Genomic DNA, 57,671 nt, shown 5'->3' with positions numbered 1-57,671 from the left:
CATCACTTTCAACTCCTTTTAATTGAGTAGAACCGCCATTTACACGATAGAATTTTTGACTTGTAAATTTCATTCCGCCTAAATCGCCAATTTTTTTATTACCAAAACGATTCAAATCTAACATGTTTTGTACTGTTCCTTTTCCATATGAATGCTTAGAACCTAAAACCAAACCACGGTTGTAATCTTGAATAGCTGCTGCAAAAATTTCAGATGCCGAAGCTGAATAATTATTGATTAAAACAACCAACGGACCTTCCCATTGGGTTTTATTGTCACGATCATACAAAACATCATTTTCGCCTGATTTTGCTTTAACTTGTACAACAGGACCTTGTGGAATAAACAAACCAACCATATCAACCACCGTTTGTAAAGAACCACCACCATTGTTACGTAAATCCATGATGATGCCATCTACTTTTTGTTCTTTTAAATACGCAACTTCTTTCGCAACATCTTTAAAAGCATCACGGTTATCGCGGTTTTCAAAACTAATGTAGAATTTAGGTAAGTGAATTAACCCATACTTTCCTTGTGGTGTATCAATAATAGAAGATTTTGCAAAAGTGTCTTCTATTTCAAATTTATCACGCGTAATAGAGATTACTTTTATAGAACCATCTACTTTTTTAACCGTTAAATTAACCACGGTACCTTTTTTACCTTTGATCATTTTAACTACTTTTTCTTGACGCATACCGCCAATATCAACAGGTTCTTCGTTTCCTTGAGCCACTTTTAAAATAACGTCACCATTTTCAAGTTCGCCTTGTTTCATTGCCGGACCACCTGGAACCACTTCTAAAATTTCGGTATACTGATCTTTTTTACGTAAAATAGCTCCAATTCCTTCCATAGAACCCGCCATGCTTTCATCAAACTTTTTCTTATCGTCTGGCGCAAAGTAATTGGTATGAGGATCAAATTGTTCTAAAATAGTGTTGATGTAAATAGATAACCATTCTTCACGAGAAATTTCTTGGAAGAATTCAAAGTAGTCATTTAACGATTTTAACGTTGTTTCACGTGCTTCTTTTTCTATTTCAGCTAACGATTTTTTAGGCTCTTTTTGCAAAGAATCATTTTCTTGTAGCTTCATTTTATCTTCAATAGAAGAAAGTACACTTAGTTTTAATTGCTTACGCCAACGCTCTTTTAAATCTTCTTTGTTAGAAGCAAAAGGTTGCTTTTCGTAATCGGTATTAAGTGTTTCTTTTTTAGTAAGATCAAATGGCTTTTCTAAAATTTCTTTGTAATAGGTTTTAGCTTCTGTAATTCTTGATTGAACAACAGGATATGTAGCATTGAAAAAATCAATTTTTTGAGTTTTAAACTCATCATCAATTAAGGTTTCATACTTTTTAAATCCATCCACATCGCTTTGTAATAAGAAACGCTTGTTACCATCTAAAACTTTTAAGTAATTGGTGTATACTTTTTGCGAGAAGGCATCATTAACATCAGCAGGGTGATAATGCGCGTTTTGCAATACAAAACTTAAAACGCCTAATAAAAAAGCTTCTTTTTCTGGGTCTGGATCCTTGCTTTTTTGAAAAGGCACAAAACTCCAAAGTGCTGCAGCTAGTGCTACAACAACTAATATTACTTTATAATTTCTCTTCATAAATTGCCAAATAGCAGTCATCAATAAATTTTCAACTAAAATACTTAAAATCTCCCTTAAAACTACGCCAATACTTAAATAAAATTTTGTTAAGTGTTTATTTCAGTACGATGTTTTAAAATGAAAGTAGATTTATTTGATTACTTTTACAAGTATAAATGAAATTTTATGAAAAAACCATTGATTTTAGTAACGAATGACGATGGAATTACAGCTCCAGGTATTCGTACTTTAATTAGTATAATGAAAGAAATTGGCGATGTAGTTGTAGTGGCACCTGATAGTCCACAATCAGCTATGGGACATGCAATTACAGTGAATAATACGCTTTTTTTAGAGCAGGTTTACATTGATAAAGATGCTATAAAAGAGTTTGCTTGCTCTGGAACACCTGTTGATTGTGTTAAGATTGCTATAGATCAAATCTTAAAGAAAAAGCCAGATATTTGTGTATCGGGCATTAATCATGGTTCTAATTCTGCTTCCAATGTTATTTATTCAGGTACTATGTCTGCTGCAGTAGAGGCGGGTATGAGTGGTATTCCTGCAATTGGTTTTTCTTTGGCCGATTTTAGTTGGAACGCAAATTTTGAACCTATAAAAAGTATTGTCAAAAAAATTACTTTAGAAACTATTAAAAATGGTTTGCAAGAAGGCGTAGTTTTAAATGTAAATTTTCCCAAATTAGAAGAAAAAGAGATAAAAGGGATAAAGGTTTGCCGACAAGCAAAAGCAACTTGGGTTGAAAAGTTTGATGAACGTACCAATCCGCACGGAAAAAAATATTATTGGCTTACAGGAACTTTTGTAAATCATGATAAGGGTGAAGATACCGATGAATGGGCGTTAGCCAATGGTTATGTTTCTGTGGTGCCAGTGCAATATGATTTAACTGCTTACCATGCCATGCAACAATTAAATACTTGGAACTTATAATGAATAAATTTTTAAAATTTGCTTTAGGTACTGTAGCTGCTTTACTTGTATCTTTTGTTTTTGGTTGTATCCTTTTTTATTTGTTTACTAAAATGAGTCCAATAGAAAATGGAAACATTTTTATGTACAGTGATGTTTCATCTAAAGCTTTTTCAATGGGTTCTATTCCCAATATAGGGTTGTTTTATTTGTTTTTAAATCGCGATAATTATTTTAGCGCACGTGGTGTAATCTTCTCGTTTATTATAATTGCCTTCTATATAATTTTTGGATGATGAAGTATTATATTATTGCAGGCGAAGCATCGGGCGATTTACACGGAGCTAATTTATTAAAAGCCCTTTTTAAAGAAGAACCTAATGCAGAAGTGCGTTTTTGGGGCGGAAATTTAATGCAAGATGTTGGTGGTACTTTAGTAAAACACTATAAAGATTTAGCTTTTATGGGTTTTGTTGAAGTAGCCGCAAACCTGCGAACCATTTTTAAAAACATCGATTTTTGTAAAAAAGATATTCTTGCTTTTAACCCCGATATCATTATTTTTATTGATTATCCTGGTTTTAATATGCGAATAGCCAAATGGGCTAAGAAAAAAGGGTTTGATACTCATTATTATATATCGCCTCAAATTTGGGCTTGGAAAGAAGGTAGAATTAAAGCTATTAAGCAAGATGTAAATCATATGTATGTCATTCTTCCGTTTGAGAAAGATTTTTATGAGAAAAAACATCATTTTCCAGTGCATTATGTAGGACATCCTTTGTTAGATGAGATTGATTTTTTTCAAAAACACAAAGCCAATAATTTTAGAGAAGTCCATCAATTAGATGATCGACCAATAATTGCGCTTTTACCAGGAAGTCGAACACAAGAGATTGCACGTCTTTTAAATGAAATGTTGCAAATTGTAGACGATTATCCGCAATATCAATTCATTATTGCAGGCGCACCAAGTCTTGATTATACTTTTTACAAGCAGTTTATTAAACAAGAAAATGTAAAATTCATTTCAAATGATACCTATAATTTGTTGAATAATGCTTACGCAGCTTTAGTAACTTCGGGTACAGCAACTTTAGAAACAGCGTTGTTTAAAGTGCCTCAGGTTGTGGTTTACAAAGCAAACAACATTTCGTATCAAATTGCAAAGCGCATTATTAAATTAAAGTATATTTCGTTAGTAAACCTTATAATGGACGAGTTAATTGTGACCGAATTAATTCAAAATGATTGCAATGCTACCCAGATTAAAGCCGAATTTGAAAAAGTTATTAACAATTCTTCAAGAAGTAAAATCCTTTCAAAGTACGATGAATTGGAAAAAAAGCTAGGTGGTGGTGGTGCAAGTAATAGAGTTATCAACATAATTAAGAAAAATTTAAGAACTTTTTAGGAAGGCTAAGAAAATTAAAAAGTCTATATTTGTGTTAATCACAACAACAGATACCAATTTTATTACAAAAATATATTTAATGAAGAATTTAGCTTTAACGTTAGTTGCGTTTTGTACCATATGTTTAAGCACAGAAGTTTCAGCCCAAACGAAAATATCTGTCACAAAAACATCCGCAATAAACAAGCAAAGAATAGCAGAAAATTTAGCTATTGCAGAAATTAATAAAAAAATGAATGCAGTTGATGATGAATTAGAAGGAAAAACTTCTAAAAAATCAGAAAAAGCTAAATATTGCTACTTAACAGAGCAATTAATGAATGTAGCTAGCGATTATCAGGGAATTCGTTACCAATGGGGAGGAATGTCTCGTAATGGTATGGATTGTTCAGGTTTTGTGAAGACAGCTTTTAATCAATTTAAAATTGATTTGCCAAGAACTTCAAAAGAAATGGCTTCACGCGGAGAACGTGTTTCAGCTTCAGAAGCAAAACCAGGTGATTTAATCTTCTTTAAAAATGGCGGTTCACGCGTAATTAATCATGTAGGAATTGTAATTGAAGTGAATGGTGATGATATTAAATTCATTCATTCTGCAACTTCTAAAGGTGTTTCTATCAACTCAACAAAAGAAGCATATTACAGTAGAGGCTTTGTACAAATCAACAGAGTTTATGACAGACAAGTATTATAGTTAATTATTTAATATTCAAAAATTTCATACCTTTAGATTTATGAAGAAGGTAATGAAATATCCAATTTATCCCATTACATTATCTTTTGTACATGGGATTTTTTGTGGATTATACTTTCCGCTTTCTTTTTCAGTGGTTTTAAGTATTGCCTTTGTAGCTTTTCTAAGTTTACTTTTTCTTCATTTTAAGAAAGAAATAAAGGTTTTTAACAACCAAGCAAATCTAGCCGTTTTTACTAGTTTATATGTTTTGTTTTTTGCAATTGGTGCGCTTAATGTAAAGATTCATAATGTTGATTTAGAACCGATTGATATTGCCCAAAAAGAGTTTGTTGTTGAAATTGATGAGGTTTTAAAAGCTAATAAGTATACCAAACGAGCATTTGGAACATTGATTTCTGAAAAATCGAATGCCAAAGTTTTAGTTTCAATTCCTAAAAATGATACCTTATTAAAAGTAGGTAGTGTGTTTAAGGTTTTTGGAACTATAAAAGAAGTTACTGCCGCAAATAATCCAAACGATTTTAATTACAAAGAATATCTTGCTAATAAGCGCATTTTTTATCAAATAACAGCTTATCATTTGCCTATTAAAATGGGTGAACATCGTACCATTACACCGCAAATAATTGATTTAAGAGAGAATTTTATTCAGCGTTTTTCTAAAATGAATTATGATAAAAAGACAATTGGCTTTATTGAAGCGTTGTTATTTGGTATCAAAAATAATTTAGATCAAGATGTACAAACGCAGTTTAAAGAGCTAGGTGTAATGCATGTTTTAGCGGTTTCTGGTATGCATGTAGTTTTACTTTTTGGATCGATTTCTTATGTTTTGCGCAGAACAAGGCTTCCTAACTATTGGATTGATGGTATTCTTGTGTTTTTCTTACTGATTTTTTGCTGTATGGCAGGATTTAGTGGTTCTGTAATGAGAGCTGCTTTAATGTGTGTTATGTTGATAGTAGCCAATTATACTCACAAGCGTGTTTTTAATATTAATTTGTTAGTTGGTAGTATGTTTATGATTCTGCTATTTGAACCTAATTATTTGCTTGATGTTGGTTTTCAACTAAGTTATTTAGCTGTTTTTTCAATTGTTTTTTGTTATCCATTAGTTCAAAAATACTTTAAGGCTAAAAATTTTGTAATTAATTATTTTAGTCAGCTAATAGGTGTTTCATTAATAGCTCAGTTAGGTGTTTTACCCTTAAGTATTTATTATTTTAATCAAGTTCCATTATTATTTTTACTAGGAAATATAATCGCTATTCCACTTACATCATTTTTGTTAATAGCATGGTTTCTACAGCTTTTTCTGAGTTTTCTTTCTATTGATTTTGCTGCATACTTGACCATGTTGCTTCAGCCTGTTGCAGATGTATGTTTTAGAAGTGTAGAGTATGTAAGCAATTACTTTAGTTTAAAAAGTATTTCAATACATTTAAATGCAGTTGAAGTTGTTTTTCTAATATTGTTTATTTACGCTGTTTTTTGGTTCTTTTATCAAAAGAGTTACAAAAAGCTGGTTGTTTGTTTGCTTTGTATTATAGGACTTCAAACAGCAAAATTAGCAGCTGTTTTTGAGAATAAATCTAAAAATGAAACAATTTTAATGTACGATACAAAAAATATCGTTTTCTTAAGTAATTGTCAGCAAAAAGGAATTTTAATTGGTGAAGGAAGTACCTTTACAAGCAAAAGTATTTTAAATTACCAATTGAAGAATGATGTTGAAGTAATACAACAAGAGTCTATAAAAAATAGTTTTGTCATTAATAAACAATCTTGGTTGGTAATTGATAGTTTAGGTGTTTATCCTTTTAAGAAATACGATTATGTAATTTTGTATCAAAATGCAAAGGTAAATCTAGATCGCTTAATAAAGGAAATACAGCCTAATAAAATTATTTTGCATAACACCAATGCGCAGTATTTGCAAAATATTTATATATCGTACTTACAGGAAAGAAAAATCCCTTACTACGATATGCGAAGTAAGGGAGCTTATGTTTTAAATTACAATAAAGAAATTAATTCTTCTGCTGATTTGTAACCTACAATTGATTTTTCAATAGTACCTTTTGCGTTAATTACAGACATGGTTGGATAACCTGGAACCTTTAAAAACTCTGTAAATTCATGCATGCCATTTCTTGAATTTTTGCGCGCTTCTTGGTAATTTGGGTTTTTGTATAATTTACCACCAAATTGAATTTCTTCGTTACCTTCAGAATTAAATTTTACTGGATTGTATTTTTCGTTTAATAATTTGGCAACTTTAGCATCAGAAAACGTGTTTTGGTCTAACATTTTACATGGACCACACCAAACAGTGTAAGCATCAATAAAAATAGGTTTTTTGTTTTTCTTTTGCGCAGCAATGGCATCTTTCATTGTCATCCATTTTACCTCTTGTGCCTGTGTTGTAATGCTGATTAAGGCGAAAACAACAAATAAGAATATTTTCTTCATTTTTAAAAATTGGTTTTTATGTAAATATATAAAAAATAGGATAACGAAAGTTATCTGAATTTTAATTTCAAAAAGTGTGCCTAATTATAAGTCCAATTTAAGAATTACGTCTTCACTAAAAATTTTATTTAAGAGTTGATCATCAGAACCTAGATTCACAAATTTCCATTTATTGTTGGTTAAGTCATCTGAAACGGCAACTAATGTTGATCGAATTTTAATATCAAATGATTTTAAAGCATCATTGTAAGTTACTTCTTCAGCATTCATGTTTGATTTAAAGATAGTTGTAAGCGTTTCAGGACTTTCGATTTTTGTTTTAAAAGTTAAGCGCATATGATTATCATGTTTAACTATACAAAATTTTTGATTATTGATTTTTACAATATCGCCAAATTCAAAATTAGGATCGGTTGTAATTAATTTTATTGAGAATTCATCATTGTCTAAAATTTCCAAAAAAACTTGTTTCATTTCTTCTTTAGAAGCTATTTCAAATATTTTAGGATAGGTAGTTTCAAAAATTACATCAAAATTTGGTTCAGAACTAGCTATAAAAACTCTTTGAGCTTCTAACTTTAAACTTTTAAGATCTTGCGCAAAAACGCTGTTAATACTTAAAACTAGTAATAAGGTAAAAAGGAACTTTTTCATATGATGGAAAATAAAAAACAGTTGCAATTTATAAATTACAACTGTTTATATTATAAAATAGTTTGTTATTATTTTACACCGTGCATTAATTTCTTTAATACAGGGTTTAACATCATTACTAATAAACCTGCTACAATTGGTACTACCGTAAAAATTAAGAAGAAGGTTGATAATGAATATTGTGCTGTAATATTTTCAATTTCACCACCAACAGCAGCTGCTAATTTGTTACCAATAGCAATAGCCAAGTACCAAATACCAAACATAAAGGCAATCATACGTGCTGGTACTAATTTAGAAACATACGATAAACCAACTGGCGATAAGAATAATTCTCCTAATGTATGGAATAGGTAGGCTAATACTAACCAAATCATAGATACTTTAACACCTGTTTGAATACCATGTGATCCATAAGCTAATAAACCAAATCCAATAGCCATAATAATTAATCCTAAGCCGTATTTAACTGCAGCTGGTGGATTGAACTTAGAATCCCAAATTTTTGAAACAGATGATGCTAATGCAATAATAAAGAACGAGTTTAAAATTGAGAACCAAGAAGGATCGATTTCTGAAGCCGATTTACTGAATTCATTGTTTAACATCCAAATAGCAACTCCCCAAACACCTAAAAATGTAATAGCTAATACAATGTTTGATGCGGGTGCTTTTGAAAAAGTTTGTTTTGCTAATAAGTATAAAACCCAAGAAATAATCAATAAAGGAACAACTGTTAATAAGGTATTAATGATATTAAAAGTTGTTAACGATGTGCCTTCTAACGAACGATCAACACTGTCACGTGCAAAAATTACTAATGATGAAGCACCTTGTTCAAAACTCATCCAAAAGAAAATAGTAAAGAAAGCAAAAACAGTAACTGCAATCATACGATCTCTTACAACTGGTGAATATCTAACAACACGAGAAACTACTAAGATTAAGAATAAAACCAATCCAATAACAATAACAGCTATTGAACCATCCATTCCAAAAAGTTCTTTAGGTAAAATATGTACATCAGCAATTTTTGATAACGGGTCGTTAAAAGCGTATAGTAAACCAATAACGGTGGTAATGGCAATTAAAATATAATCTAACGTAGTAAAAGGATTTGGTTTGTCTTCTTCGCCCTCTTTTAATTCTGCTTTAGCAGCTTGTTCTTTTGCTAATCTACTTTCAGCAGTTGGTACTTCGCCAATGTTTCCAAACAAAGGTTTTGCTAACCAAAACTGTAAAGTTCCTAAAAGCATAAAAATTCCTGCTAAACCAAAACCATAATGCCAACCTAAATTGTTTGCTAAATAACCACATAACATCATACCAAAGAAAGCACCAGCGTTAACTCCCATATAGAAAATAGTATAAGCACCATCTTTCTTTTCTGGGAACGATTTGTACATTTCTGATAAAATAGAAGTCATATTAGGTTTAAAGAAACCGGTTCCAATAACCAAACACGCCAATCCTAAATACATAAAAATAGGAGTGTCAAAAGCCATAAAAGCGTGGCCAAGTGTCATAATAATAGATCCAATTACAACTGCCCAACGATAACCAATGTATTTATCGGCAATAATACCACCAAAAATAGGGGTAATGTACAATAACATGGCGTATGTACCGTATAAGGCACCTGCATTTTCAGCAGTCCAACCCCAACCTGGATTGTTTCCTGTTAAAGCAGCTGTTAAGAATAAAATTAATAAAACACGCATTCCGTAGAACGAAAATCGCTCCCACATTTCCGTAAAAAATAGAACGAATAATCCGGAAGGATGACCTAAAACTTTTGATTTAAAAAAATCTGGATTCGCAGTTTCTGTTGACATTCAATAATAGTTTTTAATTTTTCGAACTCGAAAGATACTTAAATTATTTAATTCCGTGCATTAATTTTTTAATTAATGGATTTAATACCATAACTAATAAACCCGCTGCTGCTGGAATTGCCGTAAATAAAAAGAAGAAATGACTTAACGAATACTCTTCTTGAATAGTTTCTACTTGACCTCCTAAAACCGCTGCTAGTTTTTGAGCAATAGCAATTGCTAAGTACCAAATACCAAACATAAATGCCAACATACGCCCTGGAACTAATTTAGAAACGTACGATAAACCAACTGGCGAAATGAATAATTCTCCTAATGTGTGGAATAAGTAAGTTAATACCAAGAAAGCCATCGAAATTTTAACACCTTCAGATGCACCCATTGCGCCTAAACCTAATACTAAGAAACCAATGGCTACTAAAATCAATCCAAAGCCATATTTAAATGCTGCTGAAGGATTGTATTTAGATTCCCATAATTTTGATACCGTTGATGCTAACGCGATAATGAAGAACGAGTTTAATGTAGAGAACCAAGAAACGGTGATTTCTGAAGCTTCTTTAGAGAATTCATTTTTCAACATCCATAAAGCAGCGCCCCAAATAATTAAGAAACACGCAATTAAAATAACATTTGATAACGCAATTTTGCTCCAAGTTGCTCTGGCTAATTTTACCAAAACCCACGAAATAATAGCTAACGGAACAATAGTTAATAAACCATTGATGATATTAAACGTGGTTAAAGCCGATCCTGTTAAACTTCTGTCGATATAATCACGAGCTACTAAAACCAACGATGTTGCGCCTTGCTCAAAACTCATAAAGAAGAAAATTAAGAAAAAGGCAAGTAAAACTACTGCAAACATTCTATCGCGTACTACTTTATCGTAACGTAAAACACGCGAAACAATCATATAAATAAAGATGATTAAGGCAAAAATAATCATGATGTATTGCCCTCTTAAAACCGATGTATCTAAGAAAGCAAACATATCAACAATACCATTTTTAGATAACGGATCGTTAAAAGCATACAAGAAACCAATAATACCTACAATGGCAATTAAAACGTAATCCATCATTGTAAATGGATTGCGCTTGTCTGTATCTTCTGCATTTTTAGCTTCCTGAGCTTCTTTTGATTTATCTAAAATACCCAAGTTGCCCATTAATGGTTTTGCAAAAGCAAACTGAAGGGTTCCTAATAACATGAAAATTCCTGCTAAACCAAAGCCCCAATGCCAACCTTGTGTTTCTGCAATGTATCCACATAACATCATACCAAAGAAAGCACCTGCATTAACCCCCATATAGAAAATAGTATACGCACCGTCTTTCTTTTCAGGTAAATCTTTATACATTTCACCTAAAATAGAAGGCATATTTGGTTTAAAAAATCCGGTACCAATAACCAAACACGCTAAACCAATGAAAAACATTACAGGCGTATCAAAAGCCATAGCCGCATGACCAATGGTCATTACAATGGCTCCAATAATTACCGCCATACGTGAGCCAATGTATTTATCGGCAATAATACCACCAAAAATAGGCGTTAAGTAAAGCATCATAGCATATGTTCCGTACAAAGCACCTGCTTGTTCTGCACTCCAAGCCCAACCCGATTTTGGGTCGCCAGAAATAACGGCAGCAGTTAAGAATTGAATTAATAATACGCGCATTCCGTAAAACGAAAAGCGTTCCCACATTTCGGTGAAGAAAAGTACAAATAGTCCTGATCGTTGTCCTAAAACATTCGATTTGTAAAAATCAGTCGAAGTGTTTGTGTTCATATAGTTAAGTTGTTTGTTTTTAAATTTATAAGGATTATTGTTTTGCGTTTTTAGCTTCTAAAGGTTTAATGATTAACTTGTCGTAAATAGTTAACGAAACAATAGAAAAAATACCAATACCCACAATTACGTACCATATTTTATTAGGCGTATACATATTCCAAAGCATATCGGTCATTTCCCAATGGCTCATTCCTAATTTTTGTTCGGCTAAAGTAAAATATTCGTTTTTAGAAAAAGGTAAATGTATATTGCTTATGTCGATGCTTTTTGAAGTAGCATAATCTCTAAAAGATTGACCAACAGTGTTCCAGTTGATTGATTCTGCTTTTAAATTGAATTGTTTTTCAAATGCCGATATAGGCATATTAAATGCTTTCGCACCTTCTTCTATAAACTGTTCTTTGGTAACCACTTCGGGCATTTCAATATTTCGTTTGCCCATTTCGGTTTTTAATAACGATAATTTATCAGACCAAGATTGATATAAACTTCCTGATATAAAGCTGGTTACAAAATAACTGGCAGCAACGGGTAAAAAGTACGTTCCTTGATACAAACCTTCTTTTCCTTTTGGTGTGATTAAAGCGATAAACGAAGATACTGTTGGGCTACTCATCATTTCGCCAATAGCAAAAATCATGGTTCCAATAATGGTAAACCAAACGTTGCCCGAATAAAAAGTTAATCCGATACCAATTGTTGCAACTACTGCTCCGCGAATTACTGCGTTGATGTGGCGCATTTTGATTACGAAAAACGATATGGTTATTTGGAAAAGAATGATCATTAAAGAGTCGATATTCGTAAACCATTCTGGTTTTACTTGACCATCTTGCGTTAATAAAGTTCCTAAAGCAGGAATGTTTTCGTTTAACCAATTGCTTAAAGCTGCAGAGTTTACCCAGTCTTCAATAAAGTTAGGTAAGGTGTTGAATAATTGGTTGAACATGGTCCAGAAACCAATCATTAACAATAATAAAATTCCTAAACGGATGTCTTTTAATGCTTCAAAAATTCCTAAAACGGATTCTTTAATCGCTTCACCAATAGAATTTTTAGGTTTTTCAACCTTTGGTTCTTTGTAAAAAAGCAATAAAACAATAAGGTTAATACCAATTACAATGGCCGCTTGAATAAAAATAATTTTCCATCCGTAAGTAGTTCGCAACCCTGACGACATAGCTGGACCAATAAATCCACCAATATTTACCATCATGTAAAAAATACCAAAGCCCATGGTTCCAGTAGTTTCATCGGTATTTCTGGCTACAATAGCTGATGCAACAGGTTTAAAAAAGGCAGCACCAACGGCAACCAACAGAAACACCATATACACGCTCCAATAGGTATTCACTTCGCCTAAAAGATAATAGCCCGAAATCATGACGATATAGGCAATGGTTAAGGATATTTTGTAACCAATTCTATCGGCAATAACCCCAAATAGTAAAGGGAGAAAATAAAGGATACCTACAATGTTACCCATAATATTTCCTTTTTGTACGTGATCAAAGCCTAAACCGCCTGTATCGGTTGATCCTACTAAATAAAGTCCTAAAAGGGTGTAAATACCGTACCAAGCCCAACGTTCCATTAATTCCATGAAACTTGCTAACCAAAAGTTCTTGTTAAATGAACCAATAGTTTGCCATAACGATGGTTTATTATTTTCTAACATAAGTTTAAGAAATATTTAAACTTACAAATAAAAGAAAATTATTAGAGAAAATAGGTAAATTTTTGCTAGAATCAGTTTATCTATAGTAGCTTTTTTAAGTTTCTTTTTTAGGTGTTTTAATTTTTTTGTAACTTTATGTTATAAAAATAAAAGGTTATGAAAAAAAGTTTTTTAATTATTTTGGCAGCAGTTGCATTTGTAGTAACAAGCTGTAAAAAAGAAGTTCAGGTAAACCCAACAGGCGCAACCGTTGAAAACAATACCAATGTAGCAGAAGATGTTCAGAACCCAACAACTGTAAATTTAGCCGATTTACCTGCTGCAGCGTTAAATACAATTAATCAGTATTATGAAAGTGAAAACATTGCTTCGTATGAAATTAAAACGGTTCCTGTTATTGGAAAAAGTTACGAGGTAAAGTTTAACGATGGTGCTGAGGTTGAGTTTGATGATAAAGGAATTTGGCACGAATGGAAAGACGCTAAAGGTTTGCCCGATGGTATTTTACCTCAGAAAATTAAAGAGTATGTAACAAAAAATTATGCCAATACTTTTGCAACATCTATTGATAAAGAGGATAAAAAAATAAAGGTAGAATTGGCATCAGATATTGATTTAGAATTTGATGCAAATGGTAATTTTGTGAGAATTGATAAGTAAAACAAGTTTTTTTGTATACCAATTTAATTGTAAATTGAACCACCTTTTAAAGGTGGTTTTTTTATGCAAGACTATATTGAGAATTTTAAATATTACTTAAAACTAGAACGTGGTGTTTCTGAAAATACCATTGTTAATTATTTGTACGATTTAGAAAAGTTTGAAAGTTACTTGGGCAACACAATAGAAGTAATTAAAGTAAAAGACCATGATATAAGAAGTTTTATCCATTTTATTTCCGATTTTTTAGCACCAACAACACAAGCTCGTATTTTAGCGTGTATCAATCATTTTTATAGTTTTTTGGTTTTAGAAAATATTGTTGAAGAAAATCCGGTTACTTTTATAGAACTACCTAAACAAAGTAGAAAATTGCCCGTTGTTTTAAGTTTAGATGAAATTGATGCTATGCAAACCATGCACAATAAAAATACTTTAGAAGGAGAACGAAATGAAGTTATTATTGAAACCTTATATAGTTGTGGCTTGCGAGTTTCAGAACTTGTGGGTTTAAAAATATCAGACCTTTATTTTAAAGAAGGATTTATTAAAGTAGATGGTAAAGGTTCCAAGCAACGTTTTATTCCTATTTCAAATTTTGCGGCAGACAAAATAACGCATTATTTAAAAGAAATTCGCCCATTATGGAAGATTAAGAAAGAAGCCGAGGATACTGTTTTTGTGAATAGGAGAGGAGGTGCGTTAACCAGAGCTATGATTTTTACCATCATCAAGCAAATAACAGCATTAGCAGGAATAGAAAAAGTGGTAAGTCCACACACACTACGCCATTCTTTTGCAACACACTTATTAGAAAACGGTGCCGATTTACGTTCTATACAAACCATGTTAGGACATGAATCAATTACTACAACAGAAATTTATATGCATTTAGATCGTAACAAACTAAAAGAAGAAATTGAAAAATACCATCCTCTTGCAAGAAAATAAAAAAGAAGCCAATTGGCTTCTTTTTTATTTTGTTTTTATACTGCAACCAATAGCTTTGGTTTCTTTAGTTGTTATTTCTTTGTTGGCTAATAAGGCATCAACAGCGGCTTGCACATATTTTTCGGTAACTTCTTTTGGGTTTTCGTAGTTGTTATCTATTGCACCAATATATTTTACAATGTTTTTACCATTTTGTTTTTTTAATACAAATACATGAGGCGTTTTGGTAGCACCAAATTCAGGGTAAACTTGTTGTCCATCATCAAATAAGTAAGGAAAAGTAAAGCCTTTTTCTTTCGCTCGCTTTTTCATTAACTCAAAACTATCTTCTGGTTGTGCTTCTGGATTATTAGGGTTAATAGCAATAACAGGATACCCTAGTTTTTTATATTTAGCATCTAAAGCAATAATTCGGTCTTCATACGCTTTTGCATACGGACAATGATTGCAAGTGAATATCACAATAAAACCTTTTGCATTATCAAATTGCGCAAGAGAGTACATTTTATCGTCAATTCCTTTTAAAGAAAAGTCAAAAGCAATATCACCTATTGCATAGCCTGATTTTTGAACTTCCGTAGAATCGGTTGTTTTTTCAATGCTATCAGTAGTTGTTTTGGTTTCAACGGCAGTTTTGGTCTCTTTTTTACAACCAATAAATGCAGTAATGCACAAAGCTAGAATTAAAAATTTTTTCATAATACGTTATTTTAATTTGTTAAGAGTACTTTTCAAATCGGTATAAGAAATTTTCCCTTCGGTAAAGAAGAGTTGTTTTTTGCTTTTGTATATAAAAGTGGATGGTATAGCACCAGACCAATGTGGGTCTAAAGCCGTTATCCAATCATTCATTCTTTTGTTGTCTGCCAAAACATAAACATCTGGTGTTATGTTGTTTTGCTTAATAAATGTTTTTACCTTGGTTTCTAAATCGGTAGCTTTATCTAAACTTACCAAAATCATTTTAAATTTACCTTGATCTTTAAATTCGTCATTAATTTTCATAAAATCGGGTAATTCTTCAATACATGGTTGGCACCAAGTTGCCCAAAAATTAACTACATAAAGGGTATCACTATCATTTTTAAAAGTTGCAAAAACATCTTCATACTTATTTTTTACAGCAATAGTTTGCGGTTTTGTTTCTGTTTTAGTACATGAAACAAGGAAAAAGATGCCCATTAAAAGGAATGTAACTTTTTTCATAAGAAAATGATGTAAAGTCTAAAAATACAAAAAAAATAATGTATTTTAACATATAATTTGATGTTATTTAAATATTTATGAAATACTACTTATTGTTGTTGAGTTTTTTTTTGATTTCTACCTCATACGGGCAAAGCTATTCAAAGGAATGGGAGGAAATTTACAAGCTAGAAAAAGCAGGTAGCTACAAAACGGCTTATGAAAAGGTTGAAACTATTTTTAAGAAAGCCAAGCGTAAAAAAAATAACGAGCAAAAAGCAAAAGCTTTTCTTTATAAATTGAAGTTTCAGAATCAGTTAAAAGAAAATACGGCTCAAAATATTGTAACCGAAATTACATCAGAATTACAAAATAGTAAAGGTGTTTATGAAACGCTTTATCGTTGGTATTACATACAAGCGGTGTACAATCAATTGCAAAAGAAAAGCTCTTACTATCATAGAACGGTTCAAAATACTACGGTTAAAGTACCCGATAATATTGAAGAATGGTCTGCGGAGCATTACGCAGCGGTTTTAAAAGAACAGTCGGCATTGCTTTTTAAAAATGAAGCACTTTTAAAAGACACAAAAATTAAAGACATCAAAGAATTGGTGGAATATGATTTTATTGACGAAAATTTAAACCAAACCGCATACGAATTTTTTGCGTACAATTACATCAAAAGATTTTCAGAAAATTACATCTGGCAGTTGTACAATCAACCTCAATTTCAAAACTTTAAAAATGATTTTTGCACCACAAAAATCATACTTCCACAACAAAATAATGTACAAGATGTTTTAAATGAGGTTATTGTAAAGTTGTATCAAGATTTAGAAAAATATTATACAACAACAAACAATGCTTATGGTTTAGATAAAATTAAGTTTTATCGTTACTCAAAAGCGTACGATTCTAATCTCAAAGTTTTAGATGAGTTGGGCGCAAATTTAAAAACCGATTTCTACAAAAACCGTTATAAAATAGAGCGCGCAAAATACTTGGTAAACAATGCTGATAAAGTAGAGCATAAAGATTATTTTCAAAAAGCCTTACAACTTTCTAAAGAACTAAGAACGCAAACTACCGAAAACGATGCGTTAGAAAATGCTATTGAATTAGAAAATACCTTGCAAAAAAGTGATTTTAATATATCTTTAGTTAAAGAAGTTTATGAAAATGAACCAGTTAAGTATTTTGTAAACTATAAAAATTTAAATCAGTTGCATTTTGCATATTACGATATTAAAAATCAGCCTGATAATATCAACGATAGTATTTACAAGCACATTATTAAAAACCAACAACCTGTTGAAACGTTTACAGCGACTTTACCTCAAGGCGAAAAATACTTTAGTTACAGTACAGAGGTTTTAGGAAAAAAACTGCCTTTAGGGTCGTATTTATTGGTGGCATATGAAGATAAAGCTCATTTAGAAAATTCATACCGTGTTAAATACCATACGTTTAAGGTTACAAATGTAATGGTTGTTAATAAAAATGCAAAAAATCAAGAGGCAGTTGTTTTTTACTTTGTGCACCCGCAAACAGGTAAGCCTTATGCCAATACATTGGTGGCTATTAATACCTTACGCTTTACAACAGATGCCGATGGTAAGGTGTTTTTTAAGTTGAAAGATAGAAATGAGCGCGATTTCAATGTACAGGTTTTTTTAACCAATGAAACTTACAAAACATATATTGGTAGAAATTGGGATGCTCCTTATATATCGTCAAGTTATAGCACAACCTATGTAAAAACGCTTTTGTATACTGATAGAGCCATTTACAGACCAGGACAAGAAGTTCATTTTAAAGGAATTTTGTATGTAAATGAGCCAGAAGGTAATGAAGCTGTTAAGAATAAATCGGTACAATTAACTTTAAATGATGATAATGGCGATGAATTAGAAATAAAAACAGTTACTACCAATGATTTAGGATCGTTTAGCGGAAGTTTCATCTTACCGAAAAATATCCTTACGGGTGATTTTGATATTGAAATAGAAGAATTGGATGAATATACCAATGAGGAAGAAGATGATTTTTGGAATGACTACAGTTTAGATAGAGATAGTTTTCGTTTTAAAGTAGAAGAATATAAACGACCTACATTTACAGTTGAGGTAGATGAAATTAAGAAGAATGTTTTCTTTAATGAAGAGGTAGAAATTGTGGGTAAAGCCAAAAGTTTGGCTGGTGGTGCAATTGCTAATGCTAAAGTAGTACTTGATATAAAAAGCAGCGATTATAGTTTTGAAGATTTCTTTAGTAAAAAAGATACCCTTACAACTGATGATAAAGGTGAGTTTCGTTACAAATTGATCATTCCTTCTATTTCAGAAAACGATACTATTAAAAATGAAAACACAAGAATAAGTATTGATTATAAAGTAGAAGTTACTGATAATGCGGGCGAAGTTCGCGAAGCAAATGATGATTTTTATGTATCCAACTATGCAACTTACGTTTCCGTTTATGCTAAAAATAATATGGTTACCAATGAAAAATTAAAATTGGCTGTAAATACCAGAACACAAAACGGCGAGGATAAATCGGTAACAGGTACTATTAAAATTTATCAATCGTTACCTCCAAAAGATTTTTACCTAATGCGTTTGTGGCAAGTACCAGAGCTTGCATCTATGGATGAAAAAACATTCCGCGAGCAGTTTCCGTATGAAACTTATACCAATAAAGACAACGCATATACAGAGAAAAAAATAATTTACGAAGCGCCTTTTACCACTGAAAAAGACAAACCTTTTACCTACGATATCAGTAAATGGGAAACAGGAACGTATGAGTTTGTTTTTGAAACAACAGATGAAAAATCAAAACAACCTTTAACCGCAACAACAAGCATTCAGGTTAAAAAAGCCAATGAAATTATAACACCAAATCAAAATTTGCAAGTAAGCACACATTCTAGCTCATCGGCAAAAGAGTTGGTTTTACAAGTAGTTTCAATTTATGATGCCACGCATTTATACCTTGAAGTTTTTGATACAAATGCTCAGTTAATCAAAAAGGTAATCAACGTAGCAAAAGGTTCACAATTAGTGAAAATTCCGTTGACAAAAAGCAATGAAAATAAATCGGTGCGCTACCAATGGTATTACATAAAAAATCATTTTACGTTTATAAACGAAGACAGTTATGAAATTCCAACAACAGTAAACGAAAAAGCTTTGTACAAGGCAGAGTGGGAGGTTTGGAATAATAAGTTAATTCCAGGCAATGCTTATGAGTGGAAAGTAAAGTTATTGGCAGATAAATCGAAAAAGCCAATGCAAGGCGAATTTTTAGCTACAATGTACGATGCTTCGTTAGATTTAATTTACAAAGATTATTGGACAACCCAAGCTCAATTAAATTCCAAAAGCAGTTATGTGAATTTTGGCTATTTGAACTTTAATAATAAGGTAGATGCTAACGATGAGGCTTATTTAAGAACCAATTTTTATTACAATCAGTCGTTTAATATCAATCAATTCAACTATTTTGGATATGGTTTTACAACGGATAATTATGTTAATACCAACTATCAAGATTATTTACCAAAAGATTATTTCAACAGTAAGGCTAGTTTCAAGCAAATAGAAGTACGCGATGCCGAAACCCAAGCAGTTATTAACAACGCCTATATTTACAACATAACCAATGCAGATGTTTTTATGACCAACAATCAAGGTTTTGGTCGCGTTTGGGCTACCAACAAGCAACCTATTGCCGTAAATGCTTTGGGATATCAACAAAAGCGTTTGCAGTTAAACAATGCATTTACAGTGGTTTATTTGCAGCCTACGCATAAAGAAATTACAAATGAAACTGTGGATCAATTAGCAGAAGAAACCTATGAATTACATCGTTTGTACCGAATTTACAATCATTTAAAGGCAGATGCATCGTATTCTGAAAAGAAAGAATTGAAGTTTATTGATGCTGTAGTTAAAAAAGATACTGAGTTGAAAGATTACAATGATGAAATGGTGTCTGAGTCTGAGGAAGGAGCTTTAGATGAAATTGTAGTAACTACTTACAGAACATCATCAAAATCAGAAAGTGCAGTAGCAGCAACAACCGTAACTTCTCGCACATTAGAAGGCAGACCAAATGCTAGTTTTATACAAACCTTACAAGGGCAAGTGCCTGGTTTAAATATTTCAACAGCAGCTGGGCAACCTGGTAGCGGTAATACTATTCTATTGCGTGGTTTAGGTTCTATAAACGATACTACAAAACCATTGGTGGTGTTAGATGGCGTACCAGTAAGCGAAAGTCAGTTGTCATTATTAGAAAGCGATATTTACGATATCACCGTTCTTAAAGATGCTGGTGCAACGGCAATTTACGGTAATCGTGGGGCTAATGGCGTTATTGTAATTACCACCAAAAAAGCACAGCAAGCAGCAGAACATTTAGACATTCCTTTACGTAAAAACTTAAGCGAAACAGCGTTTTTCTTACCTCATTTAAAAATTGAAAAAAACGGAACGGTACAGATAAAATTCAATGCACCCGAAGCACTTACACAATGGAAATTCAAAGGTTTGGCGCATAATGAAAAATTAGAAACCGTTTACACCGAATTGCTTTCACAAACCCAAAAAGATGTCATGATACAGCCTAACATGCCACGTTTTGTACGTGAAACCGATGCGGTTGTGTTAAAGGCTCGTGTAAGTAATACCACTACAGTTCCGTTGCAAGCAACTGCGGTTTTACGATTGTTTAATACCATTACAGGCGAAGAATTAACCGATAAAATTTTAAAAACTGATAAATTGGTTCCTACAACCATTAACGGTTTAAGTGCTAATACGGTAGGCTGGCAAGTGTATATTCCGGAGAATTTTGAAGGGTTGCAATATCGTATTTCGGTAAAGGCAGGTAATTTTACCGATGGCGAAGAAAGTGTTATTCCCGTTTTAAGCAATCGTATGTTGGTAACCGAAACTATTCCGGTTTGGCAGTTAGCAAATGAAAACAAAGAATACAACATGCAACATTTGCTTAATAACAATTCGCAAACACTTAAAAACCATCAATATAAGGTACAGGTTTCTAACAATATGTTGTGGGTTACTATGCAATCATTGCCTTATTTGTTTGATTATCAACACAATTGTAATGAGCAGTTATTTGCTAAATATTTTGCCGATGTATTAGCATTACACGTTTTAGATAATCATGAAAATGTAGAAAAGTTGGTAACAGAATGGCAGAAAAATCCGCAAGCCAAACTAGAGCAAAACGAAGAGATAAAACAATTAATGCTTCAAGAAACCCCTTGGTTAAAAGATTTTGTAAACGACAAAGAAAAACAAGCACAATGGGCAAATTATTTTAACAGAGGTCGATTAGAAAAAGAAGCAAGCGAGATTGTAAAAACACTGGGAGAGCGTCAGAATGCTTCAGGTGGTTTTGGATGGTTTTCTGGTGGATATGAAAACGATTACATTACCCAACATATTTTGGTTACAGCGGCGCAATTACAGCGTTTAGAGATTGATCATTTTAATGAAACCGATGTTAAAAACATCATTAATAAAGCACATCGTTTTATTGATGTAAAAATGCAAGAACAACTTAAAAATAAAACAGGTTTCTCTAACAGTAGCGCTATCGATTATGCTTTTGTAAAAAGTTACTATACCAAAGATTTTGCTATTCCTACGGATGTGGCTACAGAGCTAGAGAAAAACTTTACCAATTTAAAAGAAAATTGGGTACCGTTGTCTTTGTACAGTAAAGCAAAGCTAGCTTTAGTAGCGCAACGAAAAGGCGATAAAGAATGGGCGCAAAAAATAGCACATCAGCTAACAGAAAGTGCGGTGATTGATGAAACCTATGGTATGTATTGGAAAGAAAACGATAGTAGAAATTACTATTACTTTAATGCTGCCGAAACACAAGCTTTAATTATAGAAGCCTTTGCCGAGGTAGAAAACAATCAAACAACCGTTCAAAAATTAAGCGCTTGGTTGTTAAGCCAAAAACTAAATAAAGATTGGGGTACAACAAAAGCAACCACATCGGCGGTTTATGCATTGTTACTTTCAAAAACAGCAAACCCTGAAAAGAATGAGAAAGTCATCATTAAAGTAGGTTCTGAAAAAATAAATACGAAAGAAAAAGCCGAAAACGAAACAGATGTTTTGTTAGGCTATCAAACCTACGAGTGGAGTGGCGATGAGGTAACCAATAATTTAGGAAAAGTAACCATTAAAAATAAAACAAACCAACCTGTTTTTGGTGGCATTTATTGGCAGTATTTTGAAGATCTTTCTAAAATTAAAGCATCAGCCAATGGTATTTTAAATATTTCAAAAATGTATTTTATAACCAATGCAGATGGAAAGTTACAAGAAATTACACCAAATACGCCTTTACAATTAGGACAAAAAGTAACCATTCGTTTAAAAATAAATGCAACAAAAGATATGGAATTTGTTCATATTAAAGATGTGCGTGCGGCAACTTTTGAACCTGTTGATGTACTTTCGGGCTATCAATACAAAAACAACCTACGTTATTATCAATCAACACGTGATGCAGCAACTAACTTTTTTATCGATTATTTAAGCAAAGGTTCTTATGTTATTGATTACGAAATACGTTTAAATAACGAGGGTACATTTACCAGCGGTGTTTCAACCATTCAAAGTATGTATGCGCCAGAACACAGTGCACATTCTAATGCCGAAATCGTAAAAGTAAATCCGTAAGCATTTTAAATTTTAAATCGATTTTACTAACAGAATCGCTATCTTTGTAATCTAAGTTGATGAAAATCGACGTTTAATATTTGATATAAGTAAAAATGATAATAACAGGAACAATTGATCAGGTTCAAACCAGATTTTATTACCGCAACGATAAAAAAATAAATTATTATGAAATTTTAGTTTCGTATAATTTTTACAATGGTGTGAACCAAATTTTGCTTTTGGCTAAAGATTTCGATAAACGCGATTTAAATGATAAGGAGCAGTTGTTTGTTTTTGAATTTGATACCGCTACTAAGTTTGTAAACGATAGATTAACCACCGATTTTTATTTACAACACTACAAACCATTACCCAAAAAAGAAGGTAATTTAATAGTTGTGCGAACTTATTTTGAAAAAGATACATTTGATGTTTTAGGAAAACAAGTAGTTAAAGGACGTACAAAAGTTTTTGCCCGTTTTACGCCTAAAAACAAAAAAGAAAACGATTTGTATTGTTATTTCTGGGAAGATAATCACTTCTTAGTTGATTTAAACAAGGTTACTAAAATTCAACTAAACTGTAGAAGTTTGCCTTATAAAGATAAATTTATCAGTAATATTGAAGTATGGCGCACTATGGAAAAAGAAGATTTTATAGGAAGTATTTTATAAAAAAAACTCCAACCGAAAGGTTGGAGTTTTTTTATTCTATATCTAACAATACATTTAAAATGGTAATGGCAGCATCGGCAATTCTTGTTCCAGGGCCAAAAACGGCAACGGCTCCCGAGTCAAATAAATATTGGTAATCTTGCGCAGGAATTACGCCACCAACGATGACCATAATATCTTCTCGACCATATTTTTTTAATTCTTCAATAACCTGTGGGACCAATGTTTTGTGACCTGCTGCTAATGAAGACACACCTAAAACGTGTACATCATTTTCAACGGCTTGTTTGGCAGCCTCTGCAGGTGTTTGAAACAATGGACCCATATCCACATCAAAACCAACATCGGCATAACCCGTTGCAACTACTTTTGCACCACGGTCATGACCATCTTGCCCCATTTTGGCAATCATAATACGCGGACGGCGTCCTTCTTGTTTGGCAAATTCGTCTGCTAATTGTTTTGCTTTTTCAAAATTTTCATCCGATTTAATTTCTTTATTATACACGCCACTTATTGTTTTAATTTGAGCTTTGTATCTTCCATAAATTGCTTCTAAAGCGTCAGAAATTTCTCCTAACGTAGCACGGTTTTCAGCTGCTGTAACAGCCAACGCTAATAAATTTCCAGTACCCGTTTTTGCCGATTCTGTTAATGCTGCTAAACATTCTTTTACTTTAGCTGCGTTACGTGTAGCTTTAATGCTATTTAAGCGTTCAATTTGTTGTTGACGCACCACTTGGTTGTCTACTTCTAAAATTTGTAACGGATCTTCTTTTTCTAAACGGTATTTGTTTACACCAACAATGGTATCCTGACCAGAGTCAATACGAGCTTGTTTACGCGCCGCTGCCTCTTCAATACGCATTTTAGGAATTCCTGCTTCAATAGCTTTGGTCATTCCACCATATGATTCTACCTCTTCAATTAATTTCCAAGCTTTTTCAGCAATTTCAGCTGTTAAACTTTCTACATAATAACTTCCTGCCCAAGGGTCAACCGTTTTACAAATCTTCGTTTCTTCTTGTAAGAAAATTTGTGTGTTACGAGCAATACGAGCAGAGAAATCAGTAGGTAATGCAATGGCTTCGTCTAACGCATTGGTGTGTAATGATTGTGTACCACCAAAAGCAGCAGCAGCAGCTTCAATGGCTGTACGCGCTACGTTGTTAAACGGATCTTGCTCTGTTAAACTCCACCCCGATGTTTGACAGTGTGTACGTAATGCCAATGATTTTTCTGATATAGTTCCAAATTGTTTTACCAATTTTGCCCAAATCATACGACCAGCACGCATTTTAGCAATTTCCATAAAATGGTTCATGCCTATTGCCCAGAAAAACGATAAACGAGGAGCAAATTCGTCTACTTTCATTCCCGCAGCAATTCCTGTACGAATATATTCTAAACCATCGGCAATGGTATAAGCTAATTCAATATCAGCAGTTGCACCTGCTTCTTGCATGTGATATCCCGAAATTGAAATGGAGTTGAATTTTGGCATATTCTTACTCGTGTATTCAAAAATATCAGCAATAATTTTCATTGATGGTGTAGGAGGATAGATATAGGTATTACGTACCATAAACTCTTTCAAAATATCATTTTGAATAGTACCTGAAAGTAATTTTTCGTCTACACCTTGTTCTTTTGCAGCTACAATATAAAATGCCAAAATAGGTAATACTGCGCCATTCATGGTCATAGAAACCGACATTTGATCTAATGGAATTTGATCAAATAAAATTTTCATATCTTCTACAGAATCAATAGCAACACCTGCTTTACCAACATCACCAACCACACGCTCGTGATCAGAATCGTATCCGCGGTGTGTAGCTAAATCAAACGCTACTGATAATCCTTTTTGTCCGGCTGCTAAATTTCTACGATAAAAAGCATTACTTTCTTCTGCTGTTGAGAAACCAGCATACTGACGAATAGTCCATGGTCTGCGTACATACATGGTAGCATACGGACCTCTTAAATTAGGAGCAAAACCAGCACCAAAGCCAATTTGCTCTAAACCTTCAATGTCAGTTAACGTATAATTTTCTTTAACTTGAATTCCTTCTGCCGTTTCAAACGAGTTTAAACCAGCATCAACAGCTGTTTTCTGAGAAGGTAATTGTATATTTTGTATGTCTTTTCTCATAATTTATGCGTTTTTTTCTGCTTCTAAACGTTCTTGTTCTAAAGCTTCGGCTAAACGTTTTTCTATGATGGGTGTAATTAATGTTTTACGAGGATTTTGTTTTACAAAAGGATACAACTCTAAATCGTTTACCATTTTGTCTTGTGCGTTAGGATATTTATTGGTTCCTAACAATACTTCTTTTCCGTCGTTAAACAACGCTTGTTCTTTTGCAGCTGCTTCTGAAATTTTGCGTTGAATGGTTCCTTCAATTAACTGCGAAATCAATCCACCGTTTTTTTCAATGTCTTTGAATAATTCTAAACCTTTTTCTGCTAATTGATTGGTTAACGATTCAATATAATACGCTCCGTCAGCAGGATTGTTCACTTTATCAAAATAGCTTTCTTCCTTTAAAATCAACAATTGATTTCTTGAAATACGATCGCCAAACTCATTGGTTTTATGAAAAACGGCATCATAAGCTAAGTTTTCAACTGCATCAGCTCCACCTAAAACGGCACTCATACATTCTGTAGTGGTGCGCAACATATTTACATTATAATCGTAAATGGTTTTGTTTCTATGTGTAGGTTTTGCAATAATATGAAAGCTAATGTTTGAAGAATATGCTTGTGCTAGCGCATTTAATGTTAAGCGAATGGCACGTAATTTTGCGATTTCGAAAAAATAATTACCACCAACAGCAACTTCAACAGTGATGTTTTTATCAAAATTTGTAATACGATTTAAATACTCGTTTGTATGCGCTAATGTGTAAGCTACTTGCTGAATCATGTTTGCGCCTGCATTTTGGTACGTTGTTGCCTTTACGGTTAACCAATTAATGTTGTTGGCTTTTTGATTGATTTCGTTTAAAAGTGTAAAATCTGAGTTTCCATCTTTAAAGAAATTTCCATCAAAACCTAATTGGTGAATTGGGTCAACCAACACAAAAACTTCAAACGCTTGTTTAGCTGCTTCGTTGTTAATTTTTGAAATAACATCAACATCTAAAAACAATAATTGAAGATATACCGCTTTTGGACTTTTTAGTAACGAATTGATTATGTTTGCAGCATCAATATCAGCAGTAGGAATAATAAAACGAATGCTTTCTGCACCACGATTTAATACTTCATTTGCTTTAGAAATTGACTTTTCTACATCAAAAACATAAATTTCTTGTACAATTGTAAATTGTGTATTGGTTGTTGTAACGGCATTTGTTACCGCATCTTCATCGTTATGATAGAAAGGTTTTACTTTAATTCCTTCCAAACTTTCCCAAACTAGTGTATCGTTATAATCAGCTCCTTTTAACTCGAATTGGATTTGATTTTTCCATTGTTTGGACGTTATTTTTTCAAAATCTTTAAATAGCATATGCGTATTTCAATTTTTATTGCATTTATTTTTCAGAAGTATATTCTTTATCGCTATCAATAATATAAATGTCTTCGTTTTCACGTTTCATGTAATACTTTTCTCTAGCGTAACGTTCTACCTCTTCTTTACGGTATAACTTTTTAATGTTTTTATCGTCGCTGTTAATTTCTCCCTGATAATAATCGCGATTGTCTTCTAATTTATGAATTTCCTTATCAATAGTACGATGGTCGTAATACGCATAAGTATCAAAAAACAAAAGCCAAACAATGAAAAATAAGGTAACCAAAACAAAACGATTGGTTGCCCATTTTAAAAAAGGGTATTTTACCAGTAAAGCAGCGATTTTTTCTTTCATTATTAATCGTTAATTTTTTTATTGATAACGGTTCTTACAATATCAATTGCTACGGTATTGTACCTATCATTAGGAATAATAATATCTGCATACGCTTTTGATGGTTCAATAAACTGCTCATGCATTGGTTTTAATGTAGTTTGATATCTGTTTAAAACTTCGTTCATATCTCTTCCTCTATCTGAAATATCTCGTTTTAATCGTCTAATTAAACGTTCGTCAGAATCGGCATGTACAAAAACTTTGATGTCAAACAAATCGCGTAATTCCGGATTAGATAAAATAAGAATTCCTTCAACAATCATTACCTTTCTTGGGTGCGTTAACACATAATCATCGGTTCTGTTATGATGAACAAAAGAATATACAGGTTGGTGTATGCTATTACCCGCTTTTAATTCTTTTAAATGTGCACAAAGCAAATCAAAATCAATTGCACGTGGATGATCAAAATTAATCAAAGCACGTTCATCCATTGAAAGATTGTTGTTTGCCTTGTAATAAGAATCTTGCGAAATAATACCAACTTCGGTTTCTGGTAATTCGTTCATTATCTGATGCACAACGGTTGTTTTACCACTACCTGTGCCTCCTGCAATTCCTATAATCAGCATTTTAAAAACTTTTTTACAAATGTACTTAATTATTAAAATACAAAGGCGCATTTTTAAAAATAGATTTAGGAAAGTATTGTTGCGGTCTGAGAAAAAAGTCTACAATAAAATGCACACTTTTCTACATGTTTTAAATGTGTTTTTTATAATAGTCCTTGTTTTTTAGAGGGTTGTGTTTTTGGTATACCATTTGAATTTAATATATCAAATGATTATGAAAAAGAAAGGTTGATTAGGAAGATGTTTTTTAACATGTGAAAAGTCAACCAAAAGTAAAAAGCAAATCTTTTTATTGAATAAATAAATAGTAGTTTTTTGAATGTTTTTAGTTAAGTGTGAATTTCTAAAATTCATGTAAGTGTTAAAAGGGAGGTTTTTACTTCCCTTTTTTTTTATGTCTCTATTTTTTAGAAAATACAAATAAAAAAATCCAACGATTTCTCATTGGATTTTTTGTCGGGGTGGCAGGATTCGAACCTGCGACCTCCTGCTCCCAAAGCAGGCGCGATAACCGGGCTACGCTACACCCCGTGTTTGTAATTATGATTGCAAAGGTAATTGTTTTTTTTTATTATGAAAATATTTTTTTAAGAAATATTAAAAAATAATTAAATCATACGGATGTATAAAAGTTCGCTATTAAGCCATTTATATATTTGATAGAACTTTTTTTTGTAACCGTGTATAATTGACTATTTTTGTGTTTCAAAAAATTATAAGAAACATATGTCATCAACAATAGAAACCCTAAAATGTTTAATTATAGGTTCAGGACCTGCAGGATATACCGCAGCAATTTACGCTGCGCGTGCTAATATGAACCCTGTTTTGTATCAAGGTTTACAACCAGGAGGACAGTTAACAACAACTAACGAAGTTGAAAATTTTCCAGGATATCCAGAAGGAGTAACAGGACCAGAGATGATGATGCAGTTGCAAGCACAAGCAAAACGTTTTGGTACAGATGTACGTGATGGTTTTGCTACAAAAGTTGATTTATCTGGCGATATTAAAAAAGTATGGATTAACGATACAATTGAAATTCATGCCAAAACAGTTATCATTTCAACAGGTGCTACTGCCAAATATTTAGGCATTCCGTCAGAGCAACATTATTTACAAATGGGTGGTGGTGTTTCTGCTTGTGCTGTATGTGATGGTTTCTTTTACCGCAATCAAGAAGTAATTATTGTAGGTGCTGGAGATTCAGCTTGTGAGGAAGCACATTATTTATCGCATTTATGTAAAAAAGTAACCATGTTGGTGCGTTCTGAAAAATTTAGAGCGTCTAAAATTATGGAAGAACGTGTACGCAATACACCAAATATTGAAATTTTGATGAGCACTGAGATTGATGAGGTTTTAGGTGACGGTCAAATTGTAAATGGTGTACGCGTGGTAAATAACGTAACAGGTGAGAAAAAAGAAATTGCTGTAACAGGCGTTTTTGTTGCCATAGGACATAAACCAAATACCGATATTTTTGCAGGACAATTAACGATGGACGAAACAGGTTACTTGTTAACCGAAGGTAAAACATCTAAAACAAACGTTGCAGGTGTATTTGCTTGTGGCGATGTTCAAGATAAAGATTACCGTCAGGCAATTACTGCTGCGGGATCGGGGTGTATAGCGGCTTTAGATGCAGAACGCTATTTAGCAAGTTTATAAGTCAATAATTAAAATAAACAGCGGCTTCGGTCGCTTTTTTTATGTTAAGAGTTCAAAATATTTCATTTGCTTACCTAGATAAGGAGGTACTTTCTAAGGTAAGTTTTTCTGTTTTAAAAGGAGAAAGCATTGCCTTAATTGGCGAAAGTGGTAGTGGAAAATCAACACTACTTAAGGCTATTTACGGATTATACGATTTAAAAGAGGGTACTATATTTTGGAAAGCCGATCAGGTTTTAGGACCTTCTTTTCATTTGGTTCCTGGAATGCCTTATATGAAATATTTGGCTCAAGATTTTGATTTAATGCCGTTTGTTTCTGTAGCTGAAAATGTAGGGCGATTTTTGTCGAATTTCTATCTAAAAGAGAAAGAAGCAAAAGTAATGGAATTGTTAGAAGTTGTTGGCATGACCGATTTTGCTCATATAAAAGCAAAATTTTTAAGTGGCGGACAAATGCAACGTGTTGCTTTAGCAAGGGTTTTGGCTTTAGAACCCGAACTTTTATTGCTTGATGAACCTTTTTCACATATTGATTATCATTTAAAAAATCAATTAAGCGAACACGTTTTTAGTTACTGCAAACAAAAAAACATAACGGTAATTTACACCTCACATACGCCGGACGAAATTTTAAAGTTTTCGGATGCAGTTGTTGTTATGAAAGATGGCAAAATAATTGAAAAAGATGTGCCGCAACATATTTATGAATTACCTAAAAACCAATATATTGCGCAACTAACAGGTGATGTAAATTTAATACCCGTACGTTATTTAGGGGTTCAGAATAATGAAGTTTTATTAATACGTCCGCATCAGTTTTTTATAAGTAGTGAAGGATATGAAGCAACAATCATTTCATCTTATTACAATGGCAGAGTGTATATTCTAAAAGCACAGTTTCACGATGTTGTGCTTACAATAGAGTCAAGAGAAAAACTAATAGGAAAAATTAAATTTCAGATAAGATAAAAAAAGAGTACACAATTGTGTACTCTTTTTTATTCTATTTAGTTCCTAATAGTTTTTTCCAAAATGGTGTCTTTTCTGCTTTTGCACCATAACCGTAGCCGTAACCGTAGCCGTAACCTTTAGTAACATCAGAATCGTTTAAAACCATTGTTAATTTGTTTAGTTTATGATCCTTGTACAATTCGTTAGGAATACGTAACATTTCTTTGTCAATTTTGTTAGCTCTCACTACATAAATAGTAGCATCTGCATACTTACCTATTAATAAAGTATCTGTAACCAAACTAACGGGAGCTGTATCTACAATAATGTAATCATACTTACTTTTTAATGTTTCAAAAAGTTCTTTTACTTTTTTGTTCATTAAAATTTCTGTTGGGTTAGGTGGAATTGATCCAGATGATAAAACATCAAAATTTGTATAACCTTCTACAGGGATAATAAATTCTTCAATTGATTTGTTGTTTGAAGTTATATAATTTGTAACACCTAAAGGATTTACTTTTAAGTATTCATATAACTTTGGATTACGTAAATCAAAACCAATTAAAAGTACTTTTTTTCCAGATAATGCAAAAGTTGCAGCTAAATTAGCAGAAACAAACGTTTTTCCTTCTCCAGAAATAGTAGATGTTAAGAAAATAGTTTTGCATTCTTCTTCTTGTTTGTCAGATAGAATAAAATCTAAATTGGTTCTAACAATACGTATTGCTTCAGCAGCACTAGATCTACTACTAATTTCCATTAATTCATTACTTGTTTCAGACGTAGGAACATCTCCCAAAAAAGGAATATCAGTATTATCTGTAATATCGAATCTTGTTTTAATTTTAGTGTCAAGTAAGTTTTTAATGTAAATGTAAATGAAAGGTATTAATGTACCAAGAACTAATGCAGCTAGTAAAACAATCATTGTTTTAGGAGAAACAGGTTTGTCTGTAGCAATTGCTTTATCAATTACCTTTGCATTCATATCTGTTGCAGCTAAAGTAATATTCGTTTCTTCACGTTTTTGAAGTAAGAATAAATACAAAGCTTCTTTTACTTTTTGTTGACGATCAATAACTCTAAATTCTCTTTCCTGACGTGGAACTTGAGCTAATTTTGTTTGCATTTCGCCTTCTTGACGCTTATAATCGTTTTTAACAATTTGTAACGAACTTAAGTTTCTACGTAAACTAGCTAATAAATTAGATTTTAATGAACGAATTTGACTTTCTAATTTAATGTAATTATCATTTTCTGTTGTAGCACTAAACGAAAGTTTCTGTTTTTCAAGAATTAATTGATTGATTTCTTGAATAATGCTTTCAGAACCCGCATCTTCAGATAATAATCCTCCAGGAACTAAATCATCTTGTTTTGCTTTGCTAACATGGCTAATTAAACTTGTAACAACATTAATTTTTGTTTCGTTTTCTAAAACCGATTTTTCAAATGAAGATAAATTATCTAAGTATAATTTTACTTCTGTTTGAATATCTGATAAATTATTATTGTTTTTGTAGCCTTCAACTTGTGATTCAACATCTCCTAACTCGGTAGCTATTAAGCTTAAACGATCTGATATAAAATTAGCAGTATTTTCTGATATAAAACGCTTGTCTTTAATACCACCTAAATTGTAGTTGTATACTAAGGTGTTTAAGAAATCGGCAGCTTTTTCAGGTGTTTTATCAATAATAGAAACATCAATAATGCTTGATGTTTTACTACTTGGAGCAACACTTACTACTTTTTGATAACTCTCTGCTTGTTGCATTTTTGGAAATACATTAATTTTCAATTCTGTAAGTTTATCTAAAGCTCCAATTTTATTAATGGTAAAAGCTCCAAACTGACTTTTAATTTGCTTTCCAAAAGATGATTCACCGATATTTTCATCATTTACAGAAACATGAAATGAATTATTTTTAATATCAGTTAAATCAATTGAAACTGTTTTTGAAATATCATTATTGGTCCAAACAATTTGAATAGGATTTTTCTTATACAAATCTTTGGTTATAACATTTGTTTTATCTAAATACTGAATGTTTAAATTTAAAGAATCTAAAGTGTTGTAAATTAACGTTCTAGATTTCAAAATTTCAACTTCGTTTTCAATATTGTTTTTAGAGTTTCCTAACAAACTCATTTCAGAAAAAGCACTTAGTTGATTTGCTAAATCGTTGCTTTTTTCATCTTTAATTAAAATTTTTGTTGATACGCTATAGCTTTTTGGTGTGAATTTTAAATATAAAAATGCACAAATAAGCGCTATAAAAACGCTTAATACAAACCAACGCCAATGTGCTAAATACTTAAATAACTCTTCTTTTAGATTTATCGTATTTTCTTTATCTTCAATCATTATTTTTTTGTATTAGTAAGAATTATAGCAACTGTTGTTAATAGTAAAGATACAGCTGTCATATATATGGATACATTAGGACCAACTGCTGATGAATTTACAGCTACTTTGTTTGGTTCTACATAGATAACATCGTTTTGTTTTAAATAATAGAAATCAGAAGAAATAAAATCTGATTTTGTAATGTCAATACGATGTGTTTTTAAAATACCATCTTCACCTTCACGTGTAACTAAGATATTATCTCTCTTGCCATAAATAGTTAAATCTCCTGATAAAGCTAAGGCTTCTGGTAATGAAATTCTTTCTGAACTAATTTTATGTTTTCCAGGGTTTCTAACTTCGCCACTAACTGTAACTTCAAAATTCATTAAGCGTAAGTTGATAATAGGATTTTTGATATATTTTGATATTTTAGTTTGTAATTCTTGTATAACTACATCTTTTGTTTTATTACCAACATCTAATTTGCCTAATACAGGAAAATCAATAGAACCTTTTGAATCAACTAAATAAAGTTGCTGTGTCATTTGTCCGCCACCTGCTTGATTAACAGGGTCAACACTCATATTAGTTGTAAGATTAAAAGGTTGTGCCGCTAATGGATCTTGTGCTGATACAATGATCATTAAAAGATCATCAGGCTTTATAGTAGTTTCAAATTTCTTTGTGCTTATATTAGCATCATCAATGTTTTGATAATAAACAATACTTTCTCGTGAAGCACAAGAAGTAAGTAAAATACCTGCTAATAAGGATGATAAGATAATTTTTTTCATAAATGGTTAATCTAGTTTTTCAAAAGTTGAATTCAAACTTTTAAATTCGGGAACAATTTTTTTCATAGTTGCAACAGTATCTGTAATTAAATAAGCTGAAGCAAACTGTTTTAACTTTTCAATATCTATTGAAATATCTTCGTAATTTTCATGAATATCTTGCGCAATCATTATTTTTTCATGATGAGTAGCTAATGTAGTTGAACTATCATTTAACAACTCTTCATACAATTTTTCACCAGGGCGCAAGCCTACCACTTTAATTTCTATATCTTTTTGAGGTTCTAAACCTGCTAATTTAACCATTTTTGTAGCAAGATCTATAATTTTTACAGGTTTCCCCATGTCAAAGATATAGATTTCACCACCATTACCCATTGATCCAGCTTCTAAAACCAGTTGACAAGCTTCTGGAATGGTCATGAAATAACGAATAATATCAGGATGCGTAATGGTAATGGGACCTCCGTTTTCAATTTGTTTTGTGAATAGAGGAACTACAGAACCATTAGAACCTAATACATTACCAAAACGTGTAGTTATGTATTTTGTTGTTTCGTTGTTTTCTTTTTTAAGTTTTTGTGCTAAAGATTGTACATACTTTTCTGCAATACGTTTACTAGCTCCCATTACATTACTTGGGTTAACCGCCTTATCTGTTGAAACCATAACAAAACGTTCAGCCTTATATTTATAAGCTAAATCTGCCATATGTTTAGAACCTAATACATTTGTAAAAACAGCTTGTTGCGGATTCATTTCCATTAAAGGAACGTGTTTGTATGCTGCTGCATGATACACTAAATCAGGGGTATAGTCGCTAAATACACGCTCTAAGCATTCTAAATTTCTAACATCGGCAATAATCGAAATAATTTCAGCAGTTGTGTTGCATTTGCTTATTTCTAAGGTGATATGATGTAATGGTGTTTCGGCTTGATCTAAAAGAATTAATTTTTTTGGATTGAAACTAGCTACTTGCCAAACAATTTCACTTCCAATAGAACCTGCAGCTCCTGATACTAAAACGACTTTGTCTTTTATTTGATCAGAAATTTGTAAATTATTTATTTGAATAGGTTTGCGTTCTAATAAATCTTCAATTTTTATTTTGCGAATATTAGAAGCAACTTTTTTCTGATCATTAATATCTGTTAATCTAGGTAGATTGTATACTTTAATATTATAATTTAAACAGTCCTCAATTATTTCGATTTTATCATCTTTTGAAAGATTTTCATCCGCAATAATCAATGTGTTGGCTCCAAGTGCTCTTGTTAAAACAGAAATTTTACGTGTTTTTGCAATAATAGGAATGTTTAAAATTCTATTATAAGATGTTTTAGTTGAAGGACTTATAAATCCTTGTAATTTATATTTTTTAGGAATTTCTGCATTAATTGCATTTGCAATAGCAATGGCACGTTCGCCACTACCATAAATGACTGCTTTTGTGTAATGATTTGTTTGCGAGTATTCTGCAAAAAAATCAAAAGTTGTTTTAATTAAAAGTCTAAAAACAAGTAGTGTAACGTAAGCAACGGATACACATATTAATAGTCGTGTGTTTAAGAACAATCTATTTCCCGTAACCAAAGTTACTATCGTATTTGCTAAATAAAGAGTTACAAAACAAAGTAGTTCAACAAAAAAGATTTTACCAGCATCTAGCAAAGTTGTATGACGAACAATTCCTGTGTATGTTTTAAAATACCAAAAAAAGAAAAGATGTGTTATTAAATACAAACAAAAAACCAATGGAACATTGGTAATTGGTCTAAAATCAATGCCAATTCCTTTTAAAATAAAGTGACCAACAATGGCAGAGAAAATGACAATAGCTACATCAATACTGAAAATAATCCAACGGGGTAAGTATTGAATTTTTTTCAAGTCAGAAAAATAGGTATGAATATCTTTGGTAAAATTCATATTTAATTATGTGTTTTTTCTTTGTATGTATAGCTTTGCAAAAATATAAAAAAAATGAAGGAAATAACGTAAATTATAAAGATAAGTTAAAATTCTAACTTCTTTTTTCTAAGCTCAAAGTTTTGACCTAAATATACTTTTCTAACCATTTCGTCTTCAGCAAGTTCTTCTGGTATACCTGCTTTTAAAATACCACCTTCAAACATTAAAAAAGTTTTGTCTGTAATAGCTAACGTTTCTTGTACGTTGTGATCGGTTATTAAAATACCAATGTTTTTGTTTTTTAATTGTGCAACAATACGCTGAATATCTTCTACGGCAACAGGGTCAACACCAGCAAAGGGTTCATCTAATAAAATAAACTTAGGATCTGTTGCTAATGCACGTGCAATTTCTGTACGTCTTCTTTCTCCTCCCGATAATAAATCACCTCGGTTGGTACGTATATGTTGTAAGCTAAATTCATCAATTAACGATTCCATTTTAGCTTCTTGCTCTTTTTTAGATAAATTGGTTAACTGTAAAACTGATAATATGTTATCTTCAATGCTTAATTTTCTAAAAACAGATGCTTCTTGTGCCAAATAACCAATACCATTTTGCGCCCTTTTATACATTGGAAAATTAGTAATATTTAAATTATCTAAATAAATATTACCAGCATTTGGTTTAACCAACCCTACAATCATATAAAAAGATGTGGTTTTACCAGCACCATTTGGACCTAATAAACCTACAATTTCGCCTTGGTTAACTTCAACAGAAATTCCTTTAACCACTTTTCTGCCTTTGTAGGTTTTTATTAAATTATCGGCTCTTAATTTCATAATCTATTTATTAGTTAATGCGGTGGTTTGCTCTTTTTTAAGATTTCTTTTAGTGATAAATTTAGCAACAATTATACTTCCTTCGTATAAAATAATCAACGGAAAAGAAACAATTAGTTGACTAATAACATCGGGTGGTGTTACAACAGCGGCAACAACTAAAATTAAAACATAAGCATATCTGCGGTATTCCTTTAAAAAAGCATCGGTTATTAGGCCTAAATACGTTAAAAAGAAAATAATAATAGGTAGTTCAAAAACCAAGCCAGTTGCCAATGATGTGTTTTTTACTAAATTGATGTAAGAATTGATGTCAATTTGGTTTTCTACAATGTTGCTAATTGTGAAATTTGCTAAAAAGTTGATTGATAAAGGCACCAATACAAAGTAGCCAAATAAAACGCCTAAAAAGAAAAGAATACTTGAAATGAAAATAAACAATTTAGCATATTTTCGTTCTTTTTGATACAATGCAGGACTAATAAATTTCCAAAACTCCCATAAAATGAAAGGAAAAGCCATAATAAAACCTGCGGTTATACACGTCCAAATCATGACAGATAATTGCCCATCCATTGTTCTGTTTTGAATTACAAAAGGTAATTCGTTATTACAAAAAGATTGATCTAAATCATAACGTTGCGCAATATCACAGAAAAACTGATACGTTACAAAATCGCCTTTTTTAGGACCAAAAATAATTACATCAAATATAAATTCGTTAAAAAATACGGCAATTACTGCGGTAATTAAAATTGCAATGCTGCTACGTATTAAAAGCCATCTTAATTCTTCTAAATGATTTAAGAATGACATTTCTTTGTTGGTGTTTTTGTTTCTCACGATACAATTCCTTCCTTTAAAATGTCATGTAAATGAATAATGCCTGTGTACAAGCCGTTTTCTGTAACAACTAATTGTGTAATTGAAAATGATTCCATTAAGTTTAAGGCATCTTCTACTTTTGAATGAATATCAATTGTTTTAGGATTTTTCGACATTAAATCAGTAGCTGTAATATTAGATAAATCGGCTGTTTTTTCAAGCATTCTACGAATATCGCCATCTGTAATAATACCTTTTACTTGGTTGTTTTCAATTACAGCGGTAACACCTAATCGTTTGTTAGAAATTTCAAAAATCACCTCTTGAATACTTGATGATAAATGTACACTTGGAGTATTGTTTTTATCTAAAATATCGGCAATTTTTAGAAGTAATTTTTTGCCTAAAGCTCCTCCCGGATGAAATTTAGCAAAATCTTGTGCTGTAAAATTACGCATTTCAATAAGTGCTACAGCTAAAGCATCGCCTAAAGCCAATTGAACAGTGGTGCTGGTAGTTGGCGCTAAATTATTTGGATCGGCTTCTTTTGTTACATCAGCATTAATAATAAAATCAGAAGTTTTTCCTAGAAATGATTTAGCATTTCCTGTCATTCCAATCAAAATGTTACCATCGCGTTTTAATAAAGGAGCTAAAACTTTTATTTCTGGACTATTACCACTTTTAGAAATGCAAAGTATAATGTCGTTCTTTGTAATCATTCCTAAATCTCCGTGTACTGCTTCCGATGCATGCATGAACATAGATGGTGTACCTGTTGAGTTTAAAGTAGCAACAATTTTTTGACCAATATGAGCACTTTTACCAATGCCTGTTACAATTAATCTTCCGTTTGTGTTAAAAATAGACTCAACAGCCTTTGTGAAATCTTCGGTTAAATTGGACATCGCATGAAGAATAGCTTCGCTTTCTGCTTTTAAAGTCTCTTTTGCCGACGTTAATATGTTAAAATTAGTAGTCAAAATAGAATCGTATTACTTAATTTTGATTAAAATAAAAGATTTGTGTATCTTTAGTTTTGCAAATTTAGATAAAATAGCATTATAAAAACATGAAATCAATCGAAATTGACTTACATAAAGAATTAAAAAAATATTTCGGATTCAGTCAGTTCAAAGGATTACAAGAACAGGTTGTAGGTAGTATTATCTCTGGTAACAATACTTTTGTAATTATGCCTACAGGTGGCGGTAAATCCTTATGTTATCAGCTGCCAGCATTGGTTTTAGAAGGAACTGCCATTGTTGTTTCGCCTTTAATAGCTTTGATGAAAAATCAAGTCGATGCCATTCGTAGTTTGTCTAGCGAAATTGGCGTTGCACACGTTTTAAATTCTTCATTAACTAAAACAGAAATTACTCAAGTTAAAGAGGATATTAAAAAAGGTATTACTAAATTACTTTACGTTGCCCCTGAATCTTTAACAAAAGAAGAATATGTTGAGTTTTTAAATTCGGTGCCATTATCTTTTATTGCAATAGATGAAGCGCATTGTATTTCTGAATGGGGACACGATTTTAGACCAGAATACAGAAATTTAAGAAATACAATTAGAAAGCTAGGCGATATTCCTATTATAGGTTTAACCGCTACAGCTACTCCAAAAGTACAAGAAGATATTTTAAAAAATCTTGAAATTGCTAATGCAAACACTTTTAAGGCGTCTTTTAACAGACCTAATTTGTATTATGAAGTACGTCCAAAAACTAAAAATATCGAATCTGATATTATTAAATTTATCAATCAATTTAAAGGTAAATCGGGTGTTATTTATTGTTTAAGTCGTAAAAAAGTTGAAGAAATTACTCAAGTACTTCAAGTAAACGGTATTTCGGCGGTAGCATATCACGCAGGTTTAGATGCCAAGACACGTGCCAAACATCAAGACATGTTTTTAATGGAAGATGTAAATGTGGTGGTGGCTACTATTGCTTTTGGAATGGGGATTGATAAGCCCGATGTACGTTTTGTAATTCATCATGATATACCTAAATCATTAGAAAGTTATTATCAAGAAACGGGTCGTGCTGGTCGTGATGGTGGTGAAGGTTTCTGTTTGGCTTATTATTCTTATAAAGATATAGAAAAACTTGAAAAGTTTATGGCAGGCAAGCCTTTGGCAGAGCAAGAAATTGGTTTTGCTTTGTTGCAAGAAGTAGTTGCTTATTCAGAAACATCTATGTCGCGTCGTAAGTTTTTGTTGCATTATTTTGGAGAAGAATTTGATGGCGTAAATGGGGAAGGAGCCGATATGGATGATAATTCAAGAAATCCTAAATCGCAGAAAGAAGCCAAAGAGCAAGTTGTTCTTTTATTAAAAGCAGTGCAAGAAACCAAACAAGTTTACAAGGCAAAAGAAATTGTTCTTACTTTGTTAGGTAAGGTAAATGCTTTATTAAAATCGTATAAAACAGATACACTTAGTGCATTTGCTAGAGGAAAAGAGTTTGATGATAAATATTGGATGGCTTTAATACGCCAAGTTTTGGTTTCAGGACTTATTGCTAAAGATATTGAAAGTTATGGTGTTATTAGGTTAACAAAAAAAGGTGAGGAGTTTATGAACAATCCGCAATCTTTTTTAATGACAGAAGATCATAATTATGATGAAACTGCGGATGATTCTATCATTACTAATTCAAAAGCATCTAATGCTGCTGATGAAGTTTTGGTAGCCATGTTGAAAGATTTGCGTAAAAAAGTAGCCAAAAAAATGGAAGTGCCGCCTTTTGTGGTTTTTCAAGATCCTTCTTTGGAGGATATGGCGCTTAAGTATCCAATTACATTAGACGAATTAGCCAATGTACATGGTGTTAGTGATGGTAAAGCAAAAAAATACGGAAAAGATTTTGTTCAGCTTATAAAAGCGTATGTTGAAGAAAACGATATTCTGCGTCCAGATGATTTGGTTGTAAAATCTACAGGTGCTAATTCTGCGTTAAAGTTGTTTATCATTCAAAGTGTAGATCGTAAATTATCTTTAGAAGACATCGCTTCAACAAAAAGTTTAGATATGAGTTCCTTGCTGAAAGAAATGGAACAAATTGTTTATTCGGGTACCAAGCTAAATATTAATTATTGGATTGATGATTTGTTAGACGATGATCAGCAAGAAGAAATTAAGGATTATTTTATGGATGCCAAAAACGATTCTATAGAAAGTGCTTTAGATGAATTTGATGGCGATTATGATATTGAAGAACTGCGTTTAATGCGTATAAAATTCATAAGCGAAGTTGCTAATTAATAAAAAACACTCCTTATAATTATAAGGAGTGTTTTTTTATACAATATCGCTATATAATTCACCTCTGTGTGGTTTTAAAACATCGCGAAGTTTAATCATTAAATCATCATTTACTACAATAAAAGCAATGGCGTGAAAATCGTTTATCTTTTCAAATCCCGAAATAGAAATAGGTAACTGCTCAATCACAATAAATTGTTTCAAATGTATTTCCTGATGTTCAGCAGTTTTTAATGCGTCAGGACCTCTAAAATCCCAAATTAATTTTATCTGTCGTTCCATATCATCATTTTTTTGTAAATTTAAAACATCATTTTAAAGAAATCTATAATTAATGTACTTTTGTAGTTTCAAATTTGCTTTATAACAAAATGCCTCAAGAAATACAATTACAAGTTGCTCCAGAAATTGCCGCTTCCAACCATTTGTTGGTTGATTATGTTGCAAAACTTACACATACTTCTGCTGTAGAAATAGAACATATCTCCATTCTAAAAAGATCAATTGATGCGCGCCAAAAGCAAGTAAAAATCAATTTAAAAATTCAAGTTTTTTTTAAGGATGAAGATGTTGTTCATAGAATAATAAATTTACCTAATTATAAAAATGTTACAACTGCACCCCAAGTAATTGTTGTAGGAGCAGGGCCAGCAGGGTATTTTGCTGCTTTACAGTTAATTGAATTAGGCGTAAAACCAATTGTAATAGAAAGAGGGAAAGATGTTCGTGGACGCCGACGTGATTTAAAAGCAATTAATCGAGATCATATTGTAAATCCAGATTCAAATTATTGTTTTGGTGAGGGTGGCGCAGGAACATATTCTGATGGAAAATTATATACACGTTCAAAAAAACGAGGCGATGTAAACAGAATTTTAGAATTGTTAGTTGGTTTTGGAGCGTCGCAAGATATTTTAGTTGAAGCACATCCGCATATTGGTACTAATAAATTACCAAAAATTATGGAAGATATGCGCTTGAAAATTATAGAATTTGGCGGTGAAGTATTGTTTGATAAACGTGTTGTAGACTTTGTTATAAAAAACAATGCTATAGCAGGTGCTGTTTTGCACACAGGCGAAACGATTGAAGCCAATCAAGTGATTCTTGCAACAGGGCACTCAGCTCGAGATATTTATGAATTATTAGATCGTAAAAAAGTTTTAATCGAAGCAAAACCTTTTGCTTTGGGTGTTCGTGCAGAGCATCCGCAAACGTTAATTGATAGTATTCAGTATTCATGCGATTATCGTGGTGAATTTTTGCCACCAGCACCGTATTCTATCGTTAAGCAGGTAAATGGGCGTGGTATGTATTCGTTTTGTATGTGCCCTGGTGGTGTTATTGCGCCTTGTGCTACCGATGTTGAAGAGGTGGTAACCAATGGTTGGTCACCATCTAAGCGTGATCAAGCAACTGCAAATTCGGGTATTGTGGTAGAGTTAAAGCTAGAAGATTTTAAACCTTATGAAAAACATGGCGCTTTAGCGGGTATGTATTTTCAGAAAGAAATAGAGCATACTGCGTGGAAATTAGCTGGAAAAACGCAACAAGTTCCGGCACAACGAATGGTTGATTTTTCAAATAAAAAAATATCCGACTCTTTACCAAAAACCTCTTATGTACCTGGTGTAGTATCTTCTGAATTAGGAGATGTTTTTCCTAAATTCTTAACGGGAATTATGCGTCAAGGTTTTCAAGAGTTTGGTAAAAGTATGAAAGGTTATTTTACCAATGAGGCTATTTTACACGCACCCGAAAGTAGAACATCATCACCAGTGCGTATTCCTCGTAGTGATGATACTTTAGAACATTTACAAATTAAAGGCTTGTATCCTTGTGGCGAAGGTGCAGGTTATGCAGGCGGAATTATTTCTGCAGCTATTGATGGTGAAAAATGTGCCATTAAATGTGCCGAACAAATTTTTGGATATAGAAATTAAGATATAATAAAAGGATAGTTTTAACAAGTATTATAGGTCTATTGTCTTCAAATGTTGTCTTTTTAGGACAATAAAGATATTTTGTGTATCTTGTAATAAATTATAAAAACAAGATTATGAGATTAATAAATACTTTTTTAATAGTTGTATTTTTTTTCTTTTTTAATAGTTTAAATGCGCAGATAATTTACTATGAAAATTTTGAAAATTTTACACTTGGCAATGTAAGTACTTCTTCTGATGGACAAACAGCTGGGCAAGGTGGCTGGTACACTTATTCACAGTGGACATATCAAAACAATACGCCATATAGTTATTTGTTTCAAATACAAAACGAAGTCGCAAAAGGCAAAGTAATTACAATGGCACCATATCCATATCCTTATTCAATAGGAAATACTTCTATTAGGAAAGAACTTAATACCGAAATAACCAACCGAACGATTGGAAATGATGTTCTTAAATTAGAAGTAGATTTTTATACAGGGCAGCAAGCTAATCCGTTAAGTAGTTCTGTTGATTTTGGCTTAGGTAGAATTTTTGATGTTAACAATTCTGCTACAAATGTAATTGCGGGCTTTAATTTTGATAATAATACAGGAGAATTAAAGGGAACTCATCATGATGAAACGGGGACTCCATTACCAAAAGTATATCAATCTCCCCTTGGAAACAATAATCAAGCTTTAATAGTACCTTTTAATACGTGGGTGCGTTGCGTGGTTTACGCAGATTATATTAATAATAAAGTAGTTTATGAAATACCTTCTTTAAATGTTTTTGTAGAAAAATCTTTTTTTGTAAATGTACCGTATCCAACAAATAAATTAAATCATTTAGCAGATTCATTTTTTGCACATGTAAAGTTAGTAGAACAAACGAATGTTACATTACCAACCTATAAATTTGATAATATAAAAGTTACAGCTCTTAATAAAGTTTTAAGTACTCAAGAAGTTTTATCTAGTCATTTTAATTTATATCCCAACCCGGCAACAGATATAGTTACCATTACTTCAAATGAAAATATTGATGTTACGGATATAAAAATTTATGATTTAACAGGTAAACTAATTAGTACTCAGTATAATAATAATGAAAAAATAATACAACTAAATGTAACGGGATTAGTAACAGGAACCTATCTATTGCATTTACAAACAAACAAAGGTGTAGCAATTAAAAAAATGATTAAAAAATAAATGTTTTAGTCAATCTAATTTGATTGTTTTTTTAAATAGATTTAAGTTTGTATCATCATAACCTCACAGATTTTTAAAAACCTGTGAGGTTTAATATATAATTGATCATATTAGATGGAGTTAAAATTAAATCGACCAATTTGTTTCTTCGATTTAGAAACAACCGGAATTGACGTAGCAAAAGATCGTATTGTTGAAATATCAATATTAAAAATTTTTCCAAACGGAAACAAAGAAAGTAAAACGTGGTTGGTAAATCCTACCATAAATATTTCTGCGCAATCTACAGCTGTGCATGGTATTACCAATGAAAAAGTAGCTAATGAGCCCACTTTTAAAGAGTTAGCTCCACACGTGTACAATATGATTAAGGATGCGGATTTGGCTGGATATAATTCAGACCGTTTTGATATTCCTTTATTGGCAGAAGAATTATTACGTGCCGATGTTGATTTTGATATGAAAAACAGAGTTTCGGTGGATGTACAAACTATTTTTCATAAAAAAGAAGAGCGTACATTAAGTGCTGCTTTAAAATTTTATTGCAATCAGTCGTTAGAAAATGCCCATTCGGCAGCAGCTGATACCGAAGCTACCTATGAAATTTTAAAAGCGCAATTAGACCGTTATGAAGATTTAGAAAACGATATGAAAGCGTTATCAGAATATACTACTCGTAAAAAATCGGTTGATTTTGCAGGATTTATCGCTTTAAACGATAAAGGACAAGAGATTTTTACCTTCGGTAAACATAAAGGTGCTTTGGTTGATGATGTTTTAGATCGTGAACCAGGTTATTTTGGATGGATTCAAAACGCTGATTTTCCTTTGTACACAAAAAAAGTGTTAACAGGACTTAAATTACGTAAATTAACCAATAAGTTTTAAGATGAAAATTATTTGTGTTGGCAGAAATTACATCGATCATATCAATGAATTATCCAATCAAAAGCTTGATGAACCTGTAGTTTTCTTAAAATCAGATACTTCTATTTTGTTAAAAGGTTTTCCGTTTGTAATTCCTGAATTTTCCAATGATGTACATCACGAAGTAGAAGTTTTGATTAAAATTAATAAGGTGGGTAAATACATCAGTCCAAAATTTGCACATAAATATTACAACCAAATTGGTTTGGGGATTGATTTTACTGCCAGAGATGTTCAAGCAAAGCTTAAAGCAAAAGGTTTACCTTGGGAAATTTCTAAAAGTTTTGACGGCGCTACTGTTTTGGGTGATTTTGTTGATAAAGAACAATTTTCTGATCTTCAAAACCTTTCTTTTCAATTAAGTAAGAACGGCGAGGTGGTTCAAAGTGGAAATACTCAAGATATGCTTTGGAAAATTGATGAATTAATTTCCTACGTTTCACAATATTTTACTTTAAAAATTGGCGATATCATTTTTACAGGAACTCCTGCAGGCGTTGCCAAAGTAAATAGTGGTGATGAACTAGAGGGTTTTCTTGAAGATAAAAAAATGTTTGGTATAAAAGTACTGTAATGAAAGCGGTTATTGTAACTATTGGCGACGAGTTATTAATTGGTCAAGTAATTGATACCAATAGTGTTTTTATTGCACAACAATTAGAATATATTGGATGTAAAATTGTTGAAAAAGTGGCAATTTCTGATACAAAAGAAGCTATTTTAGAAACGTTACAACGCTATCAAAATCAAGTCGATTTAGTTGTAATGACAGGCGGTTTAGGTCCAACAAAAGACGATGTTACCAAGAAAACATTAGTTGATTATTTTAAGGATGTATTGATTCGGAATGAAGAAGTGTATCAACACGTTAAAAAATTAATAGAAGGATATTACAATAAACCTATTTCGGAAATTAATGCGCAACAAGCCGATGTTCCTTCCAAAGCAAAAGTACTTTTTAACGAGGTTGGTACAGCACCTGGCATGTTATTGGTTAATGAGCAAACAACTTTTGTATCGTTACCTGGCGTGCCTTTTGAAATGAAGTTTTTGATTACCGAAAAATTACTTCCATATATAAAAGAGCATTTTGTGTTAGAAAATATTTACCATCATACAGTGGTTACAGCTGGGGTAGGAGAAAGTTTATTAGCCGAAATGATTGAAAACTGGGAGAATTCTTTAGCAGATGATGCAATATCGTTAGCGTATTTACCACAATTAGGATCAGTCCGTTTACGATTGTCCAAAATAGGAAAGCAAGATGAGGATGTTTCTCAAGTTGTGAAAAATCAAGTCGAAAAATTAAAAAAATTAATCCCTGATTATATTATTTCAGAAGACGATTCAGTACAATTAATTGATGCGGTTATTGAGGAATTGATACAACAAAAAGTGACTATTTCGTTTGCAGAAAGTTGCACAGGCGGACTTTTTACACAGAAGTTTGCTGAAAAAGAAGGTGCTTCAAGATATTTAAAAGGAGGTGCAGTTACGTATGCTACCGAATCTAAAGTAGCTGTTTTAGGAGTTTCTCAACAAACCATTAATGATTTTTCAGTGGTAAGCGAAGAAGTTGCTAAAGAAATGGCTTTGGGTGCGCAGCGTATCTATCAATCAACTCATGCCATTGCAACAACAGGTAATGCAGGTCCGTCAAAAGGCGATGCTGATAAGGAGGTAGGTACAGTTTGTATTGCAATTGCTACAGAAGAAGGTGTTTTTGCTAAAACATTTCAGTTAGGACAACCTCGAAATAAGGTCATAGAGCAGGCAATTCAAAAAGGTTTACTGTTAATTTACAAAGAATTAAAAAAGAGTAAATAAAATTTGGTTCAAAAAAATAAAATGTGTTACTTTGCACTCTGATTTTTAAAAGTAAGAAATAATGTCAAGAGTTTGTCAAATTACAGGAAAGCGCGCGATGGTTGGGAACAACGTGTCACACGCTATGAACAAAACTAAGAGAAAGTTTTCTGTTAACTTAGTGAAAAAGCGTTTCTACATCGCTGAAGAAGACAGATGGGTAACTTTAAAAGTATCTACATCTGCATTAAAAACAATTAACAAAAAAGGTATTGCTGCAGTTTTAAAAGAAGCTAAAGCAAACGGATTATTAAAATAATTCAGTTCACCATTAAATTTTTATCACAATGGCAAAGAAAGCAAAAGGAAATAGAATTCAAGTAATTTTAGAATGTACTGAGCATAAAGCAACTGGATTACCAGGTACATCACGTTATATTACAACAAAAAACAAAAAAAATACTCCAGATAGAATGGAAATTAAAAAATTCAACCCTATCTTAAAAAGAGTAACTGTTCATAAAGAAATTAAATAATTTTAGTTAGTCATGGCAAAGAAAACCGTAGCAACATTACAAGGAGCATCTAAAAAATTAACCAAAGCTATTAAAATGGTTAAATCTCCAAAAACAGGCGCTTACACGTTCGTAGAAGCAGTTATGGCTCCTGAATTAGTTGATGAGTTCTTAAAAAAGAAATAAGCATTCAACAAAAAAACATCAAAAGCTATCTAATTTATTAGGTAGCTTTTTTTATTTTCTACAAGTACATTTGTTAATAAATAATTCAAATTAATATCTGTATATTTGTTGTTTAAAAATGTATACTTATGAGTTTTTTTAAGCGTTTATTTTCATCAGAAAAGAAAGAAACACTTGATAAAGGTCTTGAAAAATCTAAATCGTCTTTTTTTGATAAATTAACCAAAGCGGTCGCAGGTAAATCAAAAGTTGATGATGATGTTTTAGATGATTTAGAAGATGTTTTAATTACTTCGGATGTTGGTGTAAATACCACATTAAAAATCATTGACCGTATTGAAAAACGCGTTTCTGAAGACAAATATGTTGGAACAGACGAGTTAAATAAAATTTTACGCGAAGAAATTTCGAGTTTATTATCTGAAACCAAATCAGGCGAAGCTACTGAGTTTGAAATTCCAAAAGATAAAAAACCATACGTAATTATGGTAGTTGGCGTAAATGGCGTAGGTAAAACCACAACTATTGGTAAATTGGCGTATCAGTTTAAAAAAGCTGGTCACAATGTGGTTTTAGGAGCTGCTGATACTTTTAGAGCTGCAGCTATTGATCAATTGCAAATTTGGGCAGATCGTGTAAATGTGCCTATTGTAAAACAGCAAATGGGGGCTGATCCGGCATCTGTTGCTTTTGATACGTTAGAGTCTGCTGTGGCGCAAAATGCCGATGTGGTTATTATTGATACCGCTGGGCGTTTGCATAATAAGGTAGGTTTAATGAACGAGCTTACAAAGGTAAAACGCGTAATGCAAAAAGTTATTGGCGATGCACCACATGATGTAATGTTGGTTTTAGATGGCTCTACTGGACAAAATGCTTTTGAGCAAGCCAAACAATTTACTGCTGCAACCGAAGTTTCATCATTAGCTGTAACAAAGTTAGATGGTACTGCAAAAGGCGGTGTTGTAATTGGTATTTCTGATCAATTTCAAATTCCTGTAAAATACATTGGAGTAGGTGAAGGAATTGAAGATTTACAAGTGTTTAATAAGTACGAATTTGTAGATTCATTTTTTAAATAATGAAAAAGAGTTTAAGTTTAGCAAGTGTTCTTCTTTTAGTTGCGTGTTCTAAACCCATTGCAGCAGATGATTTAAAACATTTGAATGGTTATTGGGAAATTAGTCAAGCAAAATCAGCCGATGGTGATGCAAAAGAATTTCAATCAAATAACAATATGGATTATTTTGTTTTGAATGGATTAAAAGGAACTCGTAGCAAAGTGGTGCCTCAATTAGATGGAAAAAAAACATCGAATGGTATTCAGGAAAACTTTGTGATTTTAGACTCTGCCAATGCAACCTATTTAAAATATCAAACACAATATTCTAAATGGGTCGAAAAAATTGAGAAACTAACCGAAACCGAATTGGTTGTTCTCAATACAAACGATATAAAATATACCTACAAAAGAGCCACACCTATTACAATCAATGAATAATAAAAAGTTTAATCCTTACAAACGTTCTCATGAGCAATCTTCTGTACAAGATGTATTAGGAAAGATGATTCAAGGGTATAATTTAGATAAAGGAATTGATAAAGTAAATGTTAGGGAAGCTTGGATTCGTTTATTAGGACCAGGAATTGCAACCTATACTTTGCAGGTTGAATTGCGAAAATCGACCTTATTTGTTGCTTTAACGTCTGATGTTTTAAGAGAAGAATTAAGCTATGGTTTAGATAAAATAATCAAAATGATTAACGAAGATTTAGGTAAAGAAATAGTCACAAAAATAATATTAAGATAAACTCATAAATTCTATGAGTTTTTTTTATTTTGTTATGATTTAATTTGTATATTCGATTAAAATACAAAACATTATGAAAAGAAAAATACTTTTAGCAGCCGTTTTATTAGCATCATCTTTCTCTTTTGCACAAAAGTTTGAGAACAGAGCATCGTTTTGGATTAAGCCTGATAAAACGCAAAATAGCAAGCAAACGTTAAACAAAAATGCTTCTATTAATGGCAATGTAAAACAATCGTTAACAACAGAAATAGGTTCGGGTAATTCAAACTTCTATGTGGTTTTTAAATCTGAAGATGGTGTTGAAAAAGATTTGTTAAATTTTACTTTTACATGTTACCAACACACTGTAACTACGCATAATATTAATTATAACGACCCAAAAACAATTGATCAAAAGCGCAGAACAGGTGCTATTGTGAAATATGGTTTTAATTATCCTAATGCAAGTGGCGACAAGAATTTTGTAACTGTAAGCGATAAGCAAAACGATTTAACAGATGTTTACGAAGTTATTTATGTAAACGATGCTTTTACCGATTTAGATCATCAGCAAGTACAAACCTACTTATCATTAAAATACGGAATTTCGTTAATAAATGATGGTAATTATGTAGATGCTAACGGAATATCAATTTGGAATAATCAATTAAATAAAACGTACAACCAATTTATTACAGGTGTTGGTAGAAGCGATTATTTTGGATTGAATAAATTACAAACGAGCAATTCTGTTGATAAACGTTTAGAAATTTCAAGCAATGGTTTTGCTAATAATGAATATTTGTTAATTGGTACCAATAATGAAAAACAATCGTTTACAAATACAAACGATGCTGAAATTTTAGATGCTTCATGGTTGGTGCAAACAAATGCAAAAGCAAACTTAAGTACGTTGAAGTTTAATTTGGATAATTTAAAAAGCACAGGCGTATATGAATTGGTTTTAAACGCTTCGTCTAATTTTGAAAATGCAGCAAATAATACACGTTTTCAAGGAAAGGTAGAAGGAAATCAATTGGTTTTTGAAAATGTAATGTTTGATGCTGATGGAAGTGGATCAGATACATTTACTATTTCGTATGCTACAAAAGCAAAAGAAACTACCAAACCTGAAATTGTTAATAAAACAGAAGTAAATGCGTATCCAAACCCAACAAATATCAATGAAAATGTTACGGTTGCTTACAATTTTGCAAAACCAACTAATTTAAATATTCATGTATTTACAGTAGATGGTAAGTTTATTAAAAAACAAGAAGTAACCAATAGTACTAGCTATCAATTTGAAACATCGTTTAGTGCTTCAGGTGTTTACTTAATTGTTTCAACCTATGACGGACAAGTAACAACAAGTAGAATTGTAGTTAAATAATAAGTTCTTAAAAACACTCTTTCAAAAAAAGAGTGTTTTTTTATTATCAATAAAATGGGTACATTTGATTTTCTTATAAAAATAAAATGATTACCGAAGAACAAGTTGTTTTAGTAAACGAAAAAGATGAACCTATTGGTTTAATGCCAAAAATGCAAGCGCATCAAGAGGCTTTGTTGCACAGAGCATTTTCTGTTTTTATATTAAATGATAAAAATGAGGTAATGTTGCAGCAACGTGCAGCTCATAAATATCATTCGCCAATGTTATGGACCAATACATGTTGTAGTCATCAACGTGATGGTGAAAGTAACATAGCAGCAGGTCAGCGCCGTTTACAAGAAGAAATGGGTTTTTCAGTTCCCTTAAAAGAGTTGTTTTCATTCATCTACAAAGCACCTTTTGATAATGGTTTAACAGAGCATGAGTATGATCATGTACTTGTTGGATATTCAAATAATGCTCCCGAAATTAATCTTGATGAAGTAGCATCTTGGAAATGGATGTCTATTGAAAGTATAAAAGAGGATATGAAAAAACAACCAGCAGTTTATACGGAGTGGTTTAAAATTATTTTTGATCAGTTTTATCATTTCATTGAATCTCAAAAGAAATAAGAATGAGAGTTACTGTTTGCAGAAAAGCGCATTTTAATGCTGCGCATCGTTTGTATCGAAAAGATTGGTCTGATGAAAAAAACCAAAACGTTTTTGGTAAATGCAACAATCCTAACTTTCACGGTCATAATTATGAGTTAATTGTTGAGGTAACAGGTACTGTTGACCCAGAAACAGGTTATGTGATTGATATCAAAGATTTAAGCGATTTAATTTATAATGAAGTAGAATTGCCTTTTGATCATAAAAACTTAAACTTAGATGTAACTGAATTTGCCGATTTAAATCCTACAGCAGAGCATATTGCGTATGTTATTTGGCATAAATTAAGAAAACAATTGCCTGTAAAACTTGATTTGGAAATTACTTTGTACGAAACCCCAAGAAATTTTGTAAAGTATTGCGGTTTATGATTTTTTTAAACAAAATCTGTTAATAAAATTCGTAAATTGCCGACTTAATTTCAGCGCAAAGCATTCAAACTTGAATTCAAAAATAAAACATATAAATAAATCTTTAAATACAAGTGAATTTGTTAGTTATCCACTTCATTTTCAGCCTATTCTTAAGGATCGTATTTGGGGAGGAACTAAACTAACTACTTTAGGTAAAAATTTACCAAGCAATACTATTGGCGAAAGTTGGGAAATTTCCATGATAGATAATGATGTAAATATTGCTACATCGGGTATTTATCAAGGACAAACAATAGCCGATTTGGTACATTTATTTCCAGAAGAAATTTTAGGAAAGAAAGTGTATGCAAAATATGGAAATCAATTTCCGTTGCTTTTTAAGTTTTTAGATGCTAAAACCGATTTGTCTATACAATTACATCCTAATGACGAGTTAGCTAAAAAACGCCACAATACTTTTGGTAAAACCGAAATGTGGTATATTATGCAGGCTGATGAGAATGCACGCATTATTTTAGGTTTTGAAAAAGATAGTTCTGCTGATGAATATTTGCAACATTTAGCAAACAAAACACTTCCTACTGTTTTAAAAGAGTATTATGTAAAAAAAGGGGATGTCTTTTTTATTGAAACAGGTACTATTCATGCTATTGGTGGCGGTATTTTGTTAGCAGAAATTCAACAAACATCAGATATTACGTATCGTGTGTACGATTGGGATAGGGTAGATGATCAAGGAAATGAACGTGAATTACATGTTGATTTGGCATTAGATGCTATTAATTACGAAAGTAAAGATCCAAAAATCAACTATACAAAAGATAATAATCAAGCTAATAATTTAGTTGATTGTCCGTTTTTTACAACAAACTACCTTCCCTTAACAACAACTTATAACGTTAATAAAACAGACGATTATTTTTTGGTGTACATTTGTACCGAGGGTGATTTTTGTTTATTCATTAATGACGAGCAGTTTTCTTTTAAAGAAGGAGATACTGTTTTAGTACCCGCAAAATGTACCCAATTTAAAATAGAAGGAAAAGCAACACTTTTAGAAGTATATATTAATTTATAATAATAGAAATTATGGCAAACGTTAGAAATTTAAAAAAAGATATCAATTTTGTATTAGGAGATATTATTGAGGCAGTATACATTTGGGAAATGTCTACAGCAGGAAAACCAACAGATCAATCTCAAGGAATTATCGACGAAGCTATTGAAAAATTTGATTCTTTAATTGCAAGAGTTAACGATAAAAAGGTTGAGAATAAAAAAGCACACTTTAAAGGAATTTATTCAGATTTAGAAGGAACTGCTAATCAATTAGTTGAAAAAATCAATTCTTTATAATAAAAAAAAGTAAAAAAAAATTTACGGAACACCTTGCAAATACCAAAAACAGCAGTATATTTGCAACCGTAAATGAGTCGCCTCTGTAGCTCAGCTGGCTAGAGCAGCTGATTTGTAATCAGCAGGTCGTGGGTTCGAGTCCCTCCAGAGGCTCAAGTTCTTTAACAAATTGAAAATCTTAAAATATAGTTGCCTCTGTAGCTCAGCTGGCTAGAGCAGCTGATTTGTAATCAGCAGGTCGTGGGTTCGAGTCCCTCTAGAGGCTCTAGATTTTCAATTTGATAGAATACATTTACTGCCTCTGTAGCTCAGCTGGCTAGAGCAGCTGATTTGTAATCAGCAGGTCGTGGGTTCGAGTCCCTCTAGAGGCTCTCAGTAAATTGAAAACTCCTAAGATTTCTTAGGAGTTTTTTGTTTTTATTTAGTTTTCTTCTTTCTGGCCCATCATCATTAAATAAGCTTTTAGAAAAGGATCTAATCCACCATTCATAACGCTGTCAACATCGCTTGTTTCAAATTGTGTTCTTACATCTTTTACTAATTTGTAAGGATGCATCACATAATTTCTAATTTGCGAACCCCATTCAATTTTCATTTTATTGGCTTCAATTTCATCGCGCTTTGCTTGTCGTTTTTTTAATTCAATCTCATACAATTGCGATTTAAGTAATTGCATAGCTTTTGTTTTATTGTCAAGCTGTGAACGTGTTTCTGAGTTTTCAATAATAATACCTGAAGGGTGGTGGCGTAAACGCACTGCTGTTTCTACTTTATTTACGTTTTGCCCACCAGCACCCGATGAACGCATTGTTTCCCACGAAATATCAGACGGGTTGATGTCTATTTCAATAGTATCATCAGCTAACGGATAAACATAAACCGAAGCAAATGACGTGTGGCGCTTTGCGTTACTATCAAACGGAGAAATACGTACCAAACGATGTACACCGTTTTCGCCTTTTAAGTAACCAAAAGAATATTCGCCTTCAAACTCTAGAGTAACCGTTTTAATACCAGCAACATCGCCTTCTTGAAAATTCAATTCTTTAATTTTGTAACCGTTTTTTTCGCCCCACATTAAATACATACGCATTAACATAGCTGCCCAATCACAACTTTCGGTACCACCTGCACCAGCTGTAATTTGTAAAACAGCACTCATGCTGTCGCCTTCATCAGATAACATGTTTTTAAACTCTAGGTCTTCAATAATTTCAAGCGTTGCTTCAAATTGTAATTGAACCTCTTCTTCGGTTGCATCCCCTTCGTTAAAAAACTCCATTAAAATCTGTAATTCTTCTAATTTTGAAGCGCCACTTTCATATCCTTCAACCCATTTCTTTTTAGAACGAATGTTTCGAACAATGATTTCGGCTTCTTTTGCGTTGTTCCAAAAGTCAGGCGCAAACGTTTTTTCTTCTTCGTTTTGAATTTCAATCAATTTATGATCGATGTCAAAGATACCTCCTTAACGCACCAAGGCGATCAATAAGACCTTTTATTTGATCTGTTGTAACCATTTTTAGTATGATTTTTGTTATATTGGTAAATGTACTGCTATCTTAAATAATAAAAAAATGAAACTATTTAAACTGTTAATCTATGTGTTGTTTTTTGGTTTTGTGAGTTGTGTTGCTCAATCGAAAACAGATGCAATTGATAAAGGAACAACTAAAGTTGAAAACGGAAAAATAACGCTTTCTAATCCTGATTTGGAGTATGAAGTAATTATTATGGATACTGGTTTTGAGCGCTGGTTTACAACAAATAGAAAGCCTAAAGGATATTATGATTTAACTTTTTTAGAAACTAAAAACCGTAGATGGATACAAGAGTGGAACGCCCGAGCTATGCGTATGAATAGTAAAATAGAATATACCATTGATTATAATAATCAAACCAGATATGGTTATGAAGTAAATTATATGTTGTATCATTATTTGTTGTATTTTCAACAAGTTAATAATTTAAAGTTAGACTAAATTATTACTATCTTTGCTTGATTTTAATACAACATGAAAATGGCTTCTTTAAAAGAAAAATGGGGGATAACATCTAACTTTCAATTCATTATAATATTAATTGTTTTTGCTATAACCGGAAGTACTTCTGCTTATATTACACGACCTGTTTTAGAGTTAATTGGTATTACAAAAGATAGTTTGCATCCGTTAATTTATTGGCCGTTATCACTAATTTTAATTTTGCCTGTTTACAAAGTATTGTTGATTATTATTGGAACAGTTTTCTTTCAACATACCTTTTTCTGGAATTTTGTTAAAAAGATGCTTATCCGTATGCGGTTAGGCTTTTTATATGGAATAAAAAAATAAGCGAAACTTTAAGTTTCGCTTATTTTTTATGAATAATAAAAATACACGGACGTTTGTGTAAATCAATTTTATGTTTTTTCCAAAAACTAACAGGTTTTGTTAGCATAACTTCAGTTGGTAAGGTTAAATCACAAGCTACACATATTAATGTGCTAGGTTGTAATATTTGTACCATTTCCTCTATTAATTGATTGTTTCGGTAAGGTGTTTCAATAAAAATTTGAGATTGGTCTCTTTCAAACGACCATTTTTCTAAATTTTTTAACATCGTTTTTTTTTCGCCTTTGTCAATAGGAAGATAGCCGTTAAAAGTAAACGATTGACCGTTCATTCCTGAACCCATTAACGAAAGTAGAATAGAAGATGGTCCTACAAGCGGAACTACCTTAATGCCTTTTTCGTGTGCCATAGCAACAATTACGGCACCAGGATCGGCAACACCTGGGCAACCTGCATCACTCATTAATCCCATGTTTTTACCGTCTAACAAAGGTTGAATAAACGTTTTTAATTCTTTAGCATCGGTATGTTTGTTTAATTCAAACAAATTCAATGTCGACTGCACCTTTTCAGGATAAATAGCCTTTATAAATTTACGCGCTACTTTACTGTTTTCAACCACATAGTCATCAAGCAATGAAACAGCACGTGCAACTGTTGCTGGTAAAACATCTGTAGCAGGAGATTCGTCTCCTAACATTACCGGAATTAAATATAAGGTACCTAATGGTGTCATAGTTATAAATGTAAAAAAAACGCTTAGTAAGCGTTTTCAATTTTTTCTTTTATTTTATTGCAAGCTTCGTTTAGCATTTGGTAAACATTTTCAAAACCTTGATTGCCGCCATAGTAAGGATCAGGTACTTCTAAATCTTTTCCCGGATTACTTTCGTTTAAAATTAATTCAACTTTTTCAATGTAATCTGGTGAAGGAGCCAATCTGCATACATTTACGTAATTGCTTTTATCCATTACATAAATTTTATCAAATGCATCAAAATCTTCTACTAAAAATAAGCGCGCACGTTGATCGGTTAAATCAATACCGTATTTTTTTGCAACAGCTATTGATCGTTTATCGGGTAACTCGCCAGAATGCCAAGCACCAGTGCCAGCAGAATCTACAAAAATAGTTGAATTAGTAAACTTTGATTTTAAAATACCTTCTGCCAAAGGCGATCGACAAATGTTTCCTAAACAAACCATTAAAATCTTTGTCATTACATCGATAATTTTTTGTTGATGTCTTCGAAATGTGCTTTAAATTCTTTATCGGTTTCTAATAAATTGTCAACCGTTTTGCAAGCGTGTAAAACCGTTGCGTGGTCACGATCGCCAATTTGCGAACCAATATTTGCTAAAGACGATTTAGTGTATTTTTTAGCAAAAAACATAGCTAATTGTCTGGCTTGTACAATGTTGCGCTTTCTTGATTTAGAACATAAAGTTTCAATATCTAATTCAAAATAATCAGAAACAATTTTTTGAATGTAATCAATCGAAATTTCTTTGCGAACATTCTTAACAAACTTTTCAATAACATTTTTAGCTAACTCAATGGTAACTTCTTTTTTATTGAATGATGATTGTGCAATTAACGAAATAATAGCGCCTTCTAATTCACGAACGTTTGTTTTAACGTGTTTTGCAACATATTCAATAACGTCGTTTGGCATTTCAACACCATCACGGTATAAAATATTTTTTAAGATGTTTACACGAGTTTCAAAATCGGGATGCATGATTTCCGCCGATAATCCCCATTTGAAACGAGATAATAAACGTTGCTCAATATCTTGCATATCAACAGGTGCTTTATCCGAAGTTAAAATTACCTGTTTTCCGTTTTGATGTAAATAGTTAAAAATATGGAAGAATACATCTTGTGTACCCGATTTTCCTGATAAAAACTGAATATCATCTACAATTAACACATCAATTAATTGATAAAAATAAATGAAATCGTTTCTTGTTTGCTTTCTAACCGAATCTACATATTGTTGTGTAAAAACTTCGGCAGAAATATATAAAACTGTTTTTTCAGGATGCTTTTCTTTAATTTCTACACCAATAGCGTGTGCTAAGTGTGTTTTACCCAAACCAACACCGCCATAAACCAATAAAGGGTTAAAAGCTGTACCACCCGGTTTGTTTGCTACAGCCATACCTGCACTACGTGCCAAACGGTTTGATTCGCCTTCTAGGAAATTATCAAAACTGTAATTTGAATTTAATTGCGATTCAATTTTTACATTTCGAATACCTGGAATAACAAACGGATTTTTTAATTCAGGATTTTTTTGCTGAACCGGAACATCCAGTTCTTGCGTTTTAACAGGTTCTCTCTGTGTACTAGGTAATTGCTCGGTAAACGGTTGTTTCGCTCCCGAAGTATTTTCCATTTTAATTTTATACAATAACTTTGCTTTAGGACCAAGCTCCTTTGTTAGTGCAGATTTTAGTACCTTTACATAATGTTCTTCTAACCATTCGTAGAAGAATTTACTAGGAACTTGAATATACAAAGCATTTTCAGTTAACTCAATAGCCTCAATTGGTTCAAACCAAGTTTTGAACGCCTGGTCGCCAATGTTGTCTTGTATGAATTGTAGACAACGATTCCAAACAGATATTGCGGTTTCTTGTGTATAGTCAAGCATTTTTTTAGAGATAATAATGTTAATCATGATGTGTTTTAAAGAGTTACATAAAACACATTTACATTTACAAATATGTGAATAAAAATCATCAAAAAAAATGATTTTACTATTTGATTTTTAGAAATAA

The 57,671-nt window shown here is 32.0% G+C and carries 53 protein-coding genes and 4 tRNA genes (1 of these 57 running past the window's edge); 33 read left to right on the top strand and 24 right to left on the bottom strand.

What is annotated here, in order from left to right:
* Window positions 1–1,648, bottom strand: the 5' portion of a protein-coding gene (locus H1R17_RS00285) for a carboxy terminal-processing peptidase (protein WP_163430517.1). It extends 467 nt beyond the left edge of the window; the window shows 1,648 of its 2,115 coding nt (coding positions 1–1,648); its start codon is at window positions 1,646–1,648; its stop codon lies off the left edge, out of view.
* A gap of 147 nt (window positions 1,649–1,795) precedes the next feature.
* Between H1R17_RS00285 and surE the strand changes: the two genes are divergently transcribed.
* The 5 genes from surE (at window position 1,796) to H1R17_RS00260 (ending at window position 6,706) form a co-directional block, all read left to right on the top strand.
* Window positions 1,796–2,563 carry a 5'/3'-nucleotidase SurE gene (gene surE / locus H1R17_RS00280; RefSeq protein WP_163430518.1) on the top strand — a complete coding sequence of 256 codons (768 nt, stop codon included), beginning with the start codon at window positions 1,796–1,798 and terminating at the stop codon, window positions 2,561–2,563.
* Window positions 2,563–2,838 carry a hypothetical protein gene (locus tag H1R17_RS00275; RefSeq protein WP_163430519.1) on the top strand — a complete coding sequence of 92 codons (276 nt, stop codon included), beginning with the start codon at window positions 2,563–2,565 and terminating at the stop codon, window positions 2,836–2,838. Before surE ends, H1R17_RS00275 begins: the two co-directional genes overlap by 1 nt.
* Complete coding sequence (lpxB, locus tag H1R17_RS00270; RefSeq protein ID WP_163430940.1) at window positions 2,838–3,956, top strand: lipid-A-disaccharide synthase; 1,119 nt, start codon at window positions 2,838–2,840, stop codon at window positions 3,954–3,956. Before H1R17_RS00275 ends, lpxB begins: the two co-directional genes overlap by 1 nt.
* Window positions 3,957–4,035: 79 nt before the next feature.
* Window positions 4,036–4,650, top strand: coding sequence for a C40 family peptidase (locus H1R17_RS00265; RefSeq protein ID WP_163430520.1), 615 nt, complete (start codon window positions 4,036–4,038; stop codon window positions 4,648–4,650).
* A 40-nt stretch (window positions 4,651–4,690) separates the two neighbouring features.
* A complete protein-coding gene (locus tag H1R17_RS00260) occupies window positions 4,691–6,706 on the top strand; it encodes a ComEC/Rec2 family competence protein (protein WP_163430521.1) in 2,016 nt (671 codons plus the stop codon).
* On the opposite strand, the gene H1R17_RS00255 is transcribed toward H1R17_RS00260, so the two are convergent.
* The 5 genes from H1R17_RS00255 to H1R17_RS00235 all read right to left on the bottom strand — a co-directional run bounded on the left by H1R17_RS00255 (window position 6,670) and on the right by H1R17_RS00235 (window position 13,090).
* The gene (locus tag H1R17_RS00255; protein WP_163430522.1) at window positions 6,670–7,125 is read right to left on the bottom strand and encodes a thioredoxin fold domain-containing protein; all 456 of its coding nucleotides are present in this window, start codon (window positions 7,123–7,125) and stop codon (window positions 6,670–6,672) included. The two genes, H1R17_RS00260 and H1R17_RS00255, sit on opposite strands and share 37 nt — an antisense overlap.
* A gap of 84 nt (window positions 7,126–7,209) precedes the next feature.
* Window positions 7,210–7,779 (bottom strand): hypothetical protein, encoded by a 570-nt coding sequence (locus tag H1R17_RS00250; RefSeq protein ID WP_163430523.1) that lies wholly within the window; start codon window positions 7,777–7,779, stop codon window positions 7,210–7,212.
* 68 nt (window positions 7,780–7,847) lie between these two features.
* Complete coding sequence (locus tag H1R17_RS00245) at window positions 7,848–9,614, bottom strand: peptide MFS transporter (protein ID WP_163430524.1); 1,767 nt, start codon at window positions 9,612–9,614, stop codon at window positions 7,848–7,850.
* Window positions 9,615–9,657: 43 nt separating this feature from the next.
* On the bottom strand, window positions 9,658–11,409 hold the full coding sequence (locus H1R17_RS00240; RefSeq protein ID WP_163430525.1) for a peptide MFS transporter: 1,752 nt from the start codon (window positions 11,407–11,409) through the stop codon (window positions 9,658–9,660).
* A 34-nt stretch (window positions 11,410–11,443) separates the two neighbouring features.
* On the bottom strand, window positions 11,444–13,090 hold the full coding sequence (locus H1R17_RS00235) for an MFS transporter (protein WP_163430526.1): 1,647 nt from the start codon (window positions 13,088–13,090) through the stop codon (window positions 11,444–11,446).
* A 156-nt stretch (window positions 13,091–13,246) separates the two neighbouring features.
* On the opposite strand from H1R17_RS00235, the gene H1R17_RS00230 reads away from it, so the two are divergent.
* Together H1R17_RS00230 and xerA are read left to right on the top strand one after the other, a co-directional pair.
* On the top strand, window positions 13,247–13,750 hold the full coding sequence (locus tag H1R17_RS00230; protein WP_163430527.1) for a PepSY-like domain-containing protein: 504 nt from the start codon (window positions 13,247–13,249) through the stop codon (window positions 13,748–13,750).
* 63 nt (window positions 13,751–13,813) lie between these two features.
* Window positions 13,814–14,701 carry a site-specific tyrosine recombinase/integron integrase gene (gene xerA, locus H1R17_RS00225; RefSeq protein ID WP_163430528.1) on the top strand — a complete coding sequence of 296 codons (888 nt, stop codon included), beginning with the start codon at window positions 13,814–13,816 and terminating at the stop codon, window positions 14,699–14,701.
* Between the two features lie 24 nt (window positions 14,702–14,725).
* Here the strand turns inward: xerA and H1R17_RS00220 are convergent, their stop codons facing one another.
* Both H1R17_RS00220 and H1R17_RS00215 read right to left on the bottom strand, forming a co-directional pair.
* Window positions 14,726–15,400, bottom strand: coding sequence for a thioredoxin family protein (locus H1R17_RS00220; RefSeq protein ID WP_163430529.1), 675 nt, complete (start codon window positions 15,398–15,400; stop codon window positions 14,726–14,728).
* A gap of 6 nt (window positions 15,401–15,406) precedes the next feature.
* Window positions 15,407–15,907: a TlpA disulfide reductase family protein gene (locus H1R17_RS00215; RefSeq protein ID WP_163430530.1), complete on the bottom strand. Its 501-nt coding sequence runs from the start codon at window positions 15,905–15,907 to the stop codon at window positions 15,407–15,409.
* Between the two features lie 77 nt (window positions 15,908–15,984).
* Between H1R17_RS00215 and H1R17_RS00210 the strand changes: the two genes are divergently transcribed.
* Window positions 15,985–22,620, top strand: a complete 6,636-nt coding sequence (locus H1R17_RS00210; RefSeq protein WP_163430531.1) for an MG2 domain-containing protein — start codon at window positions 15,985–15,987, stop codon at window positions 22,618–22,620.
* A gap of 95 nt (window positions 22,621–22,715) precedes the next feature.
* The gene (locus H1R17_RS00205) at window positions 22,716–23,276 is read left to right on the top strand and encodes a hypothetical protein (RefSeq protein ID WP_163430532.1); all 561 of its coding nucleotides are present in this window, start codon (window positions 22,716–22,718) and stop codon (window positions 23,274–23,276) included.
* A gap of 31 nt (window positions 23,277–23,307) precedes the next feature.
* On the opposite strand, the gene scpA is transcribed toward H1R17_RS00205, so the two are convergent.
* The 5 genes from scpA to H1R17_RS00180 form a co-directional block, all read right to left on the bottom strand.
* Complete coding sequence (scpA, locus tag H1R17_RS00200) at window positions 23,308–25,434, bottom strand: methylmalonyl-CoA mutase (RefSeq protein WP_163430941.1); 2,127 nt, start codon at window positions 25,432–25,434, stop codon at window positions 23,308–23,310.
* Window positions 25,435–26,796, bottom strand: coding sequence for a methylmalonyl-CoA mutase subunit beta (locus H1R17_RS00195; RefSeq protein WP_163430533.1), 1,362 nt, complete (start codon window positions 26,794–26,796; stop codon window positions 25,435–25,437). It lies immediately after the preceding gene.
* A 25-nt stretch (window positions 26,797–26,821) separates the two neighbouring features.
* Window positions 26,822–27,157 (bottom strand): septum formation initiator family protein, encoded by a 336-nt coding sequence (locus H1R17_RS00190; RefSeq protein WP_163430534.1) that lies wholly within the window; start codon window positions 27,155–27,157, stop codon window positions 26,822–26,824.
* 2 nt (window positions 27,158–27,159) lie between these two features.
* Window positions 27,160–27,771 carry a uridine kinase gene (udk, locus tag H1R17_RS00185; RefSeq protein WP_163430535.1) on the bottom strand — a complete coding sequence of 204 codons (612 nt, stop codon included), beginning with the start codon at window positions 27,769–27,771 and terminating at the stop codon, window positions 27,160–27,162.
* A 456-nt stretch (window positions 27,772–28,227) separates the two neighbouring features.
* Window positions 28,228–28,302, bottom strand: a tRNA-Pro gene (locus tag H1R17_RS00180).
* Window positions 28,303–28,497: 195 nt separating this feature from the next.
* Here H1R17_RS00180 and trxB point away from each other — a divergent pair.
* Together trxB and H1R17_RS00170 are read left to right on the top strand one after the other, a co-directional pair.
* Complete coding sequence (gene trxB / locus H1R17_RS00175; RefSeq protein WP_163430536.1) at window positions 28,498–29,442, top strand: thioredoxin-disulfide reductase; 945 nt, start codon at window positions 28,498–28,500, stop codon at window positions 29,440–29,442.
* Between the two features lie 41 nt (window positions 29,443–29,483).
* On the top strand, window positions 29,484–30,413 hold the full coding sequence (locus tag H1R17_RS00170) for an ABC transporter ATP-binding protein (RefSeq protein WP_163430537.1): 930 nt from the start codon (window positions 29,484–29,486) through the stop codon (window positions 30,411–30,413).
* Window positions 30,414–30,447: 34 nt separating this feature from the next.
* Here the strand turns inward: H1R17_RS00170 and H1R17_RS00165 are convergent, their stop codons facing one another.
* The 6 genes from H1R17_RS00165 to H1R17_RS00140 all read right to left on the bottom strand — a co-directional run bounded on the left by H1R17_RS00165 (window position 30,448) and on the right by H1R17_RS00140 (window position 38,112).
* Entirely contained in the window at window positions 30,448–32,766 is a 2,319-nt protein-coding gene (locus H1R17_RS00165) for a tyrosine-protein kinase (protein ID WP_163430539.1), read from the bottom strand.
* Entirely contained in the window at window positions 32,766–33,545 is a 780-nt protein-coding gene (locus tag H1R17_RS00160) for a polysaccharide biosynthesis/export family protein (RefSeq protein WP_163430541.1), read from the bottom strand. Before H1R17_RS00160 ends, H1R17_RS00165 begins: the two co-directional genes overlap by 1 nt.
* Window positions 33,546–33,551: 6 nt before the next feature.
* Window positions 33,552–35,477 (bottom strand): nucleoside-diphosphate sugar epimerase/dehydratase, encoded by a 1,926-nt coding sequence (locus H1R17_RS00155; RefSeq protein ID WP_163430543.1) that lies wholly within the window; start codon window positions 35,475–35,477, stop codon window positions 33,552–33,554.
* An 86-nt stretch (window positions 35,478–35,563) separates the two neighbouring features.
* On the bottom strand, window positions 35,564–36,304 hold the full coding sequence (gene lptB / locus H1R17_RS00150; protein ID WP_163430544.1) for an LPS export ABC transporter ATP-binding protein: 741 nt from the start codon (window positions 36,302–36,304) through the stop codon (window positions 35,564–35,566).
* Between the two features lie 3 nt (window positions 36,305–36,307).
* Window positions 36,308–37,120, bottom strand: a complete 813-nt coding sequence (tatC, locus tag H1R17_RS00145; protein WP_163430942.1) for a twin-arginine translocase subunit TatC — start codon at window positions 37,118–37,120, stop codon at window positions 36,308–36,310.
* Between the two features lie 23 nt (window positions 37,121–37,143).
* Complete coding sequence (locus H1R17_RS00140) at window positions 37,144–38,112, bottom strand: SIS domain-containing protein (protein WP_163430546.1); 969 nt, start codon at window positions 38,110–38,112, stop codon at window positions 37,144–37,146.
* Between the two features lie 89 nt (window positions 38,113–38,201).
* Here H1R17_RS00140 and H1R17_RS00135 point away from each other — a divergent pair, with 89 nt between their 5' ends.
* The gene (locus tag H1R17_RS00135) at window positions 38,202–40,397 is read left to right on the top strand and encodes an ATP-dependent DNA helicase RecQ (protein WP_163430548.1); all 2,196 of its coding nucleotides are present in this window, start codon (window positions 38,202–38,204) and stop codon (window positions 40,395–40,397) included.
* 36 nt (window positions 40,398–40,433) lie between these two features.
* On the opposite strand, the gene H1R17_RS00130 is transcribed toward H1R17_RS00135, so the two are convergent.
* On the bottom strand, window positions 40,434–40,679 hold the full coding sequence (locus H1R17_RS00130; protein WP_163430549.1) for a hypothetical protein: 246 nt from the start codon (window positions 40,677–40,679) through the stop codon (window positions 40,434–40,436).
* An 89-nt stretch (window positions 40,680–40,768) separates the two neighbouring features.
* Here H1R17_RS00130 and H1R17_RS00125 point away from each other — a divergent pair, with 89 nt between their 5' ends.
* The 19 genes from H1R17_RS00125 (at window position 40,769) to H1R17_RS00035 (ending at window position 52,922) form a co-directional block, all read left to right on the top strand.
* A complete protein-coding gene (locus tag H1R17_RS00125; RefSeq protein WP_163430552.1) occupies window positions 40,769–42,340 on the top strand; it encodes an NAD(P)/FAD-dependent oxidoreductase in 1,572 nt (523 codons plus the stop codon).
* 116 nt (window positions 42,341–42,456) lie between these two features.
* Window positions 42,457–43,542 carry a T9SS type A sorting domain-containing protein gene (locus H1R17_RS00120; protein WP_163430553.1) on the top strand — a complete coding sequence of 362 codons (1,086 nt, stop codon included), beginning with the start codon at window positions 42,457–42,459 and terminating at the stop codon, window positions 43,540–43,542.
* A gap of 114 nt (window positions 43,543–43,656) precedes the next feature.
* On the top strand, window positions 43,657–44,430 hold the full coding sequence (locus H1R17_RS00115) for a 3'-5' exonuclease (RefSeq protein ID WP_163430555.1): 774 nt from the start codon (window positions 43,657–43,659) through the stop codon (window positions 44,428–44,430).
* 1 nt (window position 44,431) lies between these two features.
* On the top strand, window positions 44,432–45,043 hold the full coding sequence (locus tag H1R17_RS00110) for a fumarylacetoacetate hydrolase family protein (RefSeq protein ID WP_163430557.1): 612 nt from the start codon (window positions 44,432–44,434) through the stop codon (window positions 45,041–45,043).
* On the top strand, window positions 45,043–46,296 hold the full coding sequence (locus H1R17_RS00105; protein WP_163430559.1) for a CinA family nicotinamide mononucleotide deamidase-related protein: 1,254 nt from the start codon (window positions 45,043–45,045) through the stop codon (window positions 46,294–46,296). The genes H1R17_RS00110 and H1R17_RS00105 overlap by 1 nt, the downstream gene beginning before the upstream one ends.
* 61 nt (window positions 46,297–46,357) lie before the next feature.
* Window positions 46,358–46,594 (top strand): 50S ribosomal protein L28, encoded by a 237-nt coding sequence (rpmB, locus tag H1R17_RS00100; protein ID WP_091095089.1) that lies wholly within the window; start codon window positions 46,358–46,360, stop codon window positions 46,592–46,594.
* 28 nt (window positions 46,595–46,622) lie between these two features.
* A complete protein-coding gene (gene rpmG / locus H1R17_RS00095) occupies window positions 46,623–46,811 on the top strand; it encodes a 50S ribosomal protein L33 (RefSeq protein WP_091095086.1) in 189 nt (62 codons plus the stop codon).
* A gap of 12 nt (window positions 46,812–46,823) precedes the next feature.
* Window positions 46,824–46,976, top strand: coding sequence for a DUF4295 domain-containing protein (locus H1R17_RS00090; RefSeq protein WP_163430561.1), 153 nt, complete (start codon window positions 46,824–46,826; stop codon window positions 46,974–46,976).
* A 128-nt stretch (window positions 46,977–47,104) separates the two neighbouring features.
* Window positions 47,105–48,058 (top strand): signal recognition particle-docking protein FtsY, encoded by a 954-nt coding sequence (gene ftsY, locus H1R17_RS00085; RefSeq protein WP_163430563.1) that lies wholly within the window; start codon window positions 47,105–47,107, stop codon window positions 48,056–48,058.
* Window positions 48,058–48,477 (top strand): hypothetical protein, encoded by a 420-nt coding sequence (locus H1R17_RS00080; RefSeq protein ID WP_163430565.1) that lies wholly within the window; start codon window positions 48,058–48,060, stop codon window positions 48,475–48,477. Before ftsY ends, H1R17_RS00080 begins: the two co-directional genes overlap by 1 nt.
* Complete coding sequence (locus tag H1R17_RS00075; RefSeq protein ID WP_163430567.1) at window positions 48,470–48,787, top strand: DUF721 domain-containing protein; 318 nt, start codon at window positions 48,470–48,472, stop codon at window positions 48,785–48,787. The genes H1R17_RS00080 and H1R17_RS00075 overlap by 8 nt, the downstream gene beginning before the upstream one ends.
* 73 nt (window positions 48,788–48,860) lie before the next feature.
* The gene (locus H1R17_RS00070) at window positions 48,861–50,162 is read left to right on the top strand and encodes a T9SS type A sorting domain-containing protein (RefSeq protein WP_163430569.1); all 1,302 of its coding nucleotides are present in this window, start codon (window positions 48,861–48,863) and stop codon (window positions 50,160–50,162) included.
* An 89-nt stretch (window positions 50,163–50,251) separates the two neighbouring features.
* Window positions 50,252–50,779 (top strand): isopentenyl-diphosphate Delta-isomerase, encoded by a 528-nt coding sequence (idi, locus tag H1R17_RS00065; RefSeq protein ID WP_163430943.1) that lies wholly within the window; start codon window positions 50,252–50,254, stop codon window positions 50,777–50,779.
* Window positions 50,780–50,781: 2 nt separating this feature from the next.
* Window positions 50,782–51,192 (top strand): 6-carboxytetrahydropterin synthase, encoded by a 411-nt coding sequence (locus H1R17_RS00060; RefSeq protein ID WP_163430571.1) that lies wholly within the window; start codon window positions 50,782–50,784, stop codon window positions 51,190–51,192.
* A gap of 70 nt (window positions 51,193–51,262) precedes the next feature.
* Window positions 51,263–52,273, top strand: coding sequence for a type I phosphomannose isomerase catalytic subunit (locus H1R17_RS00055; RefSeq protein WP_220458646.1), 1,011 nt, complete (start codon window positions 51,263–51,265; stop codon window positions 52,271–52,273).
* Window positions 52,274–52,284: 11 nt separating this feature from the next.
* On the top strand, window positions 52,285–52,551 hold the full coding sequence (locus H1R17_RS00050) for a hypothetical protein (RefSeq protein WP_163430574.1): 267 nt from the start codon (window positions 52,285–52,287) through the stop codon (window positions 52,549–52,551).
* Between the two features lie 79 nt (window positions 52,552–52,630).
* Window positions 52,631–52,704: transfer RNA gene (locus H1R17_RS00045), tRNA-Thr, on the top strand.
* Window positions 52,705–52,742: 38 nt separating this feature from the next.
* Window positions 52,743–52,816, top strand: a tRNA-Thr gene (locus H1R17_RS00040).
* A gap of 32 nt (window positions 52,817–52,848) precedes the next feature.
* Window positions 52,849–52,922: transfer RNA gene (locus H1R17_RS00035), tRNA-Thr, on the top strand.
* A gap of 50 nt (window positions 52,923–52,972) precedes the next feature.
* Here H1R17_RS00035 and prfB read toward each other — a convergent pair.
* Window positions 52,973–54,071, bottom strand: a protein-coding gene (gene prfB / locus H1R17_RS00030; protein WP_163430576.1) for a peptide chain release factor 2 whose coding sequence is annotated in 2 segments (ribosomal slippage) — window positions 52,973–54,007 and window positions 54,009–54,071 — 1,098 coding nt in all. Because the reading frame shifts where the segments join, the coding sequence is not laid out codon by codon here.
* Window positions 54,072–54,128: 57 nt separating this feature from the next.
* Here prfB and H1R17_RS00025 point away from each other — a divergent pair.
* Both H1R17_RS00025 and H1R17_RS00020 read left to right on the top strand, forming a co-directional pair.
* Complete coding sequence (locus H1R17_RS00025) at window positions 54,129–54,533, top strand: DUF6146 family protein (RefSeq protein WP_163430577.1); 405 nt, start codon at window positions 54,129–54,131, stop codon at window positions 54,531–54,533.
* A 39-nt stretch (window positions 54,534–54,572) separates the two neighbouring features.
* Complete coding sequence (locus H1R17_RS00020; RefSeq protein WP_163430578.1) at window positions 54,573–54,884, top strand: DUF6787 family protein; 312 nt, start codon at window positions 54,573–54,575, stop codon at window positions 54,882–54,884.
* 19 nt (window positions 54,885–54,903) lie between these two features.
* Here the strand turns inward: H1R17_RS00020 and H1R17_RS00015 are convergent, their stop codons facing one another.
* From H1R17_RS00015 to dnaA, 3 genes are read right to left on the bottom strand one after another with little or no spacing between them, the layout of a single operon-like run.
* Entirely contained in the window at window positions 54,904–55,620 is a 717-nt protein-coding gene (locus H1R17_RS00015) for an SAM-dependent methyltransferase (RefSeq protein WP_163430580.1), read from the bottom strand.
* Window positions 55,621–55,643: 23 nt separating this feature from the next.
* Window positions 55,644–56,105 carry a low molecular weight protein-tyrosine-phosphatase gene (locus H1R17_RS00010; RefSeq protein WP_163430582.1) on the bottom strand — a complete coding sequence of 154 codons (462 nt, stop codon included), beginning with the start codon at window positions 56,103–56,105 and terminating at the stop codon, window positions 55,644–55,646.
* Window positions 56,105–57,544, bottom strand: coding sequence for a chromosomal replication initiator protein DnaA (gene dnaA / locus H1R17_RS00005; RefSeq protein WP_163430945.1), 1,440 nt, complete (start codon window positions 57,542–57,544; stop codon window positions 56,105–56,107). Before dnaA ends, H1R17_RS00010 begins: the two co-directional genes overlap by 1 nt.
* Window positions 57,545–57,671: the final 127 nt, after the last annotated feature.

Origin of the sequence: Flavobacterium sp. xlx-214, assembly GCF_013874595.1 — a bacterium.
In the GTDB taxonomy this organism is placed as follows: domain Bacteria; phylum Bacteroidota; class Bacteroidia; order Flavobacteriales; family Flavobacteriaceae; genus Flavobacterium.
The sequence above is the reverse complement of the archived record's forward strand: the minus strand, read 5'-3'. Positions and strand labels throughout refer to the sequence as shown.

Excerpts from the sequence above, each read along its gene's own strand:
- H1R17_RS00115 (WP_163430555.1), top strand. The coding sequence starts at position 43,657 with ATGGAGTTAAAATTAAATCGACCAATTTGTTTCTTCGATTTAGAAACA.
- H1R17_RS00155 (WP_163430543.1), bottom strand. The coding sequence starts at position 35,477 with ATGAATTTTACCAAAGATATTCATACCTATTTTTCTGACTTGAAAAAA.
- H1R17_RS00135 (WP_163430548.1), top strand. The coding sequence starts at position 38,202 with ATGAAATCAATCGAAATTGACTTACATAAAGAATTAAAAAAATATTTC.
- H1R17_RS00230 (WP_163430527.1), top strand. The coding sequence starts at position 13,247 with ATGAAAAAAAGTTTTTTAATTATTTTGGCAGCAGTTGCATTTGTAGTA.
- H1R17_RS00240 (WP_163430525.1), bottom strand. The coding sequence starts at position 11,409 with ATGAACACAAACACTTCGACTGATTTTTACAAATCGAATGTTTTAGGA.
- H1R17_RS00275 (WP_163430519.1), top strand. The coding sequence starts at position 2,563 with ATGAATAAATTTTTAAAATTTGCTTTAGGTACTGTAGCTGCTTTACTT.
- H1R17_RS00015 (WP_163430580.1), bottom strand. The coding sequence starts at position 55,620 with ATGACACCATTAGGTACCTTATATTTAATTCCGGTAATGTTAGGAGAC.
- H1R17_RS00125 (WP_163430552.1), top strand. The coding sequence starts at position 40,769 with ATGCCTCAAGAAATACAATTACAAGTTGCTCCAGAAATTGCCGCTTCC.
- H1R17_RS00190 (WP_163430534.1), bottom strand. The coding sequence starts at position 27,157 with ATGAAAGAAAAAATCGCTGCTTTACTGGTAAAATACCCTTTTTTAAAA.
- H1R17_RS00250 (WP_163430523.1), bottom strand. The coding sequence starts at position 7,779 with ATGAAAAAGTTCCTTTTTACCTTATTACTAGTTTTAAGTATTAACAGC.
- H1R17_RS00195 (WP_163430533.1), bottom strand. The coding sequence starts at position 26,796 with ATGCTATTTAAAGATTTTGAAAAAATAACGTCCAAACAATGGAAAAAT.
- lpxB (WP_163430940.1), top strand. The coding sequence starts at position 2,838 with ATGAAGTATTATATTATTGCAGGCGAAGCATCGGGCGATTTACACGGA.
- H1R17_RS00060 (WP_163430571.1), top strand. The coding sequence starts at position 50,782 with ATGAGAGTTACTGTTTGCAGAAAAGCGCATTTTAATGCTGCGCATCGT.
- tatC (WP_163430942.1), bottom strand. The coding sequence starts at position 37,120 with ATGTCATTCTTAAATCATTTAGAAGAATTAAGATGGCTTTTAATACGT.
- H1R17_RS00245 (WP_163430524.1), bottom strand. The coding sequence starts at position 9,614 with ATGTCAACAGAAACTGCGAATCCAGATTTTTTTAAATCAAAAGTTTTA.
- H1R17_RS00215 (WP_163430530.1), bottom strand. The coding sequence starts at position 15,907 with ATGAAAAAAGTTACATTCCTTTTAATGGGCATCTTTTTCCTTGTTTCA.
- H1R17_RS00050 (WP_163430574.1), top strand. The coding sequence starts at position 52,285 with ATGGCAAACGTTAGAAATTTAAAAAAAGATATCAATTTTGTATTAGGA.
- H1R17_RS00010 (WP_163430582.1), bottom strand. The coding sequence starts at position 56,105 with ATGACAAAGATTTTAATGGTTTGTTTAGGAAACATTTGTCGATCGCCT.
- H1R17_RS00205 (WP_163430532.1), top strand. The coding sequence starts at position 22,716 with ATGATAATAACAGGAACAATTGATCAGGTTCAAACCAGATTTTATTAC.
- H1R17_RS00210 (WP_163430531.1), top strand. The coding sequence starts at position 15,985 with ATGAAATACTACTTATTGTTGTTGAGTTTTTTTTTGATTTCTACCTCA.
- H1R17_RS00160 (WP_163430541.1), bottom strand. The coding sequence starts at position 33,545 with ATGAAAAAAATTATCTTATCATCCTTATTAGCAGGTATTTTACTTACT.
- lptB (WP_163430544.1), bottom strand. The coding sequence starts at position 36,304 with ATGAAATTAAGAGCCGATAATTTAATAAAAACCTACAAAGGCAGAAAA.
- H1R17_RS00025 (WP_163430577.1), top strand. The coding sequence starts at position 54,129 with ATGAAACTATTTAAACTGTTAATCTATGTGTTGTTTTTTGGTTTTGTG.
- dnaA (WP_163430945.1), bottom strand. The coding sequence starts at position 57,544 with ATGCTTGACTATACACAAGAAACCGCAATATCTGTTTGGAATCGTTGT.
- H1R17_RS00165 (WP_163430539.1), bottom strand. The coding sequence starts at position 32,766 with ATGATTGAAGATAAAGAAAATACGATAAATCTAAAAGAAGAGTTATTT.
- H1R17_RS00255 (WP_163430522.1), bottom strand. The coding sequence starts at position 7,125 with ATGAAGAAAATATTCTTATTTGTTGTTTTCGCCTTAATCAGCATTACA.
- H1R17_RS00265 (WP_163430520.1), top strand. The coding sequence starts at position 4,036 with ATGAAGAATTTAGCTTTAACGTTAGTTGCGTTTTGTACCATATGTTTA.
- rpmG (WP_091095086.1), top strand. The coding sequence starts at position 46,623 with ATGGCAAAGAAAGCAAAAGGAAATAGAATTCAAGTAATTTTAGAATGT.
- H1R17_RS00130 (WP_163430549.1), bottom strand. The coding sequence starts at position 40,679 with ATGGAACGACAGATAAAATTAATTTGGGATTTTAGAGGTCCTGACGCA.
- H1R17_RS00080 (WP_163430565.1), top strand. The coding sequence starts at position 48,058 with ATGAAAAAGAGTTTAAGTTTAGCAAGTGTTCTTCTTTTAGTTGCGTGT.
- H1R17_RS00120 (WP_163430553.1), top strand. The coding sequence starts at position 42,457 with ATGAGATTAATAAATACTTTTTTAATAGTTGTATTTTTTTTCTTTTTT.
- trxB (WP_163430536.1), top strand. The coding sequence starts at position 28,498 with ATGTCATCAACAATAGAAACCCTAAAATGTTTAATTATAGGTTCAGGA.
- rpmB (WP_091095089.1), top strand. The coding sequence starts at position 46,358 with ATGTCAAGAGTTTGTCAAATTACAGGAAAGCGCGCGATGGTTGGGAAC.
- xerA (WP_163430528.1), top strand. The coding sequence starts at position 13,814 with ATGCAAGACTATATTGAGAATTTTAAATATTACTTAAAACTAGAACGT.
- ftsY (WP_163430563.1), top strand. The coding sequence starts at position 47,105 with ATGAGTTTTTTTAAGCGTTTATTTTCATCAGAAAAGAAAGAAACACTT.
- H1R17_RS00170 (WP_163430537.1), top strand. The coding sequence starts at position 29,484 with ATGTTAAGAGTTCAAAATATTTCATTTGCTTACCTAGATAAGGAGGTA.
- H1R17_RS00020 (WP_163430578.1), top strand. The coding sequence starts at position 54,573 with ATGGCTTCTTTAAAAGAAAAATGGGGGATAACATCTAACTTTCAATTC.
- H1R17_RS00105 (WP_163430559.1), top strand. The coding sequence starts at position 45,043 with ATGAAAGCGGTTATTGTAACTATTGGCGACGAGTTATTAATTGGTCAA.
- H1R17_RS00070 (WP_163430569.1), top strand. The coding sequence starts at position 48,861 with ATGAAAAGAAAAATACTTTTAGCAGCCGTTTTATTAGCATCATCTTTC.
- H1R17_RS00110 (WP_163430557.1), top strand. The coding sequence starts at position 44,432 with ATGAAAATTATTTGTGTTGGCAGAAATTACATCGATCATATCAATGAA.
- H1R17_RS00235 (WP_163430526.1), bottom strand. The coding sequence starts at position 13,090 with ATGTTAGAAAATAATAAACCATCGTTATGGCAAACTATTGGTTCATTT.
- H1R17_RS00075 (WP_163430567.1), top strand. The coding sequence starts at position 48,470 with ATGAATAATAAAAAGTTTAATCCTTACAAACGTTCTCATGAGCAATCT.
- H1R17_RS00260 (WP_163430521.1), top strand. The coding sequence starts at position 4,691 with ATGAAGAAGGTAATGAAATATCCAATTTATCCCATTACATTATCTTTT.
- H1R17_RS00220 (WP_163430529.1), bottom strand. The coding sequence starts at position 15,400 with ATGAAAAAATTTTTAATTCTAGCTTTGTGCATTACTGCATTTATTGGT.
- surE (WP_163430518.1), top strand. The coding sequence starts at position 1,796 with ATGAAAAAACCATTGATTTTAGTAACGAATGACGATGGAATTACAGCT.
- H1R17_RS00090 (WP_163430561.1), top strand. The coding sequence starts at position 46,824 with ATGGCAAAGAAAACCGTAGCAACATTACAAGGAGCATCTAAAAAATTA.
- udk (WP_163430535.1), bottom strand. The coding sequence starts at position 27,771 with ATGCTGATTATAGGAATTGCAGGAGGCACAGGTAGTGGTAAAACAACC.